Below are 57,671 nucleotides of genomic sequence, written 5' to 3' on the forward strand. Positions count from 1 at the left end.
GGGCTCTGAAGGCTCTGGTGCTCACCGGCACCGATCCCGTCGCTCGAGACGTTGAAGTTCATCACTCTCAGCAGCTGGTCCACGTGTTTCCTCATCAGGTCCGGGCGCATCCTCGTTCGTCGGTGCGCTCACACCGGTACGTCGAACGGGACGCGGCCCGATCGACAGCGGCTCGTGAGTTTTTTTGACAGCGTGCCCGGCGTGAGCGTTCACGGGCGTCGACGCCGTGGTGCGTCGCGGAGCAGCACAGCCGGGCGGGGCGGGCTCCACCGCAGGCCCCTACTGCGGGCGGATTCCGCCCAGGAGGTTGTTCACCAGCGCGGCGACGAAGTCGTCGGTGACGGGCTCGTCGGGGATGAGCAGCCGGTGGTAGACGGCGCCCCAGAGCTGGTCGACGAGGACCTGCACGTCGATGTCGGCGCGGATCTGGCCGAGTTCCTGGGCCCGGTGAAGGCGTTCTCCGGCCAGCCGGCGCCGGTGTGATGAGTACAGCTTCCGGTAGGCGGTGGCCAGGTCCTCGTCCGTCTGCGACGCGCCGATCAGCTCGGCCAGTATGCGCCCGCCCGGGGTCCGGGTCATGACGTGCGCGAAGGCGCGGAGCTGGGTGAGCAGGTCGGCGCGGATGTCTCCGGTGTCGGGGAAGGCGAGCGTTTCCCGGACGGCGTGGAAGTAGCCGTCCAGGGCGAGCGCCCCTTTGGAGGGCCACCATTTGTAGAGGGTGGTCTTGCTGACGCCCGAGGCCCTGGCGACGCGTTCGAAGGTGAGGCCGGCGATGCCTTCGGCGAGCAGCAGGTCCCCCACGGTGCGCAGGACGTCCGCCCGGACCTCCTCGGCGGGCCTGCGCCCCCGCCCCCGGCCCTTGCCTTCCTGGGCAGCGGGACCGGCCGCCTTGTTCGCCACGTGTGCTCCTGCCTGGTGGTTGGGGGCGTGTCAGTCTAGGCGGGCGGCGCGGTCCGCCACCTGCCCGGCGTGCCGGGCCGCACCGGTGTCACGGCGTGATCCACAGGCCGGTGCCGTTGCGGGCTGTTGCCGCGGGTGCGGCAGGAGTCAGGCGAGGCCGCCGTTGGCGTAGAGGACCTGCCCGTTGACCCAGCGCGCGGGGCCGGCCAGGAACGAGACGACCTCGGCGATGTCCTCCGGCCGGCCCAGCCGCTCCAGCGGGGTCGCCCGGGCGAAGTCCGCGACGGCGGCGTCGTCCTTGCCGTCCAGGAACAGCGGGGTGGCGGTGGGGCCGGGCGCGACGGCGTTGACGGTGATGTCCCGGCCGCGCAGCTCGCGGGCCAGCACGAGGGTCAGCCCCTCCACCGCGGCCTTGCTGGCGACGTAGGCACCGTAGGCCGGCAGCTGGGTGCGGACCACCGAGGTCGAGAAGTTGACGATCGCACCGCCCGGGCGGAGGTTCCGCGCCGCCTGCTGGGCGACGACGAAGGTGCCGCGGATGTTCGTGCGGTGCATCCGGTCCAGGTCGTCGAGGTCGAACGTCGCGACCGGCGCCAGGATCATGATGCCGGCGGTGTTCACGACCACGTCGACGCCGCCGAAGGCCGACCCGACCGCGTCGAACGCCGCGCTCATCGCCGTCTCGTCGGCGACATCGCCTCCCACGGCGAGGGCCCTGCCGCCGGCCGCGGTGATCGCGGCCACGGTCTCCTCCGCCCTGGCCCTGTTCCCCGCGTACTGCACGGCGACCGCGAGACCGTCCCCGGCGAGCCGCTCGGCCACGACACGGCCGATGCCGCCCGAGCCGCCGGTGACCAGCGCGACGCGAGGGGTGGTGGTGCTCATGAGGGGTCTCCCTTCGACCGGCAACTTCAAATGAACGCCACGTCCATATAAGCATGAAAATGAACGGCGCGTCCATATGTGGCCCTGCCGGCTGCGCGGACCGCCCCCGCGTCCAGGACCGCAGCTGCTGCGCGGTGCCCTCCGGAGCGGCCGGCCGCTGCAGGGCCGGCAGCGGGGCGCCCGCGGCGCCCAGCGGAACGGCGCGTTCGTGCTCTCGTGCACGAACCGCCTGGCCCCGCTGCGCGGACAGGAGCCGGCCGCCGCCGGGTTCGCTGCGCCGCCGCGGCCGCGGACGAGCCGGGATCACGGCGGCCGGGGACTGCGCGGGGCATCGCGGGCGCGGGCCTGGCCGGCGGCGTGGCCGTGCGGCGGTCGCGGTCGGTGTGACCGGGTGCCTGCTCAGCCGGCCTCGGCCGCGAACGGCCCGCCGTCGCCGAACGCGAGCCGTGCGAAGTTCTCGCCGATGCGGCGGTGTCCTGCCGGGTCGGGGTGGACCTCGTCGGGCAGCGGGAATTCGGCGTAGTCCCGCTCGCCGTAGAGGTCGCGGCCGTCGAGGTAGTGCAGGTTCGGGTCGTCGGCCGCCCGCTGCTCGACGATCCGGGCGAGTTCGGCACGGATGACGTCGAGCGTCAGGCGCCCGGCGGCGCGTTCGGCGGGATCGCCCGTCGCCTTGAACCGCAGGGTGCCGCCGGCGAAGTCGGGCGCGAGCGGGCCGGGGGTGTCCTCCTGGATGGGGCACAGGAGGGGGGAGACGACCAGCAGCGGAGTGGCCGGATGCCCCTCGCGGATGGTGTCGAGGAAGCCGTGGACCGCGGGGGAGAAGGCGCGCAGGCGCATGACGTCGGCGTTGACGACATTGATGCCGACCTTGACGCTGATCAGGTCCGCGGGGGTGTCCCGCATCGCCCGGGCGGTAAACGGGTCGAGCAGCGCACTGCCGCCGAACCCCAGGTTGACCAGCTCCGCTCCGCCCCGGGCGGCTGCCAGGGCCGGCCAGACGGCGGTCGGATGCGCGGCGTTGGAGCCGTGGCTGATGGAACTGCCGTGGTGCAGCCACACCCTGCGCCCGCTGTGCGGCGCCTTCTCGACCGGGGCGTCGGTGCGCAGGGCGATCAGCTCGGTGATCTCCGTGTGCGGGAGCCAGATCTCGACGTCCTTGTCACCCGCCGGCAGGCCGGTGAACCGGGCCGTGCCGGCAGGCCCCTCCGTCAGTTCGAAGGACTGGGTGACCAGGTCGGTGATGGTGCGGACGTTGCCGCCGGGCACCGTGGCCTGGGCCGCCAGACGGCCGTCGACCAGCAGGTCGTACACGCCGTCCGCCGGGGCCGGCAATCCCCGGTGGACGCGCTTGGTGGGCAGCGTGTCCAGCTCGATCACGGTGGCCCGGGTGCGGAAGGCCAGCCGCACGCCGGAGGGCTGGGCCTCGGCCACGGCCAGCCGGCTGTCGGGGATCTGACGGCGCGCCCGGGCGGGCAGCCGGTGCGGCAGCAGACCGTGCGCGGTCGCTTCCACGTCGAGGTGCCCGCGCAGGATGTCCGCGGTGACCGGTGTGGTGATCGTGCCGTGCTCGGTGTTCATGGCCTCCGCCAGGTGGTCGGGGTTTGTCGGAAGGTTCGGCATCCGCGCAGGCGGCGCCGGGCCCCCGGGAGCTCGCGACCTCGACGCCCATGACCTGCCTCCACTCAACCGAAACAGATTAAGCATATGCCTAATACCTTTAGGCAAACTGCTTGCCGTTCATGGAAGTGGGGCGGCCGTGGACGCCCGGGTGCTCTCCAGCCTGCGCAGCGTCCGGGGGTGCGCTGCTGCTCTTCGCATCCGGGCAGCGCGGACTGGTCGTGCAGGCACTCGGCCGAGCACGGCGGCCCGAGCGTCACCGCAACCGGCACGGTCAGTGACGGGCGGGTGGTGAGGACGTACACGTGGACGACTGCCGCGAAGCGGACGCCGGCCCGATCGGCCGCCGTATCCGGCCCAGCACGGCCCGCCGGATACGGGCGCTCAGCCCCTCGAGCCGCCCGAGCGCGTCACCCGGCTGCACGGCAACGCCGCGTCGTTCCCGCAACCCCCGCCGGGCGGAGTGGAAGGACCCCGGGCCTTCGCCCGGCCCCGTGCCGCCGCCGGGCACGCCCGCGCCGCCTGCACGCCGCCGTCGCCGGCCCGCCCGCCTGCCGGCGCCTCGGTGCATCCCGCATTTCCCCGGCCCCGGCTGACACGCGTAACGCGACGGAGATGCGGACCTCTTGACTCCGTAACGCGGGGAGTGGATCGTACCCGGGCACCATCCGTACGTGTACACACCACTGAACCGGAGGCGCCCGTGTGCGACTTGCACGATCCCAACGAGCACAGCCATGAAGGCACCGTCACATCCGGGCTCAGCCGGCGTCAGATCGTGCAGTTGCTGGGCGCTGCGGGGATCGCCACCACGGCGGTGACCGCGACGGCCGACCCGGCGGTGGCGGCCACCGCCGACAGCACCGTCGGCGTCACCGAGGCGCAGGCCGCGGCGTACACACCCCCCGAGGGCCTCGCCGAGGACTCGGAGGCCAAGCGGACCGCGCTCGCCTGGATCGAGAAGAACGCCTCGCGGATCACGGGCCTCAACGACGAGATCTGGGAACACGCCGAACTGAGCCTGCGGGAGTGGAACTCCTCCCTCGCCCAGGCCGACTTCCTGCGCAAGGCCGGTTTCGACATCGAGTTCGGCACGGCCGGCTTCCCGACCGCGTTCACCGCCACCTTCCGGCGGGGCGAGGGCGGCCCGGTCATCGGGTTCAGCGGCGAGTACGACGCCCTGCCCGGCCTGTCGCAGAAGGCCGGCGCCGGGGAACACGACCCGAGGCAGTACGTCCACGACCCCTTCGCCCCGGGATACGGCCCCGGCCACGGCTGCGGCCACTGCGCGCTGGGGACCGCGGCCGCCGCCGCGGCCGCCGCCGTCGCGGAGGCGGCCCGGCGCCACCGCCTCGACGTGACCGTCAAGTTCTTCGGCTCCACCGCCGAGGAACAGCTCATCGGCAAGACGTACGCGGTCAGCCAGGGCGTGTACGACGGCCTGGACGCGTTCCTGGACTGGCACCCCTCGACCGGCAACGCGACCGGCTGGGGCACGTCCAACGCGATGACCGCCATCACCTTCACCTTCCTCGGTGTCGCGGGCCACGGCGGCACCCCGCTGGGCAACAAGAGCGCGCTGGACGCGGCCGTCATGATGGCGTCCATGTCGGAGTTCCTCCGCGAGGAGAGCATGGGCCCCTCCGCCCGGCTGCACTGGGTGATCAACAACGGCGGCGACATACCGAACGTCACCCCGGAGATCGCGCAGATCTCGTACTACGTCCGGGAGGGCAGCGTCCAGCGGGTCGACTCCCTGCTGGAGAAGGTGATCGCCGTCTCCGAGGCCGCCGCCAAGGCCAGCCGCACCTCCGTGCAGCACAAGATCACGTCCGCCTGCTGGAACCAGCTCCCCTCCAAGGCGTTCGCCGAGCTGATGTACGACAACATGCGGCAGATCGGCCCGCCGGAGTTCTCCGCCGAGGCCCAGCGGCTGGCCAGGGAGCTGCAGAAGTCGCTGGGGCTGCCGCAGTCGGGCCTGCACGACAAGATCAGCGAGCTGGCCCCGCCCAACCCGGTCTTCCTCGGCGGCGGATCCACCGATGTCGCCGACATCAGCTGGCAGGTGCCCACCGTCTCCATGGGCGCGGCCCTGGCTCCCATCGGCACCAAGATGCACACCTGGTCCACCGCCTCGTGCGCGGGTTCGGCACCCGGCCACGCCGCGGTGCGGGCGGCCGCCAAGTACCTGGCGGCGACGGCCGTCGACCTGCTGGTGAAGCCGGAGCTGCTGCGCGGCCTGAAGGAGGAGTTCGACAAGCGGCGCGAGGGCGTGCAGTGGCAAACGGCTCTCCCGGAGGGCTACGAGCCGCCGATGTACGAGCCGCCCGCCTGGTTCCTGAAGCGGACCGGTCAGAGCTGGCCGCCGAAGAACATCACGTGGCCGCCCCGGCGGATCGTCAGCAAGGAGACGTTCTCCTCACTCGGCCCCGCGCTCCAGCCCCAGACCTGACAGGAGACACACCCGGTCGAACGGCTGCGGCGAGCGTTCGACCGGGTGCCGGGCCCGGCCAGGCACAGCACGGGGCGGCGCCCCTGAGCCCCCCGGGCAGGGCGGCACCATGGCCGCCGGTCCCCAGCCACAACGCACCGGCAGCCGCGCTCGACCGGCCTGCCGGCCGGGCCGCCCGGGTCCAGGGCCTCACGGATCTGCGTGCGGTGCTGCCGTGAGGCCGTCATGGACTGCCGGCGCAGCCGGGCGGGCGTCCGTCCCGGCCGGACGGTGCGAGGCGAAGACGGCGGCGAGCTCGTCGAGCAGACCCGCCGCGGCGGGGTGAGGGTCACGGCGTGCTGTGAGCGTGTAGATGCCGCGGGTCGGCGGGTCGGCCAGAGCCACCGTGGTGACGTCGGCCCGCAGCGCGCACGTCAGCACCCCGGGTATCAGCGCGATGGCGTGACCGGTCGCGACCAGGGCCAGCTTGCCGAGCAGATCGGCCGCGCCGAGGCCGATGCGGGCGCTGACGCCGGCGCGGGCGGCGTGCTGGCGCAGGAGCGCCGCCGAGCCGTCGTTGTCCTCGACCCATGTCTCGTCGGCCAGCGCCTGCATGGGCACCGGGCCGCGCCCGGCCCGCGGATGACCGGCGGGCAGGACGACGACCATGTCGTCCAGCCCGAGGAACCGGCGTTCGACCCGCGGGTCTTGGGGCAGCCCCGGCGGTGCATCGGTGACGACGGCGACATCGAGATCGCCGGCCGTCACACGGGTGTGCAGTTGGGCGCTCAGCCCCGGCAGCAGGCTCCACCGGAGGGATCCGGACCGCTTCAACAGGCCCCGGATGGCCTCCGGGACGATCCCCGAGGCGAGCGAGGGCGTCGCACCCACGGCCAGCGGCCGGCCCAGCGCCCCCTCACGCGCTTCCCGCACGGCACGCACCGCACGGTCGGCCTCGTTGAGCGTGGCCAGGGCGTGGCGCCGGAACACCTCGCCGACAGCCGTCGGACGCACCCCGCGCGCATGGCGCTCCACCAGCGGCACGCCGAGCTGCCGCTCCAGGCCGGCGATCTGCCGGGAGACGGCCGACTGCGTGTGGTTCAGCTCGGCGGCCGCAGCCGACAGCGACCCCAGCCGGCACACGGTCACGAAGGTGCGCCACACCGTCAGTTCCATGGCGCCAGTATGCCCAGCCGGTATGCGGGCCCCGCAGGGCTGCCCTGCGAAATCTGCGCTTGTCGCAGCCTTCGCGGTGCACCACGCTGACCGGCATGACCACACCGCACACGATCGCCGTCCTCGGCTTGGGGCGCATGGGCAGCGCGATCGCGACCCGCCTCACCGCCCAGGACCTGGACGTCGTCGGCTGGACACGCTCGGGGCGCACCTCAAGCACCCACGAGACGGCCGGCGACGTACGGCAGGCAGTTGCGAAGGCCGGCCTCGTGCTCCTGGCGCTGTCCGACGGCCCGGCCTGCCGCCAGGTCCTCGACGACGTCCGTGACTCGCTGCGGACGGACACCATCGTGCTGAACACCAGCACCATCGCCCCCGCTGAAGCGGCCGGGCTGGCCCGCCGACTCGGCCCGTCCTACATCCACGCGCCCCTGCTCGGCTCCGTCCCCGCTGCCGCCGCCGGCGCCCTGCACATCCTCGCCGCCGCCGACCAGGACGTGCTCGAGCGAGTCCGGCCGGTGCTGGACACGCTGGGCACCGTGCGGAGCGTCGACGACGCCGCCACCGCCGCCGCGCTCAAGCTGATCGCCAACCACAGCCTCGCCGGCGCCGTCCTCGCCCTGCGCGACGCACTGCGGCACGCCGATGCCCTCGGCCTGCCCCGCGCCCAGGCGCTGGACGTCCTCGAACTCGGCGGGCTCGGCGGACTCGTGGCCCGCAAGCGGACCTTCCTCACCGGCCGGCCCGCCACTGCCACGGCCGAATTCACCATCGGTGCGCTGGCCAAGGACATGGCACTGCTGGCCGCCGCGTCCAACGCCCCCCTGCGCAGCACGGCCGGCCTGGCCGGCGCCGCTGCCGGCCCCGAGACCGACATCGCCGTCGCCGCCACGGTCCCCGCGGCCGACGACGCCGTACTCGAACCGCTCCGCGCCTACATCCGCGGTCACGCCACCGGCGACCCCGCCCACTTCCGCGACGCGTTCCTGCCCACCGCCCGCATCGAAGGAATCCGGGACGGCGCATTCGTCTCCTGGCCCCTGGACGAGTACTGCGCCCTCTTCCCCGGCCGGCCGGCCCCGGACGAGGCCACCCGCTCCCGCCGCATCGACACCCTCGGCGTCCACGGCACCGTCGCGACCGCGACCATGACGCTCTCGCACGGCGCGGACACCTTCACCGACACCTTCCTCCTGGTCCGTGCCGACGACAGCTGGCGCATCGCCAACAAGACCTATCACCGGCACCTCTGACACTCGCCGCAACCGCCTCTACAGCCCGTCCGCCACCCCCCGCACCACCCCCCACCCTGCACCCCGGAGCCGGCAGGCCAGGCTGCCCGCCGCTCCGGCTGGCCGAAGCCGCTGACGTGGGGTGGAGTGGAAAGGCGCAGTCGGCTCGCCTGACGGCGAGAGGGAAGGACAGACAGGTGACGGGAGAGGCGACCGGAAGAACCGACGGGGTCCTGGGCCGGATGCTGCGGGAAGTGCACCGCACAGCACCGGACGACCTTCCGGTGCTGCTGCGGCGCCACACCGCCGACCTGAACCTGAACAAGATCACTGTCTATGTGGCCGACGTGCAGCAACGCGTCCTGGTGGAAGTGGCCGAAACCCCGGGCGAGCCCCTGCGCCACCTGCTGATCGACGATTCGCTGGCCGGCTGGGCCTACCGCACGGTCTCTGCCCGCATCGAACCCCACGAATCCGGTGGGCTGATCCTCTGGCTGCCGATGCTCGACGGAGTCGAGCGCGTCGGCATGGTCGCCTTCCACGCCCCGGCCCTGGACGCCAGGACGCTGGAGGACTGCCACGCGCTGGCATCACTGATCACGCTGATCCTGCTGGACAAGAGCACCTACAGCGACACCCTCCGCCGCCTGCAACGCACCTCGGACATGCGGCTGCCGGCCGAGATGGTGTGGGCCTTCCTGCCGCCACGCACCATCGGCACCGACCTGATCACCTCCTCGGCGGTCCTGGAACCGGCCTACGACCTGGGAGGCGACTGCTTCGACCACGCCCTGTCCGGCGGGACCCTGCACGCCGCCGTCCTGGACGCCATGGGACACGACCTGGCCGCCGGCATCACCTCCTCGGTCGCACTGGCCGCCCTGCGCCACGCCCGCCACCACGCCACAGACCTGGCCGACACCGTCACGAACATCGACGCCACCCTCAGCGAGGTCTTCGCCGACCGGCACACCACCGGCATCCTCGCCCAGCTGGACACCACCACCGGCCACCTGACGTGGGCCAACTGCGGACACCCGCCGCCGCTGCTGATCAGGAACCGGGACCTCGTGCCCCACGCCCTGGAACGCGAACCCGAACCACCCCTGGGCATGGGAGCCCGCCTGCCCGGCATCAGGCGCACCATCCACCACGCCCAGCTCGAACCCGGTGACCGCGTCCTGCTGCACACCGACGGAGTGACCGAGGCCCGCTCCGCCGACGGCAGACTCTTCGGCGAGACCCGGTTCGCCGACTTCATCATCCGCGCCATCGCCGCCGGCGAACCCGCACCCGAAGCCCTGCGCCGCCTGGTCAACACCATCCTGGAACAGCAGGACAGCCGTCTGAGCGACGACGCCACCATCCTCATGCTCGAATGGCACCCGTTCCGCACCACCACCACCCGCCGCATCCTGCCCTGACCGGCGGGCCGGAGCCCCGTGCCGGACGAGGGCGGCGCCCGAAAACCGGTGGAACAGCGCCGCTGGGCGCCACTACCGTGCTGCCGGACCGAGTCGTCTGGCCAAGGACGTGCCGTTGTACACCCTGTGAGACCTCCCGAGCGCTGAATCGTCGCGCGTCGCACATGTGCGCCGCGCTCCTTCTTGCTGCGGACTTCTCACGGAAACCGGTGTACTTCTGTGCTCGAAAACTGGGTGGTCACGCCCACCTGCCTGCCGCTCGTTGTCCGCCGATGCCACGCGTGCGCGTCCGGGCGCTTTCGGACAGGCGGCAAATTCCGCGTCAACGCCAACCACAAGCTCATCGACGCCTGGCTCCTCGTGCTCTGCACCGCCTGCGGGCACACCGCCAGGCTCACGGTCCTGGAACGGGTCAACGTGCGCTCCGTACCACCTGAGCTGCTGGACCGGCTGCACGACAACGACCCCGCCCTGGCAGCGGAGCTGCTCCAGGATCCGCTCGTGCGGCGCCGTAACCGCATCGCCCTCGACTGGGCGGGCGCCTGGCGCCTGGACACCGGCGGACCGGACCACCCGGACCGCGAGGTCATCGACGTCTCCGTCCGCTTCGCGGCGCGGATCCCCGTCCGGCCGCTACGCCTGATCGCTGAAGGCTGCGGTCTTTCACGGGCCGAGACCGAGAAACTGATCACGGAGGGCAGACTCGTCTCGGCAGCCCGGCTGAACGGCACGCTCTCCGGCGACTTCACCTTCCTGCTCAAGCGCTGAACCCGCCCCGGGACGGGGCCTGTCCGGCGGACCGCCGGACAGGCCCCGTCCCGGGGCCGCAGCCCGGTCAATGGATCAGGGAGTTCGCAATGATGATCATCAGGCCGATCAGCATGTCCAGGCCTCCTGCCCGGCACGAGGACGGCCATCCGTGCCCGGCGCTGCGGGCGGCCGAGGTGCCCAGGCCGAACAAGGCGACGGTGTTGAACAGCAGGGCGGAGTCCACAGCCGTGGACTCCGCCCACCACCCGGCCACCGCGGCAAGCAGCATCCCCACCGTGGGCAGCACGGCGGCGACCAGCGGCCACTCGGCGAGCACCGACCGTAGTCTGCTGGTGGCCGCCCCGACGACGGACGCACGCTGGGCGATGACGTGGGCGTACCCATGCGCGGCACTCGACGCCAGCGCGGTGAGCACCACCCACAGCGCGTCCTGACCCGGATCGGCCTCCTCGCCCGACGGATCCAGCGCGGCCACCATGGCGCTGGCCAGCACCAGTCCGTAGATGCCGCTGAACATCCACTGCTCCGGCGGCCGGTGCCGCAAGACCCCCCTCGGCGCGGCGCCCTCGCGGCGGACGTGGTCGGCGTGGTCGGGCATCTGATCGCCTCGGTACGGAATGAGGGCAGGGTCCGCACATGCTCACCCGCGTGGCATGAAGGAACCCGACGCCACGCGGACGAGCACGACTCGCTGTGCCCTAAAAGAGGAGAAGGCAGGCCGAGTCGGCTGCCAACTCCGAGAGGTTGGCCGTCTGTGGCGGTGAATGGCCTGGTCCGGTCACACCGTGGTGCGTGCCGGTCGGCCGGACGGCGCAGCGGGCCGCACCACCGGACTGCGCCCGAAGGCACGCCGATGCGTGGGCGCAGGCCGGGGCGCGCCCGGCCGACGCGCCCCGACGGGCGGCGGGGCGGCGGGCCCGGCGGGCCGGCGAGGCGGGGGCACGGCCGGTGTCGTGCCTGGTGGCACGGGTGCCGAGGGCGCGGTGAGAGACGCCGGGGCAGGCCGCCGCCGGCCGTGCCCGGGCCGGCCGCGGGTGGTCCGGGCCGGATGCCCGGCCGGCGGCGTGACGCCACGTCAGGTTCCCGGCCCGGCCGCGGGGGTGCCGGAAGATGTTTATCCATCGCGGCTGAGGGGACAATGACCATAAGAGTTGGCCACCAACTTGGTCGAGTTGGCTGAAGTTGGTGCTCGGTTCTCCTGTCAGCCCAGGTGAACCACGCAGCCCGTAGCAGCGGGCTCGCTCCAGGGTCTGCGTCAGCAGGCCCTTCGGACCTGTGCGGCCCTGCGGGAAGTTGCCCGCAGGGCCGCAGTCGTACGGCCCGTACGCCCGTTGCGGCAGATGCGCCTGCTGCGCCTGCATGCTGTGTCCCTCACCCGCGTTCTGACGCCCTGCCAGCAGGGCATCTTCCGGGACACGGAACACGCAAGACGTGGCTGCTACCGCGTCGTTCCGCCGGTTCGACCCGTCTCACCTGGGCTGACACGAGAGGACACGACCATGAGGATGCGCCTGCCCGACGTACGGGGACCCGCCCCCGACCCGGCAACGCGGCACGACCGTGACGCGGTCGCCCGGCTGCCCGTGGCCAACGCCGTCGCTGCTGTCGTGATCACCATCGCTGCCCTGGCCGCGTCCATCACCGTGCTGCTGGTGATGCCGGGCCAGCTGGAAGCCCTGGGGACGGTGGTGGCCCTGGCCGGCTCGGGGTTCACCCTCGCGGCGAAGATCGCGGTCCCGCGGTCGGGCTGACAACCGGGGGGCCGGCCAGTTCGGCATCCCGGTCCGGCACCGGCGGCCGGGTCAGGCGCCTGGACGGGGGGCTCGCAGGTGCCGGCGCCGGGCCAGCTCTTCGTCGTCGACCAGGGTGAGCATGGGCCGGCCCGGTGCGCACAGCATGGTGACGAGGAAGCGGCTCCAGGAGTCCGTCCGGTTGTTCCCGTCCTGGTAGTGGATGACATCGCCGCCCGGCTCCCAGAACGTCTCCCCGGCCCGGATGATCCGCTCGGGCTCGCCTTCCAGCTCGAAGAGCATCTCGCCCTCCAGCATGTAGCCGAAAGCGGGTCCCGAGTGCCGGTGCGGAGGGGTGCCGGGGTCGCCGGGCGGATACTCGATGAGCACCGTCATCGCCTCCGCCCCCTCGGGCACGGACGGCGGTTTCGCCGACTGCAGCACGGTGAGCGCCGTCTTCCATGCTTCCGACCGCGGTCGGCTGCCCGCGCCGTCGGCGGCCGGCTCGTCGTTCGACATGGTGGTGCCTCCAGTGATGGGCCGGCCGGTTTCATCAGAGCCAGTCGGCGTAGCGGGTGGGAGCGATCCGGGCGCCGCCCTTGGCGGTGAGGACGTCACCGCGGACGGCGGCGAACATGCCGGCGTCGTCGTCGGTGACGACGGTGCGGCCGTCGCGACGCGCCTGCAGGGTGATCCGGCCGAGTTCGTCGAGGGGAAGACATCGGGCCCGGCAACGTTGAGAGTCCCGTTCAGCGGGGTGCCGGCAGCGACCTCGGCGACGATGTCGGAGATGTCCTGGGCGGCGATCGGCTGGACCGGGGTGGTGGGCAGGCGGACGGTGTCGCCCTCGGTGGTCCAGGACAGGACCGCGTCGATGAACTCCATGAACTGCGTGGCACGGACGATCGAGTAGGGGACCGGCCCGGCCTTGAGGATGTCTTCCTGGAGGACCTTGGCCCGGTAGTAGTCGAGGTCGGGCACCTGCTCCGCGCCGACGATCGAGAGGATGACGACGTGGCCCACCCCGCCCTTCCGGGCGGCGGCCAGGAGGTTGTCCATCGAGGTCTGGAAGAACGCCAGGGAGGCGTCGTCGAAGGTCGGGGAGTTCGTCAGGTTGACGACGACGTCGGCGCCGGCCACCGCCTCCGCCAGGCCCTGGCCGGTGATCACATCGACACCTGTCGACAGCGAGTGCGGCACGGCCTCGTGCCCCGCACCGTTCAGCTTCGTGACGACTTGCGACCCGATCAGGCCGGTACCGCCGAGGACTGCGAACTTCATGGGTCACCTTTCGCCGCGCACCACGTGGATCGTCACCCTGCACGGTCACCCGGCCCGCACCGCCGGCCACGGCGCATGACCGCGGGCGGGGCACCGGCCATGACCTCAGGGTGCTACCAAGCGGTGCGCGCCGCACGCCGCCCGCGGGGCAGGCGCACCCACGGGCGGCCTGCGCCGCGATGCTTACGGCACGTGCTTCGCCCCGCGACGCAGCCGGGTCACGGTCCCCGAGCCCGCGGCGCGGCCGCGGTGACGGACAGCGAAGGACTGGCCGACTTCCAGAGCGACGGGCCGTTCGAGAGTGACTGTCACCGCGGCCATGTGGAGCGGCTGCAGCGCGTCCGTCCCAGGAGGCAAGGTCACGACGCCGCGCACCGCTCCCGCGCGTACGCAGAAGTCGAGGCCCTCACCCGTGCGCACCTCCGAGCCGCCCTGATCCTCCGTCAGGAGTGCGACGTCCGCACCGAAGGCGACGTGGGCGCCGATCGAGCCCGGTGCTGCGAGCACCTGCCCCCGTACGACCGCTCCCGCCGCCGCACTGGGAAGCAGCAGCCCCACGTTCATGCCCGCCAACGCCTCCCCGGCGCGGGGACCGCACCCGTCGACACCGGTGACCCGGACGACCGCATCGCCGCCGAACCCGACGATCTCGACGCCGTCGCCGGTGCAGATGCGCCCGCGCTCGATCCGGCCGGTCGCCCGGACGATCCTGCCCCGGTTCGAAGAGAAGACATCCTCGACAGCCATCAGGAACGGCTTCTGCGCAGCATCCATCGATTCCCCGCCCCTTGGGCATCCGGCGTTCCCGGACACCCGAGCGAGACTAGCAACGGCCACACCTCCTCCCGGCTCACGCTGGGCAACCATCATGGGGCGCTGTGCCGGCGCAGGGCCCTTGGCCGGTCAGAGCGCCGACGGGGCGAACCGGCCGTCGCCGTGCTCGGTCAGGCGCCGCTCGCCTGACCGCGGGAAGGGTGACAGGCCCGACGGCGCCGGACGCGCGGGCGGGCCGGCTCACTCCTCCCGCTAGTGGCTCGTCAGGCAGCCTTGGCCGGGTGATCGACCTGCTGTTCGGCGGCCAGCAGACTGTCTCCAAGTCCTGATCTCGAAGGTGGTCGTGGGACGTCGACCCCTGTAGGAGTGCGCTGGTCGACGGATCAGGAAGGCGCAAGGGGCAGCAGAGCGTGGCCCTCGCAGCGCGGACGGGGTGCACTACCGCAGCGTGCTTCCAACATCAGCGGGAGGCACCAGTGGGCGCCCGGTTGAAGCTCGCGCGATAGGCCGTGGGAGTGAGTCCAACCCGGCCGACCATGTGCTTGCGCAGGGAGTCCGCGCTGCCCAGACCGCTCTTCCCGGCTACCTGATCCATGGGCAGCTCGGTGGTCTCCAGGAGCTCTCTGGCCCGGTCGATGCGCCGGTGCAGCAGCCATTGGAGCGGGCTCAGTCCAGTCTCTGCGTGGAAGCGCCGGGTGAGGGTGCGCACGCTCGTCTTGGCATGATTGGCCAAGTCGGTCAGGGTGAGCGGGCGATCAAGGTGTTCGAGCGCCCAGACGCGAGTGGGGGCGAGTGAAGTGCCGCGCTCCGGCGGCAGCGGGGTCTCGATGAACTGGGACTGGCCGCCCGGCCGTACGGGAGGGACGACCGCGAGCCGCGCGGCCGCGTTGGCGGCCGACGCGCCGTAGTCGACCCTGACCAGATGCAGGCACAGGTCGATGGCGGCCGCGGCGCCCGCCGAGGTGAAGATGCCACCGTCCTCGACGAAGAGGAGGTCGGGCTGTACATCGATGGACGGAAATCGGGTAGCGAGGTCGTCGGCCAGTCCCCAGTGGGTAGTGGCGCGGAGCCCGTCGAGCAGGCCGGCCTGGGCCAATACGAATGCACCCGTACACAGGGAGGCGATTCGTGCGCCGGTAGCTGCGGCCTTCCGTAGGGCGTCAAGGACCTCCGTGGGAGCCTGCTCGCCGCCGCTGCCGACGGCGAGCACCGTGTCGGCGCCCTCCATCGCGTCCAGGCCGTCCGGCACCACGATGTCGGGGCCGCCGACGGTCGGCGTGGGGCCGGGCCGCGCCGTACAGACATGCACGTCGTAGTGCTCGACGTTGTTGAACACCATGAGCGGGATCGAGACGTCGAAGCTCAGTACGGGCGGCACGATGACTGCGGCGACGCGATGCATGGCCAGATCCTCCGGATGCTTGGCATTGTGGCCACTATTCCACGAAGCCGTAGAGCGGCACCGTTGTCGGCATGAAATCTCATGTGATCGTGGGTCGTGGGGCCGCTGCGTCGAAGACCGCTCTTCTTCTTGCCGAAGACGGTGAGCGGGTGCGAATGATCAGCCGGACGGGCGGCGGGCCTGACCACCCGCTCATCGACAAGGTCGCTGCGGACGCGACCGACACCGATCGGCTCACCGAGCTGACAGAGGGGGCGGACACGCTGTTCACGACCGCCGCGCCGCCGTACCACCTCTGGCCCGAGCAGTTCCCGGTCTTGTCCGCGTCGCTCCTCAGCACGGCGAGGCGGACCGGGGTCGCGTACGTCATGCTCGGCAACCTTTACGCCTATGGGCCGGTGAGCGGGCCGATCACGCCGGACTTCCCCCTGACGGCGACCGGTCCCAAGGGGAAGACCAGAGCGCGGGTTTGGGAGGAGGCCGCCGCCTCAGGGGTGAACGTCACCGAGGTGCGGGCCGCCCAGTTCTACGGCGCCGGCGCTGTCTCGGTGTTCAGCCTCATGGTGCAGCGGCAGGTCATGGAAGGCAGGCTGGTCCTGGTGCCGCAAGAACTCGACGTGCCACACAGTTACTCGGCGATCGGCGACACCGCACGCACGCTGGTTGCCGCGAGCCGCAACGAGCAGGCGTACGGCCGTGCCTGGCACGTACCCACCTCGACCCTGTCGGTGCGGGAACTGGCCGGGCGACTCGCCGACCTCGCGGGTGCACCGAAACCGCGGATGGAAGAAATGACCGAACGCGACCTGACCATGCTGGCGTTCACCGAGCCGTTCTGGGCGGAAATGCACGAAGTACTTACCAAGCCCGGCCACCCGTTTGTCATCGACTACTCCGAGACCGAGAAGATCCTCGGCGTGAGCGTCACCCCGGTGAACGACGTGCTCGGGGAAGTGATCTAGCGGCTCGTCATGCGGCCTTGGCCGGATATTCGGTCCATGAACGGATCGGTGAGTCGGGTGCGAAGTTGGTCTTCGGCTTGGCGTGGGTGTTACGCCAGCGGACGTAGGCGGCGATGACGGCGTTCTGCTCGTCGTGTCTGCGGTGGTCGGTGCCGCTGAGTGCGAAGTAGCGCAGGGCTGCGAACTCGGCCTCGATCCAGTTCGGCCAGGATCCATAGGTCGGCAGGAAGACCAGCTCGATGTCGTTGTCGGCTGCCCAGGCGCGGACCTTGGCGTGCTTGTGGGGGGAGAAGTTGTCCAGCACCACGTACAGCTTCTGACCGGGCCAGCGGTCGCGCAGGGCCTTGAGGAGATCGAGGAGCTCCTGCCAGCGCTTGCGCGGGCGAATGCGGTAGTGGAGCTTGCCGGTGGCCAGGTCGAGGGCGGCGAGCACGTGCATCACGCCGTGGTGGCGGTTGCAGGTGGCCCGCAGCCTGCGCGGACGCCTCACCGGACCCCACGCCTTGCCCTTGCGCGGCCTCAGGTTCAGCGGCCCGAACTCGTCGACGCAGATCACCCGTCCTTCGGCGGGCGGGGTGTCGTACAGAGCAAGGATGCGGTGCATCTTGGCGATGAAGTCCGGGTCGGTGGACGCCTTCCACGTGGTGGTGGTCTTCCAGGAGACCCTGCCAGCCCGCAGGATCCGGCGCAGGGTCTCCCGGCTGATCGCCACAGTCACCTTCTGCTCGACCAGGTGCTCGGCGAGCTTGCTCAGGCTCCAGGTGGAGAACGTGGTGATCCTCCAGTCGGCGGGGGACGTCCGGGCGATCAGGCAGATGTGCTCACGCACCTCGTCACTGATCGTCCTGGGGCGTCCCCCGCTCCCTTTCGGGCCCAGAGCATCGAACCCCCGCTCGTTGAAGGCGCGGATGACATCGCGGACGTAGTCCTCGCCGACCTGCATCAGCGTGGTGATGTCCTTGACAGTCTGACCCTGCGCGGACATCAGCACCCCCGATCGCCCGGCGGAGTTTGACCGACGTCCTTCCCGGTCCGGCTGATCCGCTGCAGCTTCCGGCCTTCCTCCATGCTGACCGGCCGGACGAACACACTGGGCCGACGTCCCACGACCACCTCCAAGATCAGGTCTCGGAGACAGTCTGCTGCCCAACGACCAGCAGGCCGATTACCCGGCCAAGGCTGCCTGACGAGCCACTAGCAGAACCTGGCTATCGCGGCGTCCGCTCCCGCCTTGAAGCCCCTCTCGAAGTTGGGGTCCGGAGCGGTCGCGGCCTGCGGAAGCTGCGCCTGGCAGGTCTGCCTGGCGGCGGCGAAGCCCGCCTGGAAGCCTCTCGTGAACTGATCCTCACCTTGCTTCTGTTCGGCCTGCTTGACCGTGCCGCAGCGCAGCCTCGGACCGCCCTGCTCCTGCATGGTCACAGGCCCGCCCGAGGACCCGACCGAAAGGGAGCCCTGGAGTCCTCCGTCAGCGCCGGCCGTCTGCGTCACTGTCAGGCCGCCCTGCCGGATCGTCACGGACGCCCCTGGTGTGAGCCCCTGCCCGACGACATTGAACGAGGAACTGTTGGCGCTCTGCGTCACGTGGCAGGTGGCCGACGGTGCGACCGCCTGGGCGGAACCGGCCGTGAAGGGCACCGAGCCCAGTGCCAGCGACGACACCGCCAGGGGTGCCAATGCGGCGAGGCGAATACGTCCGTTCACTGTTCTGCCTTCCCTTCAAGGACATGAGGGGACCGCATGCAGGGCTGAGGGGTTTCGAACGCGCGGACAGGCACCCAGGCGCGGTTCGGCGGCCTGAGCGGCGCAGTCTCACGATGAAGCCGGGAGAGCCCCGGCGGCCTCCTGATACGGGCCCCGAATCCGATGACAGCCACCGCTCGACCAGGGGTGGCCTGACATGCCCCTCCATGCTCTCGCTGCCGTACCTGCCTGTCCACTTGGGGTGGATCAGGAAGAAGCCATGCCGACACCGTGGCCCGGACCGGGACCCCCTTGTCACCGCGCACCGCGGCGACTGCTCAGGCCCGGGCGAGCGGCGGCCTGCCGCGACGAGGGCCGGGCGCTCGGGGCGTTGTGTCAGCAGATCCGCGCGCGCCGGGCGTTCAGCACGGGTCTCACGTCCACGGGCGACGAAGAGCCCCGTGCCGGGGGGCGGCCGTGCGGGCGCAGGAGTTGCCGCGTACCTCGCACATCCACCCCCAGGACGGCCGGGCCGCCCACAGGCCGCCGCGGACCGCGGGCGCAGCCACCCTTGACGGTGGCCCGGGGGCCTCCCATACTGGCGGCCAAATCGATTTGGCCAAATCGATTTGGCTCTCCGTCCAGGGCCGGATCGCGGCTGAAATTCCGAGCGTGCCGTACGCCCGAACGGAGCCCGAACGTGTCCAGTCCCCGCCAGAGTCGCCCCAGCGCCGACCAGCCGCCCGTGCCCGGCCGCGGAGCGGCCACGCACCCGGCCGGCGAACCCGCCGCCGTTCCCACCGCATCCGCCGCCCCCCGCCCGGCGCAGACGGCCGGCCCGGAGGACGGCGTCCCGCCCGGATCCGGGGGCGGCGGCCGCCCCGGCGTCCATCCCGTGGACGAATCGCGTCCCCTGGGGCGGATCCTGCTCTTCGGGATCCAGCACGTCCTCGTCATGGCCGCCACGCCCATCTCGGCGATCTTCCTGATGAGCGCCACCCTCGGACTCGACGCCGGCCTCACCGTGGACCTGCTCTCCGCGGCCTTCGTGCTCTCCGGGGTGGGATCGCTGATCCAGTCGCTCGGGCCGTGGAAGTTCGGGCCGCGGCTGCCGTTCGTGATGCTGCCGGGCGGGGCGCCGCTCATCCTGTTCCTCGCGATCGCCGAACAGCACGGGCTGCGCACCGCCACCGGCGCGGTGGTGCTCACGGCGGTGTTCTGCTTCGTCGTGCTGCCGGTCTTCTCCCGGCTTCTCAGGTTCTTCCCCGCCCTCGTCATCGGCACCATGATCGTCATCGTCGACGTCAACCTGGTGAAGGTCGGCGCGGTCCTCGTCACCGGCCGCCCCGGCACGCCCGGCTTCGCCGAACCGCTCGACCTCGGCCTCGGCATGGCGACGATCGGGTTCACCGTCGTCTTCTACCTCTGATCTGGCGTAGTGCTCCGCTCTTCAGGGCGGGGGTGAAGCACCAAGTGGACATGCAGGTTGTACACAACATGACGGCCAGTGCGCACATCAGGATTTGGGTTCCATCCCTGATCTTGCGTGGGTATCCCCGGCTTCAGCCGGGGAGGGAAACGCATCCTCGGGGCGGAGGCGCGCAGCGCCGGAGTTCGCTGCGCTTCTTCGGCGACGGTCAGGTGGGCCGCTTCTGGCCCTCGATGTACTGGCGGACGATGCTGAGTGGTGCGCCACCGCACGATCCGGCGAAGTAGGAGCGGGACCAGAATACGGAGCCCAGCCCGATGCGGTTGATACGGCCGGTGTACTCGGCGCGCAGGTAGCGGGAGCTGACGCCCTTGAGGCTGTTGATCAGTTTCGACAGGGCGACCTTCGGCGGATAGTGCACGAGCAGGTGGACGTGATCGGTCTCACCGTTGAACTCCCGTAGTTCCGTCTCGAAGCTGCCGCACACCTCCCGCATGATCTCCTCGCACCGCTTCAGCATGGCGTCATCGAAGACGTCCTTGCGGTACCTGGTGACAAACACCAAGTGCGCGTGCAGGTTGTAGGTGACGTGGCGGCCAGTGCGAATATTGGGATTTGGTTCCCAGCGTGGTGACATACGCCAAGGGTATTATGATCAAGCGAACCGACTTGGAAGGGGGTGGGTCGGATGATCCGTTCGTACAAGTTCCTCATGCGGCCCACCGTGGGCCAGGCGGCAGCGCTCGGCGAGATGCTGCGCGATCACTGCTCCCTCTACAACGGGGCATTGCAGGAACGCCGGGACGCCTACCGGCACGCCTCCAGGACGAGCATCACGTACGGGCAACAGTCCGCCCAGCTCAAAGAGATCCGCGCCTTCGACCCCGAGCGGCAAGGACGCTGGTCGTTCTCGTCGCAGCAGGCCACGCTTCGCCGCCTAGACAAGGCGTTCGCCGCGTTCTTCCGGCGCGTGAAGGCCGGGGACAAGCCGGGATATCCCAGGTTCCGGGGCGCAACCTGGTTCGACACCGTCGAATTTCCCAAGGACGGCGATGGCTGCCGCTGGGACTCCACCCCGCACGATCCCGTCACCCGAGTCCGCCTGCAAGGTGTCGGGCACGTCAAGGTCAACCAGCACCGGCCGGTGGCCGGCAAGGTCAAGACTGTGTCCGTCAAGCGCGAAGGCCGACGCTGGTACGTCATCCTGACCGCTGAGCAGTCCGAGCCAGAGCCGATGCCCAAGACGGGCAGCGTGGTCGGTATCGACATGGGCATAGCCAACTTCCTCGCCGGCTCCAACGGTGAGTTCGTTCCCAACCCGCGCCACGGCCGCACGGCCGCTGTGAAGCTCGAAGCCGCACAGCAGGCCCTCGCCCGCTTCCCCCGCGTCTGCCGGGACAAGCGCACCAAGAACCACCAGCGGGCCGTCCAGCGCGTTGCCGACCTGCACCGAAAGGTGCGCCGCCAACGCCTCGACCACGCCCACAAGACCGCCCTCGACCTTGTCCGTGAGCACGATTTCATCGCGCACGAAGACCTCAAGATCCGCAACATGGTCAAGGCCCCCGCGCCCAAGCCCGACCCCGAACAGCCGGGCAGCTTCCTGCCCAACGGGGCGGCGGCGAAGGCCGGACTCAACCACTCGATCTCGGATGCCGGATGGGGGGTGTTCCTGACGATCCTGCACGCCAAGGCTGAAAGCGCCGGACGGGAAGTGATCGCCGTGGACCCCCGCAACACCTCCCGGACCTGCCCCGAATGCGGGCACGTCTCAGCGGAGAACCGGACCACCCAAGAGAAGTTCCACTGTCAGGCATGCGACCACCAGGCGCACGCCGACACGGTGGGCGCTCTGAACGTGCTACGGGCCGGGCTGGTCCGTCGCGGCGCCAGCCCGGCATAGCGAGAAGCCCCCGGCTTCAGCCGGGGGAGGAGTCACGTCAACGAGCACCTCGCCGGCGGCCGGCGTCGAACGCTCCCTGGTGCGGCACGGCCTGCGCCCCCTGGAACACCTGCACCTTGTCGGCGCGCTCGGCCCCCAGCTGCTCGCCGCCCACGCCACGCTCCTGACGCCGCACGAGCTGACCCTGCTCGCCGACACGGGAACCGCCGTCAGCTACAACCCCGTCGCCAGCGCGTGGAAGGGCAACGCGGTCGCGCCGGCGACCGCCATGGCCGAGCGCGGCATCCGCTTCGGGCTCGGCACCGACGGCACCCGGGGCGACGGCTTCCGGCTCGCGGAGGCCGCCGAGTTCGCCCAGCGACTGGCGTACGGGCTGGCCACCGGCGACTCCTCGTGCGGTGCCGGCTTCACCTGGCTGGAGCACGCCACCGGCCGCGGTGCGGACGCCGTCGGGCTCGGCGCCCGCACCGGCACCATCGCCCACGGCATGGCGGCCGACTTCCTCCTCGTCGACACCGGCACCCCGGAACTGGCGCTCAGCTGGGACGTGCCCTGGGAACTCGTACGGCGCGGCAACCGGGACCAGATCACGGCCGTCTTCGTCGCCGGGCGGCTGCGCATGTGGCGGGGCCGGCCGACCGGCTGGGACGGGCCCGCGCTGGTGCGGCGGGCGGCCGAACTGGCCCGCGCCGCCGTCGGCAGGGCGGACGTCACCCGGGTGCACCCCACGTCCACGGCGGCGCGGGCGCTGCACCGGGCACGGACGGGGAGCACGGCGCAGTGACGTTGCAGATGCTGGCGGTGCTCGCCGTCACGGTGGCCGTGGCCGCGTTCGTCCAGGGCAGCAGCGGGCTCGGCTTCGCGCTGATCGTGGCGCCGGTGGCCGGGATCCTCGACCCCCGTCTGGTGCCGGTCTTCGTCCTGGCGTCGATGATCCCGCTCAACCTGTACGTCGCCTGGCGGGAGCGGAGTTCACTGGACCTGCGCGGCGCGGGCTGGATCAGCGGGGCGCGGCTCGCCGCCACCCCGGCCGGGCTGGCGCTGCTCTGGCTGATCCCCGAACGCAGCCTCGGGGTGTTCGTGGGCCTCGCCACCGTGCTCGCGGCCGTCGTGAGCCTGGCCGCGCCCGCGTTCACGCCGGGCCGGGCCGCCTATGTCGGCGCGGGCGCGGTGACCGGGCTGACGGAGACCGCGACCGGTGTCGGCGGGCCTCCGCTCGCGCTGGTCTACCAGCACCGCCCGCCCGCCGAACTGCGTTCCACCGTCGCCGCCTGCTTCCTCATCGGGGAAGTCGCCTCCCTGGCACTGCTGTTCGCCGCGGGCAAGGCACAGGCCGCGGAGCTGGGCCAGGCGGCGCTGCTGCTGCCGGCGATCGCCGCCGGCGCGTGGCTGAGCCGCCTGGTGCACCAGCGCCTGGACGCCGGCCGGATGCGCCTGTTCGTGCTGGTCTTCGCGCTGGCCTCCGGGCTGGTTCTGATCCTGGGGGTGTGAACCGGGGGCTGCGACGCCGGGGTCGCCGTCCCGGCGTGTGCCGAAGGCGGCCCGGCTTCAGGTCCGGGCGGTCCGCAGCGACGACGCCCGGGCGATCACCTTCGGCTCCGGGGACAGGGCCACCGGCGGCGTGGCGGTGTCCCCGCGCAGCCGCCCCAGCAGCAGCTCCACCGCGTCCGACGCGGCCCGGTCCAGGTGCAGGTCGACGGCGGTCAGCGGCGGCTCGCAGGTGCGGGCGCGCAGCCCGTCGTAGCGGGTGACGACCATGACGTCGTCCGGTACGGACCGCCCGCGGTCCCGGATCGCCCGGACCGCGCCCACCGCGAAGGCGTCCACCAACGCGCACACGGCGTCCACGTCGGGATGCTCGGCCAGCAGGTCGGCGCACCGCTCGTACCCCGCCTGTTCACCGCCCGCCTCCGGGATCCTGACCACGATCGGCGTCCAGCCGTGCTCCTGCGCGAGGCGCTCGTAGGCGGCGAGCGCGTCGACGGAGGAGTGCCGCGAACCGGCCCCGACGATCAGCGCCGGCCGTACGGCGCCCTGCTCGTGCAGGTGCCTGAGCAGCAGTTCCGCGACCAGGCCGCCGCGCAGGTCGACGTACGGGGCGTCCTCGCCGGGCGAGACCGGCCGGCCCAGCGCCACGTACGGCAGTCCCCGCTCGCGCAGCTGGGCCGCCGCCGCGTCCTCGATGTCCGGCTCCACCACGATGGCCCCGTCGATGTCCACCGAGTACAGAGCCGAACCCGACTGCACGGGCGGTACGAGCACGAGCGCGTAGTCGTGCAGCAGGGCGCTCTCCGCGGCGGCCGCCGCGACCTCCATGTAGAACCCGAGCCGGGACGGCCCGCCCGCCACCGCGAACGGCATGGAGGAAGCGAGCGCGATGGCCTTCGCCTGCCCCCGCCGCAGCCGCTGTGCCCGCAGGTTGGGGCGGTAGCCGAGTTCCGCCGCGACCCGCCTGACACGCTCCCGCGTCCGGGGATCGACCTTGCCGAGCCCGTTGAGGGCATGCGACACGGTCGTGCGCGAAACCCCGGCGACGCGTGCGACGTCCGCGATCGTCGGCGGCCTCGGGCCGGGGGCGGAGGTAACCATGTGCGCGGACACTCCTCGCTGGCGGCAACGGCGTACGCGACCATCTTCGCCGACCTGCCGGCCGGCGGCGCGGCCCGGGGCCGCCCGTCCCGGCCGGGCAGTCACCGGCCGGGCACGCCCGCGGTGCCGGGCGGCCGGCCGAGAGCGCCGACTCGCTGCTGCACGGCACCGGCGTCCGGTGCGGCGAGTGGCCGCGCACCGTGCTGCGGCCGCTCCAGCTGCTCCCGGTGCCGGTCGCGGTGCCGCTGCCGGCTCGACTGCCGCGGCCCGCCCGGCGGTCCGGGCGGCTGGGCGCACCGGGGCGGGCGCCGGGGGGTGTGTCGCTGCCGGGCCGGGCGGTGCGGGACGTCGGCCGGGTGGCAGCCCGGGCCGTCGCGGTGGGTCCGGTCATCGTGGCGGCGTCCGGCCATGACGGCGGCAGGCAACGCCCGGCCGCGCCGCCCGCGGCGGGCCCGCACGCTCACGAGCCGGAGCGATCCTGGCGGCGACGCGCCCGCCGTACGGCCGGGAGCGGCGGGCGCCGGCCTGGCGTCCGCGCCGAGGCCGGCGGGCATCGAGGTGGCGTACGGGCCGGGCAGGAGGCGGCAGAGGCCGGGGATGCGTCTGCCGCTGAGGGCGGACCGGCGCGGGGCGGTCACGGGGGAGTGCCTTCCGTCCGGTGCGGGGCGGTTCAGTGCTGGAAGGCCAGGAGTTTGGCGATGCCGTTGCGCTGGATCTCGGAGGTTCCGGTCAGGACCCGGAACATGCGGATCTTGCGGAACAGGTACTCGATCTCGTTGCCCTGGGTGAGTCCTTCCTTGCCGTGGATCTGCACGGCCTCGTCGAGGATGCGGAAGGCGGACTCGGCGACGAACAGCTTGCACATGAACGCTTCGGCGTGGACCTCGCGGCCCTCGTCCAGGGCCGCGAGCGCGGCGTACGTCATGGAGCGTGCGGCGTACAGCTCGGTGGCCATGTCGGCGACCTTGTGCTGGATGGCCTGGAGCATGAGCAGCGGCCCGCCCGCGACCTGGCGGGTCCGGGTCCGGTCCAGGGTCAGCTTGACGGCTCGGCGGGCGGCGCCCAGGACGGTGGGGCAGTGCAGGAGGCGGTTGGTGGTCACGCGGCCGAGTGCGATGCGCATGCCCTTGCCCTCCTCGCCGAGGAGGTTGGCGGCGGGGACGTGGCAGTCGTCCAGGACGATGTCGCTCTCGATGTGCTCTCCGGACATCGGGGTCGCCCCGTCCTCGACCCGGCAGCCGGGGCTGTCGAGGTCCACGAGGAAGGCGGAGAACTGCGGCTTGTCGCCCTCCTGTTCGCCGGTGCCGGCCATCCGGGCGACGACGATCGCGAAGTCGGCGAACGGGCCGGCGGAGGAGAAGACCTTGTGCCCGGTGAGCCGGTAGCCGTCGCCGTCGCGTACGGCGACGGTGCGCATCGAGCGGACGTCGGAGCCGGCGTCGGTCTCGGTGAGCGAGAAGCAGCAGGCGCGCTTGCCGCGGACCAGCGGCAGCAGGTATGTGTCCAACTGGTGTGCGGTGGCGTGCTTGAGGATGTCGCCCGCGCGCAGCGGGCCGCCCATGTCGCCCAGGACGCAGTGCGACAGCACCCGTCCGCTGGCCCCCGCCTCCTCCTTCAGGGCGGCGAGCTGCCGGTGGGTGAGGTTCTGGCCGCCGTACTCCTCGGGCAGGTGGATGCCGTAGAAGCCGAGTTCGCGGCTACGGCGCCAGACCGGTTCGAGGTCGGCGCGGGTGAGACGGCCGGCGGGCGTGATGCCGCGCTCGCGTTCGTAGTCGGCGAGCTCGCCGTCGAGGTAGTCACGCAGGCGCTCGACCAGTTCGGCGGTGCGCGGGTCGTCGTAGGTGGGGTGCAGGGAGAAGGTCACTGCGATAACTCCGTGAGGTCAAAGGGGTCAGTTGACGCGGCGGGCCGTGCCGGCCCAGTACGGTTCGCGTACGGCCTTGCGGTCGAGCTTGCCGTTGCGGTTGTGAGGGAGTTCGGTCACGAAGTCGACCGAGCGCGGCTTCTTGAAGCGGTCCAGGCGGCCGGCGCAGAAGGTGATCAGCTCGTCCGCGGTGACCGCCGCCCCGGCGTGCGGGACGACGACGGCCTTGACGGCCTCGCCCCACTGTTCGTCGGGGACGCCGACGACACAGGCTTCCTGGACGGCGGGATGCTCGTAGAGGGCGGCCTCGACCTCGGTGCAGTAGATGTTGAAGCCGCCCGAGATGATCATGTCCTTCTTGCGGTCGACGAGGAAGAGGTAGCCGTCCTCCCGCATCCACGCCAGGTCGCCGGTGTGCACCCAGCCGTCGCGGAACGTCTCGGCCGACAGCTCCGGCTCCTGCCAGTACTCACGTACGCAGTCGGGTCCGCGCACGATGATCTCGCCGACCTCGCGCGGGGCGAGTTCCCGGCCCGCCTCGTCGACGACGCGTATCTCGGTGTCGTACGTGGCCCTCCCGCACGACTGGAGCAGTTCGGCGTCCTCCTTCACCGCGTGGGCGATCTCCTCGCTGCTCAGGCCCGCGACCACGCTGGTGGTCTCGCCGAGGCCGTAGCCCTGGGCGACCACGGGGCCGAAGAACTCGACCGCGTCGCGCAGGCGCCGGGGCGAGATCGGCGCGCCGCCGACGCGCACGCTGGTCAGGGAGGACAGGTCGTGGCCGGCGCCCCCGGGGTGGGCGAGCACCATGTTCACCATGGCGGGCACGAGGAAGGTGGCCGTGATGCGTTCCCTCTCGACCGTCTCCAGGAACCCCTGCGGGCTCCAGGCGGGCAGCACGTACGTGGTCGAGCCGCCGAACACGCCCGCCAGCAGGCCCATTCCGGTGGCGTGGGTGATGGGACCGCAGGCGAGGTAGCGGGTGCCCGGGCGGGGCCGGGACTCGTCGGACATCAGCAGCTTGCGCATGTTGGCGAGCCGGTTGCCGACGGTCTGCACCGCGGCCTTCAGCGCCCCGGTGGAGCCGGACGTGAAGTTGAGGACGCAGGGCTCCGTCTCGTCGACCTCGACCAGGAACGGCGTCTCGCCGCCCTCGGCCAGCAGCGCGGCGTAGGCGATCTCGCGCGCATCCGGCTCCTGCGGTACGTCGAGCGGGACGGGCAGGCAGTCCGTGCCGGCGGCGGCGATCGCGGCCAGGGCGTCCTCGCGGTGGGCCGCGTCGAAGACCAGGGCGCGTACGGGGGCGTAGCGCAGGATGTGCTCGATCTCTCCGCGCCCGAGCCGGGCGTTGATCGGGGCGCGCGTCAACCCTGCCTTGTACAGGGCGAATTCCACCTCCACCAGCTCGCCGCGGTTCCAGGCGAGCGAGGCCACCGCATCCCCGGGGCGCAGGCCCCGGGCGGACAGGGCGGAGGCCAGACGGTCGGTCGCGCGGTCCAGCTCGGCGAAGGTCCAGGAACGGTCACCGCACACGAGGGCCGGGGCCTGGGGCCAGTAGCGGGCGCTGCGCGACAGGTAGGTGCCGAGATTCATGAGGCTACTTCCGAAAGGAGAAGAGAAAATTAACACTGAGGCCAGTTACAGACAGACTGTTCATTAGCCAGCTGGGTGTCAAGGGTCTTCTAGACTGGGCGCGCACCGGACGTGACGATCGAGGAGGGGTCCATGGCGGAGGACAGACGGACGAGACGGTCACGCCGTGCCCTGGGAGCGGCCCTGGTCGAACTGGTCCTGGAGCGTGGCTTCACCGCGCTGACCGTGGAGGACATCACCGAGCGGGCGGACGTGGCGCGGGCCACCTTCTACGCCCACTTCCGGGACAAGGAGGACCTGTTCGCCCGCGTGACGGCAGACCTCCTGGCCGGGCTCGCCGAGCGGTTGGCCCCCGTGGTCGCCGACAGTGCGATCGGCTTCACGGGCAAGCCGGTCCTCGAGATGCTGCGGCACGCGCGCGAGGAGCGTGACCTGTACCGGATCGTCCTGCGCGGCGAGGGCGACGGCAAGCCTCTCCAGATGTTCGTGGACGCCTGCGCGCGGGCGACGGCGGAGGAGTTCCGGGCCCGCGCCGAACGCAACGCGGTGCAGCCGCGCATCGACCCCGAGCTGCTCGCGCGGGTCTGGGTGGGGGAGCAGATCGCCGTACTGCGCTGGTGGGTGGAACAGGAGACCCTGTCCCTGCCCGCCGAGGAGGTCGTGCGCATGCTGCTCGACCTGGCGATGCACGGCCGCTACTGGGCCAGCGGCTTCGAACCGCCTGCCTGAGCAGCCGGGCTCGGCCCTCGCGCGTCCCGCTCCGGCCGGACGGCGGCCAGGGCGGCCGGCCCGCAGACCGGCATGACGGGCGGCGCCGGCAGGCGCGTGGGTGCGAGCGCCCGACGTGCCGGCCTCGCCCGTGGGGGCCGTCATGTCCCACCTTCCACGGCTCCCGCCGTCGATGGCTGTCGCACTACGTGAACAGGCTGTACGGTAATGATGGGTCTGTTCATGTCGTGGGACAGTGCAAGGTGGCCGCGCTGTTCACGCACACGATCCGTGCCGCCGGACCGCGCTCAGTCCTCAGGAACGGTGGTTGGTCAGATAGCCGCCCATGGAGGTGAAGTACGCGGCCGCGGGCAGCTCCCGGCCGTCCTCGGTCCGTACGCGCGTGATGGCCAGGCCGTGGTTGCGGCCGGAGCGGGCGTCGGCGCCGGCGACGATCACCACGCCGTCCCGCTCGCGGTAGAAGATGCGGCCGGGTGTGCCGCCGTACCGCCCCTCGGAGACGACGGCCGCGAGGACCTCCAGTCGCCGGCCCTTGTGGAAGGTGAAGGCGCTGGGGTACGGCTCGGACTGCGCGCGGACCAGGCGCTCCAGGTCCTGTGCCGGCCACGTCCAGTCGATGCGGCTGTCCTCGACGGACCGCTTGTGGAAGAAGCTCGCCCGGGAGCGGTCCTGCTGGGTGAACTCCGTCTGCCCGGAGGCGATGAGGCCGAGTGCGCCGATGGTGACCGGGGCGATGAGGGCGACGGTCTTGTGGAAGAGGTCGGTGGCCGTGTCCGTCGGCCCGACCGGCACCGCGTCCTGCCGGACGATGTCTCCGGCGTCGAGCTCGTCGTTCATCAGGTGCGCGGTGACGCCCACTTCGGGCTCACCGTTGATCAGGGCCCAGATGAGCGGGGAGAAGCCGGCGTACTTCGGCAGCAGCGAGTCGTGCACGTTCAGCGCGCCGTGGCGCGGCAGGCTGAAGATGCGCGGGGGGATCCAGGTGCGCCAGTTGTTGGCCACGATGATGTCCGCGTCGGCCTCCTTCAGGCGCGCGAACAGCTCTTCGTCGTCAGGGCGGTTGCGGATCACGACCGGTACGCCGTTCTCCGCGGCGAGGTCGGCGACCGAGTCGCTCCAGATCTTCTCGTAGGCGTGCTCGCTCCTGGGGTGGGTCACGACCAGGACCACGTTGTGCTCGGAGTCCAGAAGGGCTTGCAGGGTGCGGTGCCCCCAGGTCTGGTAACCGAACATGACGACCCGCATGGGGTTCCTCCTCGGGGCAGGAATCGGCCGCGGCCAGTAAAGCAAGCCTTACCTAAGTGGTCAACGGCGCGTGTGTAAGGGCCAGTTGGCCTTCAGCTGCTCCCGTCCTGCCCGTTTCGCCCATGGACAGTTCCACACTATGAGCTTAGCCTTACCTAAGTTTTGGGCCGTGGTTCTTCGGCGTGCCCGACGTCCGTACTTCCCGACGAACGGCTGCCTGCCCCCGTACGGCAGCCGCCCGCACGATGGGAGTGACATGGCACAGGCTCGTCCCGGCGACGCCCCTTTGATCCACGACCTCATCGGCATCGGCTTCGGGCCGTCCAACGTGGCCATGGCGATCGCGCTCAGCGAGCACAACGCACGCGCCGGCCGGGGGGAAGTGATCACGGCTCACTTCTTCGAGCAGCAGCCCCGCTTCGGCTGGCACCGGGGCATGCTCATCGACGACGCGACCATGCAGGTGTCCTTCCTCAAAGACCTGGTGACGCTCCGGAACCCCGCCAGCGAGTACAGCTTCCTCTGCTACCTCCAGAGCAAGGGGCGGCTGATCGACTTCATCAACCACAAGAACCTCTTCCCGCTGCGGGTGGAGTTCCACGACTACTTCGAGTGGGCCGCCGACAAGGTCGACGACCTGGTCTCCTACGGCCACGAGGTCGTCGGTGTCATGCCTGTCGTTCGCGACGGTGCCGTGGAGCATCTGGACGTGACGGTCCGGTCGGGGGAGGGGCTCGCGGTCCACCGGGCGCGCAACCTCGTCATCGGCACCGGTCTGCGTCCCCTCATGCCGGAGGGCGTGGAGCGCACCGACCGTGTCTGGCACAACTCCGAACTGCTGGCGAAGGTCGACGGGTTGAGCTCCGGGGCGCCGTCCCGGTTCATCGTCGTGGGCGCGGGACAGAGCGCCGCGGAGAACGTCGCCTACCTCCACAGGCGCTTCCCGCGGGCCGAGGTCTGCGCCGTCTTCTCCCGTTACGGCTACAGCCCCGCCGACGACAGCAGCTTCGCCAACCGGATCTTCGATCCCGAGGCCGTCGGCGAGTTCTTCACCGCGCCGGAGGACGTCAAGCGCAGGCTGATGGACTACCACGGCAACACCAACTACTCCGTGGTGGACATCGACCTGATCGACGACCTGTACCGGCAGATGTACCAGGAGAAGGTCCTCGGCACCGAGCGCCTGCGCTTCCTCAACGTCTCCCGGCTCACCGGCGTCAAGGAAACGCCGGACAAGGTCCGGGCCGCCGTCACGTCCCTCGTCACCGGCGAGGAGACCCTCCTGGACGCCGACGTCGTGGTCTTCGCCACCGGCTACAGCCCCGCCGACCCGACCGGTCTGCTCGGCGAGGTCGCGGACCGCTGCCTGCGCGACGACGAGGGCCGCGTCCGCGTCGAGCGCGACTACCGCATCGCGACGGACTCCCATCTGCGCTGCGGCATCTACCTGCAGGGCGGCACGGAGCACACGCACGGCATCACGTCGTCCCTGCTGTCCAACACCGCCATCAGGGTCGGCGAGATCCTGGACTCGCTGCTCGACCGGGGCCTGAAGCCCGCCTCCGACGAGGCCCGGACGGTCGCGGACGGAACCGGCAGCACTGCCCGTTAGGCCCGCCCACCGTCTCGGCCCCCGCTCCATGACCGCGCCCGCCTGGTGAACTCCACCGGGCAGGCGCGTCGGCACTGATCAAAGGGATGGCGTACGTCCACATGGGCACGACTGCAGTTGAGCGTCCCGCGGCCACGGCCACAACACCGCTGCGCCGACGGCGGGTTGGGGGTCTGGTCGCGCTGGTGGTGATCCTGGTGATCACGGCGGCGGTGTCGTTGGCCGTCGGTGCGCGCGCTCTGAGTCCCGCCGAGGTGTGGCACGGGTTGTTCGCGGCTGCGGACTCCGACCAGCGGCTGACCGAGATCAGGCTCATCGTGCAGACCGTACGGGTGCCCCGGACGGTGCTCGCGATCGTGGCGGGCATCGCTCTGGGGGTCGGCGGGGCGCTGATCCAGGGGTACACGCGCAATCCGGTCGCCGACACGGGCTTGCTGGGGGTGAACTCCGGCGCCTCGTTCACCGTGGTGTCGGTGATCGCCCTGTTCGGGCTCTCCAACCCCTTCCAGTACGTCTGGTTCGCCTTCCTGGGGGCAGGGGCCGCCGGCGTCGTCGTGTTCGGGCTGGCGAGCATCGGGCGGGGCGCCGGCAACCCGTTGACGCTCGCACTGGCCGGGCAAGGGGTCACGGTGTTCCTCGCGGCCATGACCACGGCGGTCGCGCTGTCGGACCGGAAGTCGCTGAACGCGCTGCGGTTCTGGAACGCGGGCTCCTTGGCAGGTGTCGGCTTCGACGTCATCTGGCCGGTGACCGCGTTCATCGCGGTCGGGCTGGTGCTGGCGCTGGCCACGCTGCCCGCCGTCAATCTGCTGAACCTGGGTGAGGACGTGGCGCGAGGGCTGGGCGTGAACATCGCGTGGAGCCGGACCGTCGGCATCGCCGCCATCACCCTGCTGGCGGGCGCGGCGACGGCGGCGTGCGGCCCCATCGCGTTCCTCGGGCTGATGGTGGCCCACGTGGCCCGGTATCTGACCGGGCCGGACTACCGCTGGCTGGTGCCGTACGCGGGTCTGCTCGGCGCCGTCGTCCTGCTGGTCTGCGACATCGTGGGGCGCTTGGTGGTGCGGCCGGGCGAGTTGGACGCGGGTGTCCTCGTCGCCCTCCTCGGAGCCCCGTTCTTCGCGGCTCTGGTCTGGCGCGGAAAGTTCAAGAACGCATGATCGGGACGGACGTGAAGCCATCGGTGGCGCCGGGCGTGCGGCTCGGCGGCGTGTCGTTCGTGTGGCGGCCCTGGCTCGCGTTCGTCACGTGCCTGCTGGCGGCGGCGGCCTTCCTGGTGTTCTGCCTGTCCATCGGCGTCGGCGACTTCCCCATCGGCCTGCCCCGGGTGATCGCCACGATCCTCGGCCGGGGCGAGCACGTCGACGAGTTCGTCGTCATGGACCTGCGGATGCCGCGTGCCCTGGCCGGACTCGTCGTGGGCATCGCGCTGGGGGTGTCGGGGGCGATCACGCAGTCCATCGCGCGCAATCCGCTGGCCAGCCCGGACACTCTGGGCATCACGTGGGGCGCCGGCGCGGTCGCGGTGTTCGGGGTGACGGTGTCGGGAGGCGCCGCCGCGGCGGCCGTCGACTCCGTGGGCCTGTCCGCGGCGGCGCTCGCGGGCGGTCTCTGCACGGGTCTGCTGGTGTACTTCCTGGCCTGGCGGCGCGGGATCGACGGCTTCCGGCTCATTCTCATCGGCATCTCGGTGAGCGCCGTGATGGAGGCGATCACGACCTGGCTGCTGGCCACAGCCGACATCCGGGACGTGGCCCAGGCCCAGGCATGGCTGGTCGGTTCGCTGGACAACCGGTCCTGGGACGAGGTCCGGGTGGCGCTGTGGGGCACGCTCGTCCTCCTGGCCGTCGTCACGTGTGTCGCGTTCCAGTTCAAGCCCATGCACCTCGGCGACGACATCGCCGCGGGCCTGGGCGTCCGCTACTCGGCCGTGCGGGCGGTCCTTCTCCTGTGCGCCGTCCTGCTGGCCGGCCTGGCGGTGAGCGCGGCGGGCCCGGTCGCGTTCGTCGCGCTGGTGGCGCCGCAGGTGGCGATGCGTCTGGCGCGCTGCCCGACACCACCGATGACGGCCTCCGGCCTGGTGGGTGCCCTGCTGCTCACCGGCTCGGACCTGGTCGCACGTACGGCACTGCCGGTCAGCGTCCCGGTCGGCGTGGTCACCGCGGCGATCGGCGGCCCCTTCCTCGTCCATCTGCTGGTGCGGGCGAACCGCAGATAGCTGCTACAGCGTCGGAAAAGCCTAGACAAGGGGGGCCTCGTGGTCGCTCACTCCATCACCGGGATCAAGACCGAGGCCGGTGACGCCTCACGGCTGGCAGCCAGAGGTGTCACGGTCGGCTACGGCGCCCGGACCGTCATCGACGATCTCCACGTGGCGATACCGCCAGGGGTGATCACCACGATCATCGGCCCCAACGGCTGTGGGAAGTCGACCCTGTTGCGCACCCTGTCGCGGCTGCTCAAACCGGCCAAGGGGACGGTCGTCCTCGACGGCGAGGACATCGCCGGGCTCAGGACCAGGGACGTGGCGAAGAAGCTCGGCCTGCTGCCGCAGTCGCCGGTGGCGCCGGAGGGGCTGACGGTGTCGGACCTGGTCGCCAGGGGCCGCCATCCGCACCAGAGCTGGCTGCGGCAGTGGTCCTCGGACGACGCCGCCGTCGTGGAGCGGGCGCTGGCCATGACGGGGGTGTCCGACCTGGCCGAGCGTCCGGTCGACACGTTGTCCGGCGGGCAGCGTCAGCGCGTGTGGATCTCGCTGACCCTGGCCCAGGGGACCGACCTGCTGCTGCTGGACGAGCCGACCACCTTCCTGGACCTGGCGCACGCGATCGACGTGCTCGATCTGGTGAACGACCTGCACGAGTCGGGCTGCACGGTGGTCATGGTGCTCCACGACCTCAATCTGGCGACGCGCTACAGCGACAACCTCGTCGTGATGAGGCAGGGGTCGGTCCTGGCGCAGGGCCACCCGCGCGACGTGATCACCACCGAGCTGCTGCACGAGGCTTTCGGACTGCGCGCCAAGGTGATCGACGACCCGGTGGGTGACCGGCCGCTGGTCGTGCCGATCGGCCGGACGCACGTCCAACTGGCCCAGCCCGCAACGAAGTCATAAAAGTTAGGCTAGGCTTGCCTTATCTCCCTGCGATACGGTTTGCCTGCCCTCGGACGGGGCGCTCACGGCGCGAAGAGCAAGGAGACTTCGAATGCTCCTCCACAGAACGACGCGTACGAGGACATGGCGGCGGCCGGCGGCGGTACTGTCCGCCGCAACGCTCGGCGCCGGCCTCCTCGCAGGATGCGGTTCCGACTCGGACCCGGCGGACAAGGCGAGCGACACCACCTCGACCACCGCGGCCGGCGCCTTCCCGGTCACTGTGGAGCACGCATTCGGAACCACGAAGATCACCAAGGCCCCGGAGCGGGTCGTCACCGTCGGCTACACGGACGACCAGTCCGTCCTGGCGTTCGGTGTCAAGCCGGTCGGCATGACCGACCAGTACCCCAACCCCGCAGGCCGGAGCCCCGACATCAACACCCAGTGGCCCTGGGTCAAGGACAAGTGGGGCGACACCAAGCCCGAGGTCGTCATGAAGAACGGTGACAACGGCCCCAACTACGAGAAGATCGCCGCCCTGCGCCCGGACCTCATCATCGCCGTCTACTCCGAGATCGACCAGGCCGGCTACGACAAGCTCTCCAAGATCGCTCCGACGGTGGGCCGTACCAAGACCGAGAAGGAGCCCTTCAGCGCGCCCTGGCAGGACAACGCGCTGCACATCGCCAAAGCACTCGGCAAGGCCGAGGAGGGCGAGAAGATGGTGACGGACATCCAGGACAAGCTCGACGCGGCCAAGAAGGAGCACCCGGAGTTCGCCGACCAGACCGCCGTCGCGCTGTCCTGGTACGAGAACTCGGTGGCGCCGTTCACCTCGACCGACGTGCGTGGACGGCTGGTGTCGGGCATCGGCTTCACGTACCAGACCGGGATCGACAAGATCGCGGGCGGCAGTTTCTACACCAAGCTCTCCCCCGAGCGCATCGACCTGGTCGACGTCGACCGCATCTTCGTCATCAACGACGAGGCGGACACGCAAGCGCTGAAGAAGTTCAAGCTGTTCGCCAACCTGGACGCCGTGAAGAAGGGGAAGGTGTCCTACCTGCTGGACAGCGAGGGCCCGGCGGTCGGCGCGGCCATCTCCCAGGGCACGCTGCTGTCCATGCCGTACGCGGTCGACGAACTCGTCAAGTCGGCGGCGGGCTGACGATGTCGGTCGACACGTCCCGTCCCCGGCCCGCCGAGGTCGCGGTGTGAGCACGACCGACACCCGGGCCGCCCCGGCCGCCCTGCGCACGGCGACCGGCCGCGAGGCCACCCGATGGGTCGCGGCGCACTGCCGCGAGGTGCCCTGGCTGACGACCGCCACCGTGCTCACCACGGTGGCCGGGGCGGCGCTCCAGGTGCTCCCCGTACTCCTGCTCGGCAGGGTGGTCGACGCCGTGGCCGAGGGCGATGCGCGTTCGGTCCTGGTCACGATCGGGGTGCTGACGGGGGCCGCCGCACTGCTCGGCGCGGCGGCCACCGCGGTGTCGACGTACCTGATCGGGAGGCTGGGCGCGGATCTGCTCGCGAGGCTGCGCGAAGGCGCCGTCCGGGCGGTCCTCGGGATGCCGAGCGCACGGATCGAGCAGGTCGGCCGGGGAGACGTGCTCTCGCGGGTCGGAGACGACGTGGCCGTCATCTCCAAGGGCATCCGTACGGCCATCCCCACCGTGTTCTCGGCGGGAGTGCTGGTCGCCATCGCCACGTTCGGCATGTTCGGACTGGACTGGCGGCTCGGCCTGGCGGGCGCCGGTGCGCTGCCCGCGTACGCGCTGGCCCTGCGCTGGTACCTCCCGCGCTCCGCCCCGCTCTACCGCAAGCAGCGGGTGGCCCAGGCGGACCGTGCGCAGGCGTTGATCAGTGGTCTGAACGGGATCGACACGGTCCGGGCGTACCGCCTCGAAGGCGCCTTTCGCGAGAAGGTCACCGAAGAGTCGTGGCGGGTGCGCAATCTCGGCATCGAGGTGTTCCGGTCCTTCGGCCGGTTCGTCGGCCGGGAGAACCGCGCCGAGTTCATCGGGCTGGTGCTGATCCTTCTGGTGGGGTACGCCCTGCTCGAGACCGGTGCCGCCAGCCTGGGCGAGGTGTCGGCGGCCCCGCTGCTCTTCCACCGGCTGTTCACCCCGCTGGGCCTGATCATGTTCACCTTCGACGAGGCGCAGAAGTCGGGCGCGAGCCTGACCCGGCTGGTCGGCGTTCTGGGGGAGGCCGCACAAGGACGACTGGTGGGCGACCCGGACGTTGCACCGGCGCGATCCGTGCCGCTGCCGGTGACGGTGGAAGGGCTGACGTTCAGTTACCCCGGCACCGAGGCGCCGGTCCTCAGCAACGTCAGCCTGACGATCCCGGCGGGCGGTTCGCTGGCGCTGGTGGGGGCGACGGGTGCGGGCAAGACGACCCTGGCCGCGCTGATCGCGGGCATCGGCACCCCGCAGGCCGGGTCGGTGCGCATCGGGCCGACCGACCTCGCCGCTCTGGACGAGGCCGGGGCGCGGGCCCTGGTGAGCATCCTGACGCAGGAGACGCACGTGTTCTCCGGTCCGCTCGCCGACGACCTGCGGCTGGCCGCACCGGCGGCGACGGACGCCGAGCTGATGGACGCGCTGCGCACGGTCGGCGCCGGCGAATGGGCCGAGGCACTGCCCGACGGGCTGGACACCCTGGTCGGCGAGGGCGGCGAACGCCTGGACGTCACCAAGGTCGCCCAGATCGCGCTGGCCCGACTGGCGCTGCGCCGGTCGCCGGTGGTGGTGCTCGACGAGTCCACCGCGGAGGCGGGCAGTGAGGGCGCCGCCGAGCTGGAGCGGGCCGTGTCGGCCGCCTGCTCGGGCCGGACCGCCCTGTTCGTGGCGCACCGGCTGACCCAGGCGATGGCGGCGGACCGGATCGCCGTACTGGACGCGGGACGCATCGTGGAGCAGGGAACGCACGAGGAACTGGTCGCCCTGGGCGGCCGGTACGCGCGACTGTGGCGCGCCTGGCGAGAAGGCAGTGAGGAAACCCTGAGTTAGCTCCGGTCAACTTTCATGTTCGGAAGGGGCGTTGAGTCGTCGATGGAACCGAACGCTCGTCTCATACAGCTTTCTCCCGCGCGCCTGGCCGGCGTACGCCGCCGCATCGGCGACCACTCCGACAGGACCGTCGTCGAAGCGTGCGCCATCGGGCTGTCGTACTGGGCGACGGGCCTGAGCCCCGACGGCATCGACCTCACCCCGGGCACGCTGTTCGCCGACGTCCTCGGATGGGTCGACAACGGCGGTGCAGCGCACGGAGGTTGGGAGATCGGCGCGGACGGCCGGAGCATCACCGTCCCGGAAGGCGTCGTGCCGGCCGACGCCCAGCTCGCGCTGGACGACCTGGCCGACTTCCCCGACCGGCCCATCGGCACCATCGGCCCGTCCGGCATGGCGGCAAGGCTCCAGACCCTGGCCGAGTGGAACGACACCAGGGCCGACCGGGCCCGCCCGACCATCGTGGAGATGTTCCGCGAGCAGGCGCGGACCAGGCCGGACGCCGTCGCCGTCACCGACGAGAACCGCTCGCTGACCTACCGTCAGGCAGCCCGGCTGTCCAGCCAGTTGGCACACCATCTGATCGCACGTGGACTCGGCCCCGAACAGGTCGTCGGCATCTCACTGGACCGCAGCGCCGACATGGTGATCGCACTGCTCGCCGTGCTCCAGGCGGGGGGCGCGTTCGTCCCGCTCGATCCGCAGTGGCCGGCCGAGCGGCGAGCCGTCGTCATCGAAGACGCCCGGGTCGTGGTGCAGCTCAACGGCTCGGGCGAGCACGACCCGAGTGAACCGCAAGCCGTGGCGGTCGACCTCGGAGACTGGCGGTACGGCTCCTGCTCCGCCGAGGGGACCGGGGTCACCGTCCTCGGCGACGCCCTCGCCTACGTGATCTTCACGTCCGGTTCGACCGGGCGGCCCAAGGGCGCGATGATCCGGCACGAGGCGATCAGCGAGCGCCTGCTGTGGCAGGTCGATGAGATCCTCAGCTTCGGGCACGACGACGCGTCGCTGTTCAAGGCCCCGCTGTCCTTCGACATCTCCATCAACGAGATATTCCTGCCACTGGTGTCCGGCGCCAGGCTGGTGGTCCTGCGGCCCGGCGGCGAACGCGACCCGCACCACCTGCTGAGCGTGATCGCCGGGCAGCGCGTCACCTTCACCTACCTGGTGTCGTCCATGCTGGACGTGCTGCTGGAGATCGCGGGCGACTCCGGACGGCTGGACAGCCTGCGGCACGTGTGGTGCGGCGGCGAGGTCCTGACCCCGGAACTGTACGAGCGGTTCCGCACCAAACTCGACATCCCCATGTACCACGGCTACGGCCCGGCCGAGACGACGATCGGTGTCTCGCACGTCATCTACCAAAGCGCCGCGGAACGCCTGTCGACGTCGATCGGCAAGGCCAACCCCAACACCCAGCTGTACGTGCTGGACGACGAACTGCGCCCGGTCCCGGCCGGGGTCGGCGGTGAACTGTACGTGGGCGGATTCCTCCTGGGGCGCGGGTACGTCAACGCGCCCGGACTGACGGCGTCCCGGTTCGTCGCCAACCCCTTCGCGAACGACGGCTCCCGGCTGTACCGGACCGGTGACCTCGCACGGTTCGCCCCGGACGGATCGCTGGACTTCCTCGGCCGCGCCGACAACCAGATCAAGATCCGCGGCATGCGGCTGGAGATCGAGGACGTCGAGGCCGGCCTCGCGGAGCACCCCGGCGTACGGCACACCTGCGTCGTCGCGAAGAAGAACGCGGCGGGCGGCACCTACCTGGTGGGGTACGTGATCCCGGCCGCCGGGAGCGAGGACCTGCACGCGGACGAGGTCAAGGCGTGGGCCACCAAGCACATGGTGGAGTACATGGTGCCCGCCCATGTCGTCGTGATGACGAAGTTCCCGCTCACCGCGAACGGCAAGCTCGACCGGAACGCGTTGCCGGAGCCCGCCGTCGGGACGGGCGCGATCGTCGCGCCCACCACCGACAACGAGCGCGCGGTGTGCGCGGCGGTCGCCGCCGTGCTGCGGCTCGACGAAGTCGGTGTCGACCAGGACTTCTTCCAGCTCGGCGGAGACAGCATCCTGGCGATCTCGCTGCTGAGCGCGCTGCGCGACGCGGGCCTCCACGTCACGGCACGGCAGATCTTCACCAACGCCACCGTGGGGGCGCTGGCGGCGGTGGCAAGCCGCGAAGTCGTCTCCACGGTGGACCACCGCGATGTCGCGACCGGTCCCATCGTGGGATCGCCGATCGTGCAGTGGCTCGGCGAGACCACGGACGCGATCGACGGATTCGTGCAGTCGGTGGTGCTGAACACTCCGGCTGACCTGACCGCCGACGCGCTCGAGGTGATCCTCACCGCCGTGGTCCGGCGGCACGCCATGCTGCGCGCCACGCTGGTGCGCGGCGACCGCTGGAGCTTCGACATCCCGGAGGCGGACCAGGCAGCCGCTGTGGGGTGGCAGGAGAGCGACCGGCCGCTCGACGAGTGTGTCGCGCTCGCCACCGAAGGGCTGGACCCGGCGGACGGCGTGATGCTGCGTGCCGTCTGGCGGCGCGAGGCACGCCAGCTGGTCCTGGTCGCCCACCACGTGGTGATCGACGGCGTGTCCTGGCGGATCCTGATGGACGACCTGGCCACGGCCTGGCGGCAGTTCGCCTCCGGCGAGCCCGTCGCGCTGCCCGAGGTGGGCACGTCGTTCCGGCGCTGGACGCAGATGCTGGAGCGCGCGGCGTTCGACGCCGACAGTTCCTACTACCGGCGTCCCCTGCCGGGAGCGGACCAACCGGTGGGCAGGCGCGAGCTGTCCGAAGCCGACACCGTCGCCGGCGAGCGACTGCGGACCGTATCGGTCGGCCCCGACGTCACGGCCGCGCTGCTCGGCGACATACCCGCGAAGTTCCACGCGGGCGTCAACGACGTACTGATCACCGCTCTCGCCGTCACCCTCGCCCGGTGGCGCCGCCACCTCGGGCAGGACCAGACGTTCGCGCACATCGAACTCGAGGGTCACGGCCGCGAAGGAGAGTTCGTCGCGGGCTCCGCCGGTCTCGAGCCCGAACTCTCCCGGACCGTGGGCTGGTTCACCACCCTCTTCCCGGTGACCGTCGACCCCGGCGCGGCACCCGACTTCACCGCACCCGCATACCTGGCCGCCGCACTCAAGGCGGTCAAGGAAGACCTCGCCCAGGTGCCGGACAACGGCGTCTCCTACGGTGCCCTGCGCTACCTGACCCACACCGGGTTCGACGCGCCCGCACCTCAGGTCCTGTTCAACTACCTGGGCCGCTTCGACACGGGCGGGTCCGGGGACTGGCAACTCACGGGCACCACCACTGGCCGGCTGGGCGAGAAGCGCGACCCGAGCATGAGCCTGCCGCGCCCCCTGGAGTTCAACGCGATCGCCGAACCCGCCGCCCAGACCGGCGGGTACCAGCTGGTCACCACGATCTCCTGGCCCGACGGGATGTTCACCGACGAGGACATCGCGACCCTCGGCGAGTACTTCCGGGCGGCCCTGGCCGGGCTTGCCGCGCTCGACCAGGGCGGCCACTCTCCCAGCGACTTCAACCTGGTGCCGCTCACGCAAGCCGACGTCGACACCCTGGACGGTCCCGCGCTGCGAGACGTCCTGCCGCTGACCCCGTTGCAAGAGGGCCTGTACTTCCACTCGGTCTTCGACGACGATTCGGCGGCAACCTACGTCGAACAGCAGCTGCTGACGCTGGACGGAGAGGTGGACGCCGGCCGGCTCGCGGCGGCGGCCACCCGGCTGCTCACGCTGTTCCCGAACCTGGCCGCGCGGTTCGTGGCCCTCGCGGACGGCCGTGTGGTCTCGGTGCTGGAGAGCGGTACGGAAGCACCCTTCACCACGCTGGACCGCCCCGGCATCACCGACGACGAGATACGCGACCACGCCGAGCGGGACCGCCGTGCCGGGTTCGACCTGGCCACCGGCCCGCTCATGCGGTACACACTCATCCGCGCGGGCTCCGGACGGAGCGTCCTGGTGCAGACCGTGCACCACATCATCGCCGACGGCTGGTCGGTGCCGCCGATGCTCCGCGCGCTGCTGGCCGAGTACCACGCGCCGGGGACCGTGTACCCGATCGGCGGCTTCCCCGACTACGTACGCCGGCTCGCCGGACGCGACGACGACGAGAGCGACCGGGTGTGGCGCGAGGAACTCGCCGAGCTGCCCGGCCCCTCGCTGGTCGCCGAGGGACACACCCCGTCCGGCCGGTTCGCCGACACCGCCGTGGAGCCGGGCGACGACATCGACGCGGCCGCCCGGTCGGCCGGCGTGCCGCTGAGCGTGGCCGTGCACAGCGCCTGGGCGGTGACACTGGGCGGCATCCTGCACAGCAGGGACGTGGTGTTCGGCTCCACGGTGTCCGGACGCGACGCCGACGTGCCCGGCATCGAGGACATGGTGGGGCTGTTCATCAACACGATCCCCGTGCGCGCCCGTTGGACCGGCACGACCACCGCGCAAGGCCTCCTCGCCTCGGTGCGGGCACACCACAGCGCGGTGCTGCCGCACCAGCATGTCTCGCTGGCGAGGACCGGCCGCCAGGCCGGCGCCGGCCCCCTGTTCGACACCCTGGTGGTCTTCGACGTCGCGACCGATACGGACGCTCTGCGAGGGCCCGGCCATACGCTGGTCATCACCGACATCGTGAACGAGGGCGCCCCGCACTACCCGCTGACCCTGGTCGTCGAACGCTCACTCGACGGCCGTCCCCGCTTCGACCTGATCTACGACGGCGAGCTGCTGCGGGAGGCGAGCGCCCGGGCGATCCTGCACACCTTCACCACGACTCTCACCGGCCTGCTCACCCGGCCCGACGCCCTGGTCGACTCCCTGGCACCCGAGCGCACCCGGAAACCCGCGCCGATCACCCCGACGACCCTGGGCGGACTGTTCGACGCCGCCGCGCACCGCGCCCCGGCCGCCACCGCCGTCACCCAGTGCGGTCTCGACGGCGGTACCCGGTCACTGACGTACGGCGAACTGGCGCACACCAAGGACGCGTTGGCCTCGTCCCTGCGCGCGGCCGGTGTCGGGCCGGGCGAGCGGGTCGCCGTCGCCGTCCCGCGCTCCGTCGAGCAGGTCGTCGCCCTGGTCGCGATCGTCAGCGCGGGCGGCGCGTACGTGCCGCTGGACCTGGCGTACCCGGACGAACGGCTGCAGTACATCCTCACCGACGCCGCTCCGCAGGTCGTCCTCGTGGACCGTGAGCAGCGGGACCGCTTCACGCGGCTGCTGGCCCGGGCGGGCGTGCCGGCCCGCCTGCTCGTCCAGGGCGACGAACTGCCGATGGCCACCACCGGGCCCGAGCGTGAGGCCGGCCGGCACGATCCCGCGTACGTGATCTACACGTCCGGATCGACCGGCCGGCCCAAGGGGGTCGTCGTCCCGCACTCCAGCGTGGTCGCGCTGCTCGCGAACACCCAGCCCGACATGGGCTTCGGCCCGCACGACGTGTGGGTCCAGTTCCACTCCTTCTCCTTCGACTTCGCGGTCTGGGAGCTGTGGGGCGCCCTGGCGTACGGCGGTGAGCTGCTGGTGCCGGAGTACGGGCTGACCCGCTCCCCGGTCGACTTCCACCGGCTGGTCCGCGAGCACGCAGTGACCGTGCTCAACCAGACGCCGTCGGCGTTCTACCAGTTCATCGAGGCCGACCGGCATGCCGGCGAGCCGCTGCCCGCACTGCGCCGGATCATCCTCGGAGGCGAGACGCTGGACCTCGGGCGGCTGAGCGGCTGGGTCGAACGGCACGGCACCGCCTCGCCCGAGCTGGTCAACATGTACGGCATCACCGAGACCACCGTCCACGTCACCCACCGGGTGCTGACCGACGAGGACTTCGCCCTCGGCGACGACGCCAGCCCGATCGGTGGTCCGATACCCGGCCTGGTCACCTACCTGCTCGACGACCGGCTCCGACCGGTGCCGCCGGGCCGGGTGGGCGCCATCTACGTCGCAGGCGACCAGGTGTCGCTCGGCTACCTGGGCAGGCCGGGGCTCACCTCAAGCCGGTTCGTGGCGGACCCGTTCGCGGGCGGCGGCTCACGCATGTACCACACGGGCGACCTCGCCCGCCGCACCCTCGACGGCGAGCTGGAGTTCACCGGCCGCGCCGACGACCAGATCCAGCTCAAGGGATTCCGGGTCGAGTTGGGCGAGGTCGAGTCCGCGATCAGGGAACTCGACGGTGTGGTCGACGTCGCCGTCACCGTGGCGGACAGCGGCGACCACCTGGTCGCGCACGTCGTGGGCCGGGTGCCCGGCGACTGCGCCGACCTCCTGGCCGCCAAGCTGCCCGTGCACATGGTGCCGGGCCGGGTGCTGCCGGTCGACGCCCTGCCACTGACGGTCAACGGCAAGCTGGACCGCAAGGCCCTGATCGAGCGGGCCGCACAGGACGACACTCCGGTGGCCGGCACCCCGGGCAGCAGTGACTCCGCCCTCGCCGCGCTGATCGGCATCTTCGCCGAGACACTGCCCGGCCGCGACGTGCACGGTGACACCGACTTCTTCAGGGCCGGGGGCGACAGCATCGTCGCCATCACCGTGATCAACCGGGCCCGGGCGCTCGGCCTGCGGATCGCGCCCCGGGACGTGTTCCTGCTCCGGACCCCCCGCGCGCTCGCCGAGCATGTGGGTGCGAGTACACCACAGGCCGCGGCAGCGCCGGCTCCCGCCCGCGGCGAGGACGGCCCGCTGACGCCGACACCGATCATCCTGCGCCAGCGGGAACTGGGCGGATCGCTCGCCCGGTTCGCCCAGGCCAGGACGCTGGTGGCCCCCGGGGGCGCCGGGATCGCCGACGTCGAGCGCGCCGCGAACGCCGTTGTGGCCGCGCATCCGGCCCTCCGGTTGCGGCTGCGTGCCGAGCACGGCGTGTGGGCACTGCGCACCGAACCCGCCCGCGCGGTCACCGTCGTCCGGCCGGAGACGACCGATGCGACAGCGGCGGCGAACGAGGCCGCCGGACGGCTCGATCCCGAGTCCGGGGACGTCATCGCGTTCTCGTGGCTGGAGGCGAGCCGGACCCTGGTGGTCACCGTGCACCACCTCGCCGTCGACTCGGTCTCCTGGCTGGTCCTGCTGGACGATCTGGCCGCCGCCCTGCGCGGGCAGACCCTGACACCGCCGACCACCTCGTACGCCGAGTACGCCGAAGCCCTGACGCTCCAGGCAGCCCGGGCGGTCGACGACCTCGGGCACTGGATCACCACGCTCCGGGCGCCCGCGCTGCTGCCCGCGGTCGAAGAGCTGCGCGAGACCACGGTCGCGCTCGCGCCCGACGTGAGCGACCGCGTGACGCGCACCGCGCCCGCCGCACTCCGCGTCGGTCCCACCGAGTTGCTGTGCGGCGCGCTGCGCACCGCGCTGACACACATCCAGCCGTCGCCCACCGATCTCGCGATCGACCTGGAGCGGCACGGCCGGGCCCCGGTCCTGGAACACCACGACTACACGCGCACGGTCGGCTGGTTCACCTCCATCGCGCCCGTGCGACTCACGGCCCACACCGACCCCGTCGCGGCGGCGCACGAGATCGCCGAACGCCAGCCGGACGAGCGCGGGCACGTCGCCTACGGCCGGCTCCGGTACCTCAACCCGCAGACGACCCCGCTGCTGAACGCCCGCCCGCAGGTGCTGTTCAACTACCTCGGCCGGGGCAGCGAGTCCCAGGCGCTGCACATCACCGGCGGCGATCAGGGCAGCCCGTACGCCGTCGAGGTCAACGCGTGGCTCGACGAGGCCACCGGGAGCCTGCACGCCGCGTTCACCCTCGCCGAGGGCATCCCCGACGAGCTCACCGAGCACTGGCTGAGCGCACTGGAACGCATCGCGGACGCCGCCGCGACGGCCGAGCGCACGGCGCCGGTCACTCCGCTCCAGCGGGGCCTGTTCTTCCAGGCCCAGATGGCCGGTCCGGCCGGACACTACGTCGCGCAGAGCTGGTTCACCTTCGACCGGCGCCTGGACACCGGCGCGCTGGCCGAGGCGATGGCGTACGTGATCGCGCGGCACCCGGTCGTGGGCGCCGGCTTCACCACGGACGACGACGGAAACCCGGTCCAGGTCCTCAAGGCGGGCCGGCGGGTCGACGTCCGTACGGTCGCTGCGTCGGCGGAGGCGGACGTCGACGCCCTGCGCGCCCAGGACCGCGAGACGGGATTCGACCCGGGCGAGCCGCCGCTGATCCGGCTGACCGTGGTACGTCTGCCCGACGACCGCGACGGCCTGCTGCTGAGCTACCACCTGCTGCTGTGGGACGGCTGGTCGCGCGAGATCGTGCTGCGGGACCTGTTCGACGCCTATCAGGCAGTCGTGGCGGGCGAGGCACGGCAAGCCGCCCCCGCCACACCGAGCTTCGAGGACTACGCCCGGGCGCTCGACGCCAAGGACCCCGCCGCATCGGAACGCTTCTGGGCGCAGCACTTGGCCGGCGTACCCGGCCCGACCCTGCTCGCCGGACCGGCGCCGGCCCTCTCGGACGGCCTGCCGCGTGCCCTCGTGGACACGCTGTCCGCCGAACGATCGGACCTGCTGCGAGAAGCGGCCAGGGCGCACGGCGTCACGCTGAACACCGTGCTGACCGGCGCGTTCGGCCTCCTGCTGGCCGCCCGCACGGGCCGGAGCGACGCCGTGTTCGGCGTGACCGTCTCCGGCCGCGAGGGCGAGGGACTGTCCGGCATCGTCGGCGTACTGCTCAACACCGTGCCCATGTGGACGCGGGCACGGCCGGGCGACACCGTTCGCGGGTACCTGTCGGCAGTGCAGGCGGCCAGGGTCGAGGCGATGGAGCACGAGCACCTGGGCCTCGGCGAGATCCAGCGGGCCGGCGGCCACGACACCCTGTTCGACAACCTGTTCGTGCTCCAGAACTTCCTGGACAGGGACGCGTTCGCCGAGATGAACGCCCGGCACGGCATCACCTCGGTGAAGGCCGACGACTCCACCCACTACCCGTTCACGTGGGTCGTCACGCCCGGCGACCGGTTCACGGTCAAGCTGGAGTACCGCGACGGCGACACCGACAACGCCCGCCGTCTCCTCGACGACTACCTGCGCATGCTCGAAGACCTGGCCCGGTCGACCGGGCCGGTGGGCGCGCTGCGGGGCCTGGGACCGGAGCCCGAGCCCGCCGGGCGCACGGACGTGGGCACGGACACCGTGGTCGACCGGTTCGACCGGGCGGCGGACCGGGAACCGCAGCGGGTGGCGCTCGTCGCCCGTGGCTCCACCATGACCTTCGCCCGGCTGCGGGACCGCAGCCGCGCGGTGGCGGGCGTGCTCGCCCGGCGCGGCATCGGCCCCGAGACGACCGTGGGTCTGGCGATCCCGCGCTCTGTCGACTCGATCGTCGCGTTGTTCGCCGTGCTGCGCGTCGGCGCCGCGTACGTGCCACTGGAACTGGACCACCCGGACGAGCGGCTCGCCTCGATCGTCGACGACGCCCACCCGGACGTGATCCTCACCGTGAGCGCCGTCTCCCCGCGGCTGGCCTCGCTGACCGGCGACCTGATCGAACTCGACCGCCCGCTGCCCGAGGCCGAGCCGTATCCGACGTTCGCGCCGGACGACCCGAACCGCCTGCGGCATCCCGCGTACACGATCTACACCTCCGGATCGACCGGGAAACCCAAGGGGGTGGTGACCGAATACGCCGGGCTCACCAACATGCTGATCAACCATCAGCGCCGGATCTTCGAGCCGGTGCTGGCCGAGCACGGCCACCGGATGTTCCGGATCGCGCACACCGTGTCGTTCGCGTTCGACATGTCGTGGGAGGAACTGCTGTGGCTCGCCGACGGCCACCAGGTGCACATCTGCGACGAGGAATTGCGCCGCGACGCGCCCCGCCTGGTCGAGTACTGCCTCGAGCACGCGATCGACGTCGTCAACGTGACCCCGACCTACGCCCAGCAACTCGTGGCCGAGGGCCTGCTCGACAACCCGGCACGGCGGCCGGCCCTGGTGCTGCTGGGCGGCGAGGCCGTGACCCCGGCGCTGTGGCAGCGGCTCGCCGAGACCGAGGGGACGGTGGGCTACAACCTGTACGGGCCCACCGAGTACACCATCAACACCCTCGGCGTCGGCACCTTCGAGTGCCAGGACCCGGTGGTGGGTGTGCCGATCGACAACACCGACGTGTACGTGCTGGATCCGTGGCTGAGGCCGCTGCCGGACGGAGTTCCCGGCGAGCTGTACGTGTCCGGCATCGGCATCGCGCGCGGCTATCTCGGGCAGCCCGCGCAGACCGCGCACCGGTTCGTGGCGTGTCCGTTCGGCGAACCGGGCGAGCGCATGTACCGCACCGGGGACCTGGTGGTCCGTCGCCCTGACGGGAACCTGATGTACCTGGGCCGCACGGACCAGCAGGTGAAGATCCGGGGGCACCGGGTCGAACCGGGCGAGGTCGAGGCCGTGTTCGCGGCGCACCCGGCGGTGCGGTTCGCCGCCGCCGTCGCCCAACCGGACCCGCAGGTCGACGGGGCCTACCGGCTGGCCGCCTATCTGGTCCTGGACGGGGCGGACCTGGCCACGGTCGCCGCCGAAGTGGGCGCCGGGCTCCCGGACTTCCTGCGCCCCACGCACTACGCCCAGGTCGACAGCATCCCGCTGACCGTGAACGGGAAGGCCGACACGAAGGCGTTGCCGGAGGCCAAGCCGCTGGGCGCGCTGACCACGGCGGGGGAGCGCGGCCCTCGGACCGGGACCGAGACCGTGGTGTGCGAGTTGTACGCCGAGGCACTGGACCTGGACGACGACGAGGTGAGCGCGGTGAGCGACTTCGTGTCCCTCGGAGGACACTCCATGCTGGCGGTGCGGCTGGTCGGCCTGCTCCGCCGTGAGTACGGCCCTGTGATCACCATCCGAGACCTGTTCACCCTGCGAACCCCCGAAGCGATTGCCCGCCACCTCGATGACAACTCCTGACACGCAGCGGCCCCGTCCGGGGTCCGGCATCCTTGGGACCGCACTGCGCCGCAACATCGGCGCCATGGTCTGGGGCACCGTCCTCATGGGCCTGTACCAGGCGGGGGAGACCGCCTTCCCCATCGCGCTCGGCCTGATCGTCGAGCACACGATGCGCGACCGGAGCCTCGGCGCGCTCGGCCTGTCCATCGCCGCGCTGGCCGTGATCGTCACGACCGTGTCGCTGTCCTGGCGGTTCGGGATGAGGATCCTGCAGAAGGCCAACACCACCGAGGCACACCGCTGGCGGGTGCGGGTGGCGGCCTGCGGACTCCAGCCGGTGGCCAGGGACGCCGACCTCAGGTCCGGCGAGGTGCTGGCCATCGCCACCGAGGACGCCGACCAGACCGCCGACATCATCGAGGTGGTGCCGCTGCTGATCAGCTCGCTGGTCGCGGTGGTGGTCGCGGCGGCCGCCCTGGGCCTGGCCGACGTCCGGCTCGGCCTGCTGGTGATCGCGGGAACTGTCGCGATCCTCTCGATCCTGAGCGTGCTGTCCGGGCGGATCGGCACCAGTACCCAGGAACACCAGGCCCGGGTGGCGCGGGCGGGCGCGAAGGTCGCCGACCTCATCACCGGCCTGCGCCCGCTGCACGGGTTCGGCGGCAACCACGCGGCGTTCCGCTCCTACCGGAAGGTCAGTACGGAGGCGAAGCTCCAGGCGATCACCGTCGCCAAGGTGAACGGCGCCTATGCGGGCACCGCGCTGGCCCTCAACGCGGTCCTCGCCGGCGCCGTGACCCTGATGGCGGGCTGGCTGGCGTTCAACAGCCGGATCAGCATCGGGGAACTCGTCATGGCCGTCGGGCTGGCGCAGTTCATCATGGAACCGCTCAAGCTGTTCTCGGAGATGCCGAAGTACGTGATGATCGCGCGCGCGTCGGCCGCGCGGATGGCGCTGGTACTGGCCGCGCCGCCGGTGATGACCCCGGGCCCGCAGCGCCCGGCCGCGGGCCCGGACCTCGAGATCGACTGCGTCCGGTACGGGACGCTGCGCAAGCTGAGATTCCAGGTGAGCGCCGGCGAGTTCGTGGCCGTCACCGCCTACCAGCCGCGCGCGGCGGCCGACCTCGCGTCGATCCTGGCCGTGAACGTCCCGCCCGACGCGTACGAGGGCGTGGTGCGGCTCGGCGGGCAGGAACTCGCCGATCTGTCCATCGAGGCGGTGCGCGAGCACATGCTGGTGAACCCGTACGACGGGGAGATCTTCGCGGGCACCCTCCGCACCAACATCGACCCGCCGGGCACCAGCCGCATGGTCCCCGAGGCCGTCGAGGCGTCCATGCTGACCGACGTCGTCGCCCTCCACCGCGAAGGACTCGACTACGGCGTCCGCGACCGCGGCGCGAACCTTTCCGGAGGGCAGCGCCAACGGCTGTCCCTGGCCCGCGCCCTGGCCGCCGACACCGACGTCCTCGTCCTGCACGACCCGACGACAGCCGTCGACGCGGTCACCGAACAGCTCATCGCGCGCAACATCGCGGAGCTGCGCCGGGGCCGCACCACCCTCGTGATCACCAGCAGCCCGGCCCTCCTGGACGCCGCCGACCGTGTCCTCGTACTGGACGGGGGAGTCATCGCCGCCGAGGACACCCACCGCAACCTCCTCGCCACCGACGAGGACTACTGCCTGGCCGTGGCCCGGTGATGCGACTGCTGACCGAGGGCCCAGGCGACATCCCTGAGGAGGGCGTGCCGCCAGCCCGCCCGGTCGTGGCCCGACGCCGACCGCGAAACCCGCACGGTCGCACCGGCCCGTTCGGCCAGGCTCTCGGCGAGCTCGCAGTGGGGGAGCATCCGCGTCTCGTGTTCCCCCACATCGAAGGCGACCCGCAGACCGGACAGGCCGGCGGGCTCCCGCAGGCGCTCGGCGATCGCACCGCCGACCGGGCCGCCCAGCGGGTCCGCCAGGTCCATGGCTTCCGGTGTCCACCAGAACGCCCCCGACTGGCAGGCGACCCGGGACACCAGCTCCGGGAACTCCAGTGCCGCATACAGCGCGCTCAGCCCGCCGAGACTCTGCCCGGCGACCACCAGCCGGTCCTGGTCGGCGCGTACGCCGGATTCCGCCACCAGCGGCAGCAGTTCGTCCCGGACCGCCCTCCACAGGCCGGGCCTGCACGCGAACTCGGCCTGCCGGTCCTTGGCCGGAACGAAGACCAGTGTGACGGCGGGCATCTCGCCACTCGCCACGGCCGAGTCGAACGCGGTCATGGCCGGGTGCAGATACAGCCAGTCGTCCCCGTCGAGCAGCAGGACCACCGGTCCGCCGCCACCCGCCGGATGGACCCGGACGGTACGCCGCCCACCGAGCCGTTCACTGGCCCAGCGGATCCGGGTGCGCGGAAGGGGCAGGACGGCATCGGCGCCCAGGACGGGCCAGTGCGGCTGGGCCGGGGCGTCCGGGGTCGCGGCGATGGACCGGTCACCGCCCGCACCGACCGGGTTGAACGGGTCGGCGTACGCCGCGTCCCCGACGACGAACCGGTAGGTCACCCGCAGCCGTTCGGGCATGCGCACCTCGGCGTACCAGCAGTCCGTGCCGCCCCACCGGCGCAGGGACACGGGCTCCGACCAGCTCTCGAAGGCGATGCTCGCCTCGGACCCGCGCCACAGGAACAAGGTCACCCAACCGCCGTCGTCGGCAGGTATCGAGGCGGGTGTCCCCGCCGCCGCCCAGAACTCGTCGGTGCCGGGTGTGCCGGGCAGGCCGAACGCGGCGAAGGCGGTCTCCCCGTCGGCCGCAAGGCCCCGCATGAACGTCTCCTTGTGAGGGGGAAGGGGAAAAGCTAGGCTCATTCCAATTAGGCAAGGCTAACCTAATCTTGGCGTTCCCGGGAGGCACTCGACATGAGCACCAACCCCTTCGACGACGCCGAAGGCCGATTCCTGGTCCTGGTGAACGACGAGGGCCAGCACTCGCTGTGGCCGTCCTTCGCCGAGGTGCCCGGAGGGTGGACGATCGTCTTCGACGAGAACACCCGGCAGGCGTGCCTGGAGTACATCGAGGCCCACTGGACCGATCTGCGTCCCCGGTCCCTCGCGGCGTCCATGGACGCGTGATCCTCCACGGCGACTGGCCAGCGCCCGCTTCCCCACCATGGGCCCGGACCACCCGCTCGCCCACCACCTGGACATCCGGCACGGCCGGATCGCGGGCCCGGACGAGGCCGTGCCCCCCTGCCCGCCCGCCAGGTCACCGACCTTCACAGCGCCACCGTGCTGCCCGGGTTCATCGACGCCCACAGGCACCCGGCTCGGACGGGCGCAGAGCAGAACACCCCGAGCATCGCCGGCCGTACGCGGATCGACGACGTACTCGCCCGCCGGCGACGGGGACGTCCAGGGGGACCCAGGCCCATCGCGTGGCGACTGCGCGGACGACCGGCGGCGTCGTACTGTCCTGAGGTGCCCGCAAAACTCGTGCTGGAAGAAGGCGATGCCCTCGAACTGCTCGCCTACCTGGTGACGGCCGCGCGGACCCAACTGGACGAGGCGGCCGAATACGCGCCGATGCGTCTGCTCACCGCCGCCGGGCGGCTCGCCGAGATGACCGAGCCGCAGGCGAGCACGGGCCTGGGGCCGCTCCTGCGTGAGGTGCGGCGGGGGATCTCGGAGACGGCCGTGCAAGCCGGCGATCCGGAAGGCTACGCCGAGCACCTCGACGCTCTGTGCCGTGCCGTCGCCGAGCACCTGGTGGCCTCGCTCGACCTGGGCGGGGCGAGGCCGTGAACGACGCCGTGCTCCAGGCGATCCGCACGCGCCGCGTCGTGCGGGCCTTCACCCAGGACCCGGTCGGCAGGGACCAGCTCGAGGCCGTGCTCGACTGCGCCCGCCACGCCCCGCACGCCGGGAACCGGCGCCTGCACCGCTATGCCGCCGTCACCAGCCCGCCCCTGCTGCGCGCCCTGCGCATGGTCTCGCCCGGCATGCTCCAGCGCCCCATGGCCGCGATCGTGGTGTGCGTCGACTGGCCCCAGGTGCACGCCTACGGCATTTCACCCGGCAACCCGGGCCCCTACATCGACGTGGGTACCGCCTGCGCGACGCTGCTGCTCGCCGCGCACGGTGCCGGGCTGGGGGCCGGGCCCGTGACCTCCTTCAGCCGAACGGCGGTGGCCACGATCCTCGGCCTCCCGCAGGGGGTGGCCCCGGAGCTGATCGTGTGCCTCGGCCACCCGGCCGCCGAACAGCCGCCCGCGATGCGGCGCCGGGGCGGGCCCGCCTGGCAGGACGTCGTGCAGTGGGAGCGCGGCTGACTCCACCCCGCCACGGCAATTCCTCACGCCGGGGCGGCCGGGGTGCGGGCGCCACGGTGCGGGATCACGCGCAGAACCCGCCGTCGACGGTGAGGACCGTGCCGGTGATGAAGGACGCGGCCGGGCCGGCCAGGAAGACGACGGCCGCGGCCACCTCCTCCGGGCGGCCGTAGCGGCCGAGCGCCATCCGGGCCGTCAGCGCCGGGCCGAGCTCGCTGTCCGCCGGCATCATGTCGGTCTCCACGGGGCCGGCCTGGACGACGTTGACCGTGATGCGGCGCGGCGCCAAGTCCCACGCCGCGCCCCGGCTGTAGCCGGCGACGGCGGCCTTGGACGCGGCGTAGTCCGCGAAGCCGGGCAGCCCGACGTGCACGGCAGCGACCGAGCCCACACAGATGATCCGCCCGCCGTCCTCCATCACGGGGGCGGCCGCCCGGATACCGGCGATCACGCCCTGAGCGTTGACCGCGTGCATCCGTGCCACGGCCGCAGGGTCCGCGCCGGGGCCGCCGAGCGGCGCGCGCAGCGAGACACCCGCATTGTTGACGAGGATGTCGAGCCGGCCGAACTCCTCGGCCACGGCCCGCACCAACCCCTCCACCTGCTCCGGGTCGGCCTGGTCCGCCCCGAAGGAGCACGCGCGCACGCCCGTGCCGCGCATCTGGGCCACGACCTCCTGCGCCTTGCCGGCCGAGGTCACGTAGCTGATGGCCACGTCCGCGCCCGCGTCCGCGAGCGCCCGTGCCGTCGCCGCGCCGATGCCGCGCGACCCGCCCGTCACCAGGGCGGCCTTGCCCTTCAGGGGCTGACACATGGCTGCCGGTCCCGGCGGCTCAGCTGCCCGGCGGGCGGAAGTCGACCGTCCGCTTCACCGCCTCGTCGACTTCCTCGACCGTCAGCAGCGGGATCGCCCTGGAGCGCAGGGCGCCGCTGGCCCGCACCGTCATCGCGATGGCGGCCATCGACAGGTGGTCGGGGAAGTCGACGACGATGTACAGGTCGTCATCTCCGTAGGCGAAGTACATCGACTCCAGCGTGCCGCCGCACGATCCGACGACCCGCTGGACGGCCTCCTTGCGGCCGCTGCCGCCCTCGCCCAGCAGACCCTTGGCCCCCTCGGCGGTGTAACTGGCCTGCACCAGATACTTCGGCATCCCACACTCCCACTGCTCCACCCGGCCACGACGCCCCCCGCCCGACCACCATCGCCCACACCCCGCGCTCTGTCCGCCCGGGCACCGCCGAACGGCCGACTCGCCGGACGGACCGGTCCCGGAAGGCCAGGGCGTCGGCTGCTGCGGACACATCCGGGAAGGGTCTCCACGACGGAGTCGCCCGTCGCCTCGCAGGCAGAAACACGCAGGACAACTGCCACTGACTCCGAGACCATCAGCCAATGACCACAGATCCGCATCTGCTGTCCCTCCGCATCGTCGTGCCACCGCTGGGAAGCCGACACGGCACCGTGGAATGCCGACCGGTCATCAACGGACGAGACATCCTGGCCGACGTGTTCGATGAGGGACCGTCAGCAGACCCCCGGTATCTGTTGGGGCCGGACGCGCCGCTTCACGCGACGGACACCCCCCGGGAGGTTCGCCTTGCCGAGGCCGAGTGCACGGAAGGATGCTGCGGCGCTGTCTACGTGACCATCAGACGCGAAGGGCACTACGTGATCTGGAGCGGCTGGCGCAACCCGGACGAAGGCGATGTCGATCTTCCAGAGCTTCGCTTCGACGCCACCCGGTACGAAGCGGAGGTCCGCCAGGCTTCGACGGACCACAGCTGGGAGTGGCCGGCCCGAACAGTCGCCAGGTTTCTGGAGGAAAGGCTCCGGGAGCATGTCAGCCGGCTGGCGGCCTGGGAATGCGAACTGGGAGCCGTCTCAGCCTGGCACTGGGAACCCGACCAGATCAACGTCTTCCTGTTCCATCCATGCCGCTCCGCGATCAGGAAAGGCCGTCCCTGGCTTCAGTTCAGAATGACCCTTCCGATCTCCGCAGACGACCCGGCTGACCAAGTGGAGCGCCTCGAGGCGCGTCTGACGGCCGAGGACCCACGTGAGGTTGCCGAGGTTTGCGGCGGTTCGAAAGAGTTTGCTGATCAGCTCGGCTACCCGTGGCCGGGCCCCCCGAAGACGTGATCTTTGCCAGTGAACGACCAGGTCGCGGGCACGGGGGCAGATCGTCGTCCCCGGCCCCCGCGACTTGCTGCACATCCGGACGCGCTGGCGAACCCGGACCACGGGGTGAAGCTCTGGCCGGACGTGCTGCGGGTGGCCGGACGCTCTCGCCGTCGCCCCCGAGCACCCCCGGGCGAGAACCGCGGCCGGCTGCAGGTGTTCGCTGAGGCCGGTGGCAGGGCTAACAGGGATTCTGGCCGGCCATGTGGCGGCCACCGCTGCCCACCAGCTCCTCACCGAGACGTCCGGCGTGCGGAACCGCCGTGCGCCGTACGGCGAGGATGGCGGCGTCGTCGCGGAGAGCCCCGCCGGTGTGCGCAAGCAGGTCCCGCCGGACGTGTTCGACGAGCATCTCGGGACCGCACCGGGGCCAGCGGGCGAGCCGCCCTTCCAGCGGGTAGAACGTGCCGTGGGCGTCGCGCGCCTCCACCAGACCGTCGGTGTACAGCAGGAGCGTGTCACCGGGCTCGAACGAGAACGTGTGAGACGTGCGGATGCCCTGCTCCAGCCCGCACATGCCCAGAGGCGGTGCCGGGGGACTCGGAACACTTGTCACCTGCCCTCGGCTGATGAGCAGAGGCGGCGGGTGTCCGCAGTGCGTCAGCCGTGCCACGAGGTCATGGTCGGGGATCTCCAGCAACAGCGCGGTGATGAAGTGCTCCTGGATCTCGTCGTCCGTCCCCGGGAACTGGGCCAGGTAACGGCACAGACTGCGGTCCAGGGCGCCGGCGAGGGCCGGGAGCGTGGCGTGGTGGTGCGCAGCCTCCTGGAAGGCGCCCATCAGCGCTGCCGCTTCCCCGACCGCGGCCAGCCCTTTGCCTCTGACATCGCCGATGAGCACGCGCGTACGGTCGCCGGTGCGGGCCACGGCGTACAGGTCACCGCCGATGCGCGCTTCCTTCTCGGCAGCCAGGTACGTGCACGAGATGTGCAGGGGTCCGAGCCGGCGGGGCAGCGGGCGCAGCAGCGCCCGCTGCGCGGCCTCGGAAACGGACCGCACCTGGGCCAGTTCCGCCGTGCGCCGGTCACGCACCAAGCAGACGATCACGGCCATGATCGAGAGGGCTGCCAGCCCGATGATCTGCGACATGTGGTTGGGCGTTGCCAGGCCCCCGTGGAACGCGGCGACGACCACCTGAGCCGCCACCGCCAGTGCGCCGACCAGCCCGGTCAGCCATGCGGTCCCGAACGAAACGGTGAGGGCGGGAGCCACGACGAGCAGCGGACCGAGGTGGATCGATTCCGGAGTCTGTACGTCCACGACGGTGATCGCAACGATCAGCACAAGAGGGAGCAGCACCAACCCGTGGGTGGAGCGCCACCGCGGCCGTGTGAAGGCGAAGCTCTGCGCAAGGCGCATATGTCCACTGTGCCCCTTTCGCCTGCGAGGCGCCGCAGGAGGAGACGTGCGGCGCCTCGGCCCTGTCACGTCAGCTGTCGTGTCCACCCTCGCACGGTGAGTGACCGTGTCCGGTACGCACGGCACGCTCGACGGTGCCGCTCTTCCCCGCCGGATCAAAGACCCGGTCAGCGCAGGCTCTCGTTGCCGTGGGCGCAGCCGCTTCCACCGCGTCCGGGGCGGCCTTGATCATCCATGTCGGAGACCGACAGGGCGGATCCGACGGAGGTCAGCCGGCCGACCGGCGCCGAGGCTCGTAGACTCACGGCGTGAGATTCACGAGCACCCCGCACTACTGCTTCCTGTGACCGGAAGACATGGAGGGCGATGCCGCACGGCGTCGCCCTCCTCGGTGTGCCTGCTGCGTGAACCATGTCCCCGGCGCTGCTCGTTCCTTCCTGCGGCAGTGACCTTCTGAGCGCGCGTGCAGGCACGGTCTCTTCCCTCTCACCGTTGCCAGGAGTGCCTTGTGCCCGTGCTGCTTCCCCCTGCCCTCGAACTGTCCCTCGATCTGCTGCGCTGCCCGACGTGCCGCACGCCCCGCCTGCACCCCGACCGCGGCGCCCTGCGCTGCCCGGCGGGCCACACCTTCGACATCGCCCGTCACGGCTACGTGAGTCTCCTGACCGGCACCCGAGCCACCAGCGGCGACGATGCGGCCATGGTCCGGGCCCGGGAGCGGTTCCTGTCCACCGGCAGGTACGGGCCCATTCTCCGGGCCGTGGCCCACCTGGCGGCCGCCGCCGTGCCCGAGCAGGGAACGGCCGTGGACGTCGGGTGCGGCACGGGCCATTACCTGGCCGGCGTACTCGACCGGCTGCCCGGCGCCCGCGGCCTGGGGCTGGACACCTCGGTGCGCGCACTGCGCTCGGCAGCCCGACGCCATGCACGAGCCGCCACGGCGACCTGGGACGTCTTCCGTCCCTTCCCCCTGGCCGACGGGACGGCCGACGTCGTGCTGGACGTGTTCGCCCCGCGCAGCCCATCCGAGTTCCACCGGATACTGCGCCCGACGGGCCGGCTGATCGTGGTGCGTCCCACCGGTCGGCACCTGGCCGAGCTGCGCGCTCAGGTGCCCGCGATGGTCACCGTTGATCCGGCCAAGGAGCAGCGCCTGCACCAGGCACTGGCCCCCTTCTTCGAGGCCGCCGTCACCGAACGGATCGAGTACCCCGCACCCCTCACCAGGCCGGAGGCCCTGGACCTGGTGGGGATGACGCCGAGCGCACGACACCTGAGCCGTGCGGACCTGGACGACGGCCTCCTGCCCGACCAGGTCACCGTCTCCGTACTGGCCACGGCCTACCGGCCCCGGTGACCACAAGCGGGCGCACGCGCCTGCTGACCGGCGAGCAGGGGGCACGCCTGACGCCCTGTCTTCCCCGTGACACGGGGAAGACAGGGCGCCGTTCGCCGCTCACCGGCACGCCACGAATACGACCGGCGGTGTGCCGCCGCCGGCCCGGCGACTATCGCTCCGCGTGGTCCGG

General features: G+C 71.6%; 44 protein-coding genes and 3 pseudogenes (1 of these 47 running past the window's edge). 24 read left to right on the plus strand and 23 right to left on the minus strand.

Annotated features, from left to right (window positions below):
* From IE260_RS41890 to IE260_RS25340, 4 genes and pseudogenes are all read right to left on the minus strand, one after another.
* A pseudogene (locus IE260_RS41890) lies at positions 1-83 on the minus strand (dihydrofolate reductase family protein); the annotation flags it as partial.
* Positions 84-279: 196 nt separating this feature from the next.
* Positions 280-900, minus strand: coding sequence for a TetR/AcrR family transcriptional regulator (locus IE260_RS25330; protein ID WP_189875713.1), 621 nt, complete (start codon positions 898-900; stop codon positions 280-282).
* Positions 901-1,047: 147 nt separating this feature from the next.
* Entirely contained in the window at positions 1,048-1,785 is a 738-nt protein-coding gene (locus IE260_RS25335; protein ID WP_189875714.1) for an SDR family oxidoreductase, read from the minus strand.
* Positions 1,786-2,184: 399 nt separating this feature from the next.
* Positions 2,185-3,363, minus strand: a complete 1,179-nt coding sequence (locus IE260_RS25340) for a GDSL-type esterase/lipase family protein (RefSeq protein WP_189875716.1) — start codon at positions 3,361-3,363, stop codon at positions 2,185-2,187.
* A gap of 742 nt (positions 3,364-4,105) precedes the next feature.
* Between IE260_RS25340 and IE260_RS25345 the strand changes: the two genes are divergently transcribed.
* Positions 4,106-5,854, plus strand: a complete 1,749-nt coding sequence (locus IE260_RS25345) for an amidohydrolase (RefSeq protein WP_189875718.1) — start codon at positions 4,106-4,108, stop codon at positions 5,852-5,854.
* A 189-nt stretch (positions 5,855-6,043) separates the two neighbouring features.
* On the opposite strand, the gene IE260_RS25350 is transcribed toward IE260_RS25345, so the two are convergent.
* Positions 6,044-7,009 (minus strand): LysR family transcriptional regulator, encoded by a 966-nt coding sequence (locus IE260_RS25350; RefSeq protein ID WP_189875720.1) that lies wholly within the window; start codon positions 7,007-7,009, stop codon positions 6,044-6,046.
* Positions 7,010-7,104: 95 nt separating this feature from the next.
* On the opposite strand from IE260_RS25350, the gene IE260_RS25355 reads away from it, so the two are divergent.
* The 3 genes from IE260_RS25355 (at position 7,105) to IE260_RS25365 (ending at position 10,433) form a co-directional block, all read left to right on the plus strand.
* The gene (locus IE260_RS25355; RefSeq protein ID WP_189875722.1) at positions 7,105-8,262 is read left to right on the plus strand and encodes a nuclear transport factor 2 family protein; all 1,158 of its coding nucleotides are present in this window, start codon (positions 7,105-7,107) and stop codon (positions 8,260-8,262) included.
* Positions 8,263-8,438: 176 nt separating this feature from the next.
* Positions 8,439-9,665: a PP2C family protein-serine/threonine phosphatase gene (locus tag IE260_RS25360; RefSeq protein ID WP_229881225.1), complete on the plus strand. Its 1,227-nt coding sequence runs from the start codon at positions 8,439-8,441 to the stop codon at positions 9,663-9,665.
* 219 nt (positions 9,666-9,884) lie between these two features.
* Positions 9,885-10,433, plus strand: a complete 549-nt coding sequence (locus IE260_RS25365) for a DUF1062 domain-containing protein (protein ID WP_189875724.1) — start codon at positions 9,885-9,887, stop codon at positions 10,431-10,433.
* Between the two features lie 67 nt (positions 10,434-10,500).
* Here IE260_RS25365 and IE260_RS25370 read toward each other — a convergent pair whose 3' ends face one another.
* Complete coding sequence (locus tag IE260_RS25370) at positions 10,501-11,034, minus strand: hypothetical protein (RefSeq protein WP_189875726.1); 534 nt, start codon at positions 11,032-11,034, stop codon at positions 10,501-10,503.
* A gap of 901 nt (positions 11,035-11,935) precedes the next feature.
* On the opposite strand from IE260_RS25370, the gene IE260_RS25375 reads away from it, so the two are divergent.
* The gene (locus IE260_RS25375; protein ID WP_189875728.1) at positions 11,936-12,187 is read left to right on the plus strand and encodes a hypothetical protein; all 252 of its coding nucleotides are present in this window, start codon (positions 11,936-11,938) and stop codon (positions 12,185-12,187) included.
* A gap of 51 nt (positions 12,188-12,238) precedes the next feature.
* Here IE260_RS25375 and IE260_RS25380 read toward each other — a convergent pair whose 3' ends face one another.
* The 4 genes and pseudogenes from IE260_RS25380 to IE260_RS25395 form a co-directional block, all read right to left on the minus strand.
* Positions 12,239-12,685: a cupin domain-containing protein gene (locus IE260_RS25380; protein ID WP_189875730.1), complete on the minus strand. Its 447-nt coding sequence runs from the start codon at positions 12,683-12,685 to the stop codon at positions 12,239-12,241.
* Between the two features lie 34 nt (positions 12,686-12,719).
* Positions 12,720-13,447: pseudogene (locus IE260_RS25385) on the minus strand (SDR family oxidoreductase).
* A gap of 183 nt (positions 13,448-13,630) precedes the next feature.
* A complete protein-coding gene (locus tag IE260_RS25390) occupies positions 13,631-14,221 on the minus strand; it encodes an EF-Tu C-terminal domain-related protein (RefSeq protein ID WP_189875732.1) in 591 nt (196 codons plus the stop codon).
* Positions 14,222-14,681: 460 nt separating this feature from the next.
* Positions 14,682-15,623: a GlxA family transcriptional regulator gene (locus IE260_RS25395; RefSeq protein ID WP_189875734.1), complete on the minus strand. Its 942-nt coding sequence runs from the start codon at positions 15,621-15,623 to the stop codon at positions 14,682-14,684.
* Between the two features lie 89 nt (positions 15,624-15,712).
* Here IE260_RS25395 and IE260_RS25400 point away from each other — a divergent pair, with 89 nt between their 5' ends.
* Positions 15,713-16,585 (plus strand): NAD-dependent epimerase/dehydratase family protein, encoded by an 873-nt coding sequence (locus IE260_RS25400; protein ID WP_229881228.1) that lies wholly within the window; start codon positions 15,713-15,715, stop codon positions 16,583-16,585.
* 7 nt (positions 16,586-16,592) lie between these two features.
* On the opposite strand, the gene IE260_RS25405 is transcribed toward IE260_RS25400, so the two are convergent.
* Complete coding sequence (locus IE260_RS25405) at positions 16,593-17,570, minus strand: IS630 family transposase (RefSeq protein ID WP_229881230.1); 978 nt, start codon at positions 17,568-17,570, stop codon at positions 16,593-16,595.
* A gap of 209 nt (positions 17,571-17,779) precedes the next feature.
* Positions 17,780-18,286 (minus strand): hypothetical protein, encoded by a 507-nt coding sequence (locus IE260_RS25410; RefSeq protein ID WP_189875738.1) that lies wholly within the window; start codon positions 18,284-18,286, stop codon positions 17,780-17,782.
* Between the two features lie 679 nt (positions 18,287-18,965).
* Between IE260_RS25410 and IE260_RS25415 the strand changes: the two genes are divergently transcribed.
* A complete protein-coding gene (locus tag IE260_RS25415; RefSeq protein ID WP_229881232.1) occupies positions 18,966-19,694 on the plus strand; it encodes a hypothetical protein in 729 nt (242 codons plus the stop codon).
* A 208-nt stretch (positions 19,695-19,902) separates the two neighbouring features.
* Here the strand turns inward: IE260_RS25415 and tnpA are convergent, their stop codons facing one another.
* Complete coding sequence (tnpA, locus tag IE260_RS25420) at positions 19,903-20,331, minus strand: IS200/IS605 family transposase (RefSeq protein ID WP_189875740.1); 429 nt, start codon at positions 20,329-20,331, stop codon at positions 19,903-19,905.
* Between the two features lie 51 nt (positions 20,332-20,382).
* On the opposite strand from tnpA, the gene IE260_RS25425 reads away from it, so the two are divergent.
* From IE260_RS25425 to IE260_RS25435, 3 genes and pseudogenes are all read left to right on the plus strand, one after another.
* Positions 20,383-21,597, plus strand: coding sequence for an RNA-guided endonuclease InsQ/TnpB family protein (locus tag IE260_RS25425; protein WP_189875742.1), 1,215 nt, complete (start codon positions 20,383-20,385; stop codon positions 21,595-21,597).
* A 55-nt stretch (positions 21,598-21,652) separates the two neighbouring features.
* Positions 21,653-22,381 (plus strand): annotated as a pseudogene (locus IE260_RS25430) (amidohydrolase family protein); the annotation flags it as partial.
* Between the two features lie 8 nt (positions 22,382-22,389).
* The gene (locus IE260_RS25435) at positions 22,390-23,088 is read left to right on the plus strand and encodes a sulfite exporter TauE/SafE family protein (protein ID WP_373303407.1); all 699 of its coding nucleotides are present in this window, start codon (positions 22,390-22,392) and stop codon (positions 23,086-23,088) included.
* Positions 23,089-23,145: 57 nt separating this feature from the next.
* Here the strand turns inward: IE260_RS25435 and IE260_RS25440 are convergent, their stop codons facing one another.
* From IE260_RS25440 to IE260_RS25455, 4 genes are all read right to left on the minus strand, one after another.
* A complete protein-coding gene (locus IE260_RS25440; protein WP_189875746.1) occupies positions 23,146-24,186 on the minus strand; it encodes a LacI family DNA-binding transcriptional regulator in 1,041 nt (346 codons plus the stop codon).
* Between the two features lie 101 nt (positions 24,187-24,287).
* On the minus strand, positions 24,288-24,824 hold the full coding sequence (locus tag IE260_RS25445) for a hypothetical protein (RefSeq protein WP_189875748.1): 537 nt from the start codon (positions 24,822-24,824) through the stop codon (positions 24,288-24,290).
* 32 nt (positions 24,825-24,856) lie between these two features.
* The gene (locus tag IE260_RS25450; RefSeq protein WP_189875750.1) at positions 24,857-26,050 is read right to left on the minus strand and encodes an acyl-CoA dehydrogenase family protein; all 1,194 of its coding nucleotides are present in this window, start codon (positions 26,048-26,050) and stop codon (positions 24,857-24,859) included.
* Positions 26,051-26,077: 27 nt separating this feature from the next.
* A complete protein-coding gene (locus IE260_RS25455) occupies positions 26,078-27,643 on the minus strand; it encodes a class I adenylate-forming enzyme family protein (protein ID WP_189875752.1) in 1,566 nt (521 codons plus the stop codon).
* 132 nt (positions 27,644-27,775) lie between these two features.
* Here IE260_RS25455 and IE260_RS25460 point away from each other — a divergent pair, with 132 nt between their 5' ends.
* Positions 27,776-28,372: a TetR/AcrR family transcriptional regulator gene (locus tag IE260_RS25460; RefSeq protein WP_189875754.1), complete on the plus strand. Its 597-nt coding sequence runs from the start codon at positions 27,776-27,778 to the stop codon at positions 28,370-28,372.
* A 294-nt stretch (positions 28,373-28,666) separates the two neighbouring features.
* On the opposite strand, the gene IE260_RS25465 is transcribed toward IE260_RS25460, so the two are convergent.
* On the minus strand, positions 28,667-29,617 hold the full coding sequence (locus IE260_RS25465; RefSeq protein ID WP_189875756.1) for a methionyl-tRNA formyltransferase: 951 nt from the start codon (positions 29,615-29,617) through the stop codon (positions 28,667-28,669).
* A 256-nt stretch (positions 29,618-29,873) separates the two neighbouring features.
* On the opposite strand from IE260_RS25465, the gene IE260_RS25470 reads away from it, so the two are divergent.
* The 8 genes from IE260_RS25470 (at position 29,874) to IE260_RS25505 (ending at position 49,989) form a co-directional block, all read left to right on the plus strand.
* Positions 29,874-31,229 carry a lysine N(6)-hydroxylase/L-ornithine N(5)-oxygenase family protein gene (locus tag IE260_RS25470; protein WP_189875758.1) on the plus strand — a complete coding sequence of 452 codons (1,356 nt, stop codon included), beginning with the start codon at positions 29,874-29,876 and terminating at the stop codon, positions 31,227-31,229.
* A gap of 101 nt (positions 31,230-31,330) precedes the next feature.
* Entirely contained in the window at positions 31,331-32,389 is a 1,059-nt protein-coding gene (locus IE260_RS25475; protein ID WP_189875760.1) for a FecCD family ABC transporter permease, read from the plus strand.
* Complete coding sequence (locus IE260_RS25480) at positions 32,386-33,447, plus strand: FecCD family ABC transporter permease (RefSeq protein ID WP_189875761.1); 1,062 nt, start codon at positions 32,386-32,388, stop codon at positions 33,445-33,447. The genes IE260_RS25475 and IE260_RS25480 overlap by 4 nt, the downstream gene beginning before the upstream one ends.
* Before the next feature lie 39 nt (positions 33,448-33,486).
* The gene (locus IE260_RS25485) at positions 33,487-34,344 is read left to right on the plus strand and encodes an ABC transporter ATP-binding protein (RefSeq protein ID WP_189875763.1); all 858 of its coding nucleotides are present in this window, start codon (positions 33,487-33,489) and stop codon (positions 34,342-34,344) included.
* Between the two features lie 91 nt (positions 34,345-34,435).
* Positions 34,436-35,494 (plus strand): iron-siderophore ABC transporter substrate-binding protein, encoded by a 1,059-nt coding sequence (locus IE260_RS25490; protein ID WP_189875765.1) that lies wholly within the window; start codon positions 34,436-34,438, stop codon positions 35,492-35,494.
* 46 nt (positions 35,495-35,540) lie between these two features.
* A complete protein-coding gene (locus IE260_RS25495) occupies positions 35,541-37,343 on the plus strand; it encodes an ABC transporter ATP-binding protein (protein ID WP_189875767.1) in 1,803 nt (600 codons plus the stop codon).
* Positions 37,344-37,385: 42 nt separating this feature from the next.
* Positions 37,386-48,302 carry a non-ribosomal peptide synthetase gene (locus IE260_RS25500; RefSeq protein WP_189875771.1) on the plus strand — a complete coding sequence of 3,639 codons (10,917 nt, stop codon included), beginning with the start codon at positions 37,386-37,388 and terminating at the stop codon, positions 48,300-48,302.
* Positions 48,289-49,989 carry an ABC transporter ATP-binding protein gene (locus tag IE260_RS25505; protein WP_189875773.1) on the plus strand — a complete coding sequence of 567 codons (1,701 nt, stop codon included), beginning with the start codon at positions 48,289-48,291 and terminating at the stop codon, positions 49,987-49,989. The genes IE260_RS25500 and IE260_RS25505 overlap by 14 nt, the downstream gene beginning before the upstream one ends.
* Here IE260_RS25505 and IE260_RS25510 read toward each other — a convergent pair.
* Positions 49,965-51,098, minus strand: coding sequence for an alpha/beta hydrolase-fold protein (locus IE260_RS25510; protein ID WP_189875774.1), 1,134 nt, complete (start codon positions 51,096-51,098; stop codon positions 49,965-49,967). The two genes, IE260_RS25505 and IE260_RS25510, sit on opposite strands and share 25 nt — an antisense overlap.
* A 93-nt stretch (positions 51,099-51,191) precedes the next feature.
* On the opposite strand from IE260_RS25510, the gene IE260_RS25515 reads away from it, so the two are divergent.
* The 3 genes from IE260_RS25515 to IE260_RS25525 all read left to right on the plus strand — a co-directional run bounded on the left by IE260_RS25515 (position 51,192) and on the right by IE260_RS25525 (position 52,600).
* The gene (locus IE260_RS25515; RefSeq protein ID WP_189875776.1) at positions 51,192-51,404 is read left to right on the plus strand and encodes an MbtH family protein; all 213 of its coding nucleotides are present in this window, start codon (positions 51,192-51,194) and stop codon (positions 51,402-51,404) included.
* A 345-nt stretch (positions 51,405-51,749) separates the two neighbouring features.
* The gene (locus IE260_RS25520) at positions 51,750-52,073 is read left to right on the plus strand and encodes a DUF6092 family protein (RefSeq protein WP_189875779.1); all 324 of its coding nucleotides are present in this window, start codon (positions 51,750-51,752) and stop codon (positions 52,071-52,073) included.
* The gene (locus IE260_RS25525; protein WP_189875781.1) at positions 52,070-52,600 is read left to right on the plus strand and encodes a nitroreductase family protein; all 531 of its coding nucleotides are present in this window, start codon (positions 52,070-52,072) and stop codon (positions 52,598-52,600) included. Before IE260_RS25520 ends, IE260_RS25525 begins: the two co-directional genes overlap by 4 nt.
* Positions 52,601-52,664: 64 nt before the next feature.
* Here IE260_RS25525 and IE260_RS25530 read toward each other — a convergent pair whose 3' ends face one another.
* Together IE260_RS25530 and IE260_RS25535 are read right to left on the minus strand one after the other, a co-directional pair.
* Positions 52,665-53,414: an SDR family NAD(P)-dependent oxidoreductase gene (locus IE260_RS25530; RefSeq protein ID WP_189875784.1), complete on the minus strand. Its 750-nt coding sequence runs from the start codon at positions 53,412-53,414 to the stop codon at positions 52,665-52,667.
* Positions 53,415-53,433: 19 nt separating this feature from the next.
* A complete protein-coding gene (locus IE260_RS25535) occupies positions 53,434-53,754 on the minus strand; it encodes a GYD domain-containing protein (protein ID WP_189875786.1) in 321 nt (106 codons plus the stop codon).
* Between the two features lie 242 nt (positions 53,755-53,996).
* On the opposite strand from IE260_RS25535, the gene IE260_RS25540 reads away from it, so the two are divergent.
* Positions 53,997-54,743, plus strand: a complete 747-nt coding sequence (locus tag IE260_RS25540; protein WP_189875788.1) for a hypothetical protein — start codon at positions 53,997-53,999, stop codon at positions 54,741-54,743.
* 220 nt (positions 54,744-54,963) lie between these two features.
* Here IE260_RS25540 and IE260_RS25545 read toward each other — a convergent pair whose 3' ends face one another.
* Positions 54,964-56,142, minus strand: coding sequence for a PP2C family protein-serine/threonine phosphatase (locus IE260_RS25545; protein WP_373303403.1), 1,179 nt, complete (start codon positions 56,140-56,142; stop codon positions 54,964-54,966).
* 508 nt (positions 56,143-56,650) lie between these two features.
* On the opposite strand from IE260_RS25545, the gene IE260_RS25550 reads away from it, so the two are divergent.
* Positions 56,651-57,499 carry a putative RNA methyltransferase gene (locus tag IE260_RS25550; protein WP_189875790.1) on the plus strand — a complete coding sequence of 283 codons (849 nt, stop codon included), beginning with the start codon at positions 56,651-56,653 and terminating at the stop codon, positions 57,497-57,499.
* Between the two features lie 151 nt (positions 57,500-57,650).
* On the opposite strand, the gene IE260_RS25555 is transcribed toward IE260_RS25550, so the two are convergent.
* Positions 57,651-57,671, minus strand: the 3' portion of a protein-coding gene (locus IE260_RS25555) for a GNAT family N-acetyltransferase (RefSeq protein WP_189875792.1). Its footprint extends 537 nt past the window's final position; the window shows 21 of its 558 coding nt (coding positions 538-558); its start codon lies off the right edge, out of view — the gene reads right to left on this strand; its stop codon occupies positions 57,651-57,653.

This window comes from Streptomyces viridiviolaceus (genome assembly GCF_014650995.1).
GTDB lineage: Bacteria > Actinomycetota > Actinomycetes > Streptomycetales > Streptomycetaceae > Streptomyces > Streptomyces viridiviolaceus.

What these genes read in the sequence shown, in the direction of transcription:
- IE260_RS25335 (WP_189875714.1), bottom strand. Translation starts at nt 1,785, where the DNA reads ATGAGCACCACCACCCCTCGCGTCGCGCTGGTCACCGGCGGCTCGGGC.
- IE260_RS25340 (WP_189875716.1), bottom strand. Translation starts at nt 3,363, where the DNA reads ATGAACACCGAGCACGGCACGATCACCACACCGGTCACCGCGGACATC.
- IE260_RS25350 (WP_189875720.1), bottom strand. Translation starts at nt 7,009, where the DNA reads ATGGAACTGACGGTGTGGCGCACCTTCGTGACCGTGTGCCGGCTGGGG.
- IE260_RS25355 (WP_189875722.1), top strand. Translation starts at nt 7,105, where the DNA reads ATGACCACACCGCACACGATCGCCGTCCTCGGCTTGGGGCGCATGGGC.
- IE260_RS25370 (WP_189875726.1), bottom strand. Translation starts at nt 11,034, where the DNA reads ATGCCCGACCACGCCGACCACGTCCGCCGCGAGGGCGCCGCGCCGAGG.
- IE260_RS25375 (WP_189875728.1), top strand. Translation starts at nt 11,936, where the DNA reads ATGAGGATGCGCCTGCCCGACGTACGGGGACCCGCCCCCGACCCGGCA.
- IE260_RS25380 (WP_189875730.1), bottom strand. Translation starts at nt 12,685, where the DNA reads ATGTCGAACGACGAGCCGGCCGCCGACGGCGCGGGCAGCCGACCGCGG.
- IE260_RS25390 (WP_189875732.1), bottom strand. Translation starts at nt 14,221, where the DNA reads ATGGATGCTGCGCAGAAGCCGTTCCTGATGGCTGTCGAGGATGTCTTC.
- IE260_RS25395 (WP_189875734.1), bottom strand. Translation starts at nt 15,623, where the DNA reads ATGCATCGCGTCGCCGCAGTCATCGTGCCGCCCGTACTGAGCTTCGAC.
- IE260_RS25405 (WP_229881230.1), bottom strand. Translation starts at nt 17,570, where the DNA reads ATGTCCGCGCAGGGTCAGACTGTCAAGGACATCACCACGCTGATGCAG.
- tnpA (WP_189875740.1), bottom strand. Translation starts at nt 20,331, where the DNA reads ATGTCACCACGCTGGGAACCAAATCCCAATATTCGCACTGGCCGCCAC.
- IE260_RS25425 (WP_189875742.1), top strand. Translation starts at nt 20,383, where the DNA reads ATGATCCGTTCGTACAAGTTCCTCATGCGGCCCACCGTGGGCCAGGCG.
- IE260_RS25435 (WP_373303407.1), top strand. Translation starts at nt 22,390, where the DNA reads ATGCTGGCGGTGCTCGCCGTCACGGTGGCCGTGGCCGCGTTCGTCCAG.
- IE260_RS25440 (WP_189875746.1), bottom strand. Translation starts at nt 24,186, where the DNA reads ATGGTTACCTCCGCCCCCGGCCCGAGGCCGCCGACGATCGCGGACGTC.
- IE260_RS25455 (WP_189875752.1), bottom strand. Translation starts at nt 27,643, where the DNA reads ATGAATCTCGGCACCTACCTGTCGCGCAGCGCCCGCTACTGGCCCCAG.
- IE260_RS25460 (WP_189875754.1), top strand. Translation starts at nt 27,776, where the DNA reads ATGGCGGAGGACAGACGGACGAGACGGTCACGCCGTGCCCTGGGAGCG.
- IE260_RS25465 (WP_189875756.1), bottom strand. Translation starts at nt 29,617, where the DNA reads ATGCGGGTCGTCATGTTCGGTTACCAGACCTGGGGGCACCGCACCCTG.
- IE260_RS25470 (WP_189875758.1), top strand. Translation starts at nt 29,874, where the DNA reads ATGGCACAGGCTCGTCCCGGCGACGCCCCTTTGATCCACGACCTCATC.
- IE260_RS25475 (WP_189875760.1), top strand. Translation starts at nt 31,331, where the DNA reads ATGGGCACGACTGCAGTTGAGCGTCCCGCGGCCACGGCCACAACACCG.
- IE260_RS25480 (WP_189875761.1), top strand. Translation starts at nt 32,386, where the DNA reads ATGATCGGGACGGACGTGAAGCCATCGGTGGCGCCGGGCGTGCGGCTC.
- IE260_RS25490 (WP_189875765.1), top strand. Translation starts at nt 34,436, where the DNA reads ATGCTCCTCCACAGAACGACGCGTACGAGGACATGGCGGCGGCCGGCG.
- IE260_RS25500 (WP_189875771.1), top strand. Translation starts at nt 37,386, where the DNA reads ATGGAACCGAACGCTCGTCTCATACAGCTTTCTCCCGCGCGCCTGGCC.
- IE260_RS25505 (WP_189875773.1), top strand. Translation starts at nt 48,289, where the DNA reads ATGACAACTCCTGACACGCAGCGGCCCCGTCCGGGGTCCGGCATCCTT.
- IE260_RS25510 (WP_189875774.1), bottom strand. Translation starts at nt 51,098, where the DNA reads ATGCGGGGCCTTGCGGCCGACGGGGAGACCGCCTTCGCCGCGTTCGGC.
- IE260_RS25515 (WP_189875776.1), top strand. Translation starts at nt 51,192, where the DNA reads ATGAGCACCAACCCCTTCGACGACGCCGAAGGCCGATTCCTGGTCCTG.
- IE260_RS25530 (WP_189875784.1), bottom strand. Translation starts at nt 53,414, where the DNA reads ATGTGTCAGCCCCTGAAGGGCAAGGCCGCCCTGGTGACGGGCGGGTCG.
- IE260_RS25535 (WP_189875786.1), bottom strand. Translation starts at nt 53,754, where the DNA reads ATGCCGAAGTATCTGGTGCAGGCCAGTTACACCGCCGAGGGGGCCAAG.
- IE260_RS25540 (WP_189875788.1), top strand. Translation starts at nt 53,997, where the DNA reads ATGACCACAGATCCGCATCTGCTGTCCCTCCGCATCGTCGTGCCACCG.
- IE260_RS25545 (WP_373303403.1), bottom strand. Translation starts at nt 56,142, where the DNA reads ATGCGCCTTGCGCAGAGCTTCGCCTTCACACGGCCGCGGTGGCGCTCC.